38 protein-coding genes and 3 tRNA genes (1 of these 41 only partly in view) are annotated in these 48,521 nt (G+C 59.7%); 14 read left to right on the top strand and 27 right to left on the bottom strand.

Translation table 11 applies throughout. The annotated features are described in order from the left end of the window. Positions 1–166 precede the first annotated feature (166 nt). Entirely contained in the window at positions 167–895 is a 729-nt protein-coding gene (locus tag N6L25_RS15445; protein WP_271982004.1) for a Cthe_2314 family HEPN domain-containing protein, read from the bottom strand. 207 nt (positions 896–1,102) lie between these two features. Continuing rightward, positions 1,103–2,686, bottom strand: a complete 1,584-nt coding sequence (locus N6L25_RS15440) for an IS1182 family transposase (RefSeq protein ID WP_271982002.1) — start codon at positions 2,684–2,686, stop codon at positions 1,103–1,105. Positions 2,687–4,295: 1,609 nt separating this feature from the next. On the opposite strand from N6L25_RS15440, the gene N6L25_RS15435 reads away from it, so the two are divergent. Continuing rightward, a complete protein-coding gene (locus N6L25_RS15435) occupies positions 4,296–5,294 on the top strand; it encodes an integron integrase (protein ID WP_271982000.1) in 999 nt (332 codons plus the stop codon). Here the strand turns inward: N6L25_RS15435 and N6L25_RS15430 are convergent. Continuing rightward, positions 5,291–5,632, bottom strand: a complete 342-nt coding sequence (locus N6L25_RS15430) for a 4a-hydroxytetrahydrobiopterin dehydratase (protein WP_271981998.1) — start codon at positions 5,630–5,632, stop codon at positions 5,291–5,293. The two genes, N6L25_RS15435 and N6L25_RS15430, sit on opposite strands and share 4 nt — an antisense overlap. Positions 5,633–5,801: 169 nt before the next feature. Between N6L25_RS15430 and imuA the strand changes: the two genes are divergently transcribed. Genes imuA through N6L25_RS15415 form a run of 3 tightly spaced genes read left to right on the top strand, consistent with a single transcriptional unit; the run spans position 5,802 to position 11,040 of the window. Further along, positions 5,802–6,497 carry a translesion DNA synthesis-associated protein ImuA gene (gene imuA, locus N6L25_RS15425; protein WP_271981996.1) on the top strand — a complete coding sequence of 232 codons (696 nt, stop codon included), beginning with the start codon at positions 5,802–5,804 and terminating at the stop codon, positions 6,495–6,497. A gap of 4 nt (positions 6,498–6,501) precedes the next feature. Next, entirely contained in the window at positions 6,502–7,917 is a 1,416-nt protein-coding gene (locus N6L25_RS15420; protein WP_271981994.1) for a Y-family DNA polymerase, read from the top strand. Between the two features lie 6 nt (positions 7,918–7,923). Further along, entirely contained in the window at positions 7,924–11,040 is a 3,117-nt protein-coding gene (locus N6L25_RS15415; protein WP_271981991.1) for an error-prone DNA polymerase, read from the top strand. A 176-nt stretch (positions 11,041–11,216) separates the two neighbouring features. Here the strand turns inward: N6L25_RS15415 and N6L25_RS15410 are convergent, their stop codons facing one another. The 5 genes from N6L25_RS15410 to dbpA all read right to left on the bottom strand — a co-directional run bounded on the left by N6L25_RS15410 (position 11,217) and on the right by dbpA (position 16,827). Further along, positions 11,217–11,690, bottom strand: a complete 474-nt coding sequence (locus N6L25_RS15410; protein ID WP_271981989.1) for an ester cyclase — start codon at positions 11,688–11,690, stop codon at positions 11,217–11,219. A gap of 129 nt (positions 11,691–11,819) precedes the next feature. Continuing rightward, positions 11,820–13,154, bottom strand: a complete 1,335-nt coding sequence (locus tag N6L25_RS15405) for a sodium ion-translocating decarboxylase subunit beta (RefSeq protein ID WP_271981987.1) — start codon at positions 13,152–13,154, stop codon at positions 11,820–11,822. A 13-nt stretch (positions 13,155–13,167) separates the two neighbouring features. After that, complete coding sequence (gene oadA, locus N6L25_RS15400) at positions 13,168–14,946, bottom strand: sodium-extruding oxaloacetate decarboxylase subunit alpha (protein WP_271981985.1); 1,779 nt, start codon at positions 14,944–14,946, stop codon at positions 13,168–13,170. Between the two features lie 42 nt (positions 14,947–14,988). Further along, complete coding sequence (locus tag N6L25_RS15395) at positions 14,989–15,240, bottom strand: OadG family protein (protein ID WP_271981983.1); 252 nt, start codon at positions 15,238–15,240, stop codon at positions 14,989–14,991. Between the two features lie 213 nt (positions 15,241–15,453). Continuing rightward, positions 15,454–16,827: an ATP-dependent RNA helicase DbpA gene (dbpA, locus tag N6L25_RS15390; protein ID WP_271981981.1), complete on the bottom strand. Its 1,374-nt coding sequence runs from the start codon at positions 16,825–16,827 to the stop codon at positions 15,454–15,456. Between the two features lie 106 nt (positions 16,828–16,933). On the opposite strand from dbpA, the gene N6L25_RS15385 reads away from it, so the two are divergent. After that, complete coding sequence (locus N6L25_RS15385; RefSeq protein WP_271981979.1) at positions 16,934–17,473, top strand: DUF2058 domain-containing protein; 540 nt, start codon at positions 16,934–16,936, stop codon at positions 17,471–17,473. Positions 17,474–17,495: 22 nt separating this feature from the next. On the opposite strand, the gene N6L25_RS15380 is transcribed toward N6L25_RS15385, so the two are convergent. Together N6L25_RS15380 and N6L25_RS15375 are read right to left on the bottom strand one after the other, a co-directional pair. After that, on the bottom strand, positions 17,496–18,131 hold the full coding sequence (locus N6L25_RS15380) for a hypothetical protein (RefSeq protein ID WP_271981977.1): 636 nt from the start codon (positions 18,129–18,131) through the stop codon (positions 17,496–17,498). 54 nt (positions 18,132–18,185) lie between these two features. Then, complete coding sequence (locus tag N6L25_RS15375; protein ID WP_271981975.1) at positions 18,186–18,602, bottom strand: hypothetical protein; 417 nt, start codon at positions 18,600–18,602, stop codon at positions 18,186–18,188. 151 nt (positions 18,603–18,753) lie between these two features. On the opposite strand from N6L25_RS15375, the gene N6L25_RS15370 reads away from it, so the two are divergent. Next, entirely contained in the window at positions 18,754–19,248 is a 495-nt protein-coding gene (locus N6L25_RS15370) for a CHRD domain-containing protein (protein WP_271981973.1), read from the top strand. Positions 19,249–19,524: 276 nt separating this feature from the next. Here N6L25_RS15370 and N6L25_RS15365 read toward each other — a convergent pair. From N6L25_RS15365 to alaS, 6 genes are all read right to left on the bottom strand, one after another. Beyond that, a tRNA-Arg gene (locus N6L25_RS15365) sits at positions 19,525–19,601 on the bottom strand. Between the two features lie 21 nt (positions 19,602–19,622). Next, positions 19,623–19,699 (bottom strand) — tRNA-Arg (locus N6L25_RS15360). 244 nt (positions 19,700–19,943) lie between these two features. After that, positions 19,944–20,034, bottom strand: a tRNA-Ser gene (locus N6L25_RS15355). 127 nt (positions 20,035–20,161) lie between these two features. Next, positions 20,162–20,362, bottom strand: coding sequence for a carbon storage regulator CsrA (csrA, locus tag N6L25_RS15350; RefSeq protein WP_271981971.1), 201 nt, complete (start codon positions 20,360–20,362; stop codon positions 20,162–20,164). Positions 20,363–20,536: 174 nt separating this feature from the next. Then, a complete protein-coding gene (locus N6L25_RS15345) occupies positions 20,537–21,775 on the bottom strand; it encodes an aspartate kinase (protein WP_271981969.1) in 1,239 nt (412 codons plus the stop codon). A 108-nt stretch (positions 21,776–21,883) separates the two neighbouring features. Then, positions 21,884–24,511, bottom strand: a complete 2,628-nt coding sequence (alaS, locus tag N6L25_RS15340) for an alanine--tRNA ligase (RefSeq protein ID WP_271981967.1) — start codon at positions 24,509–24,511, stop codon at positions 21,884–21,886. 373 nt (positions 24,512–24,884) lie between these two features. Between alaS and N6L25_RS15335 the strand changes: the two genes are divergently transcribed. Next, on the top strand, positions 24,885–25,433 hold the full coding sequence (locus N6L25_RS15335; RefSeq protein ID WP_271981965.1) for an RDD family protein: 549 nt from the start codon (positions 24,885–24,887) through the stop codon (positions 25,431–25,433). A 46-nt stretch (positions 25,434–25,479) separates the two neighbouring features. On the opposite strand, the gene lptG is transcribed toward N6L25_RS15335, so the two are convergent. Together lptG and lptF are read right to left on the bottom strand one after the other, a co-directional pair. Then, the gene (gene lptG, locus N6L25_RS15330) at positions 25,480–26,541 is read right to left on the bottom strand and encodes an LPS export ABC transporter permease LptG (protein WP_271981963.1); all 1,062 of its coding nucleotides are present in this window, start codon (positions 26,539–26,541) and stop codon (positions 25,480–25,482) included. Then, positions 26,534–27,637 (bottom strand): LPS export ABC transporter permease LptF, encoded by a 1,104-nt coding sequence (lptF, locus tag N6L25_RS15325; RefSeq protein WP_271981960.1) that lies wholly within the window; start codon positions 27,635–27,637, stop codon positions 26,534–26,536. The genes lptG and lptF overlap by 8 nt, the downstream gene beginning before the upstream one ends. Before the next feature lie 228 nt (positions 27,638–27,865). Between lptF and N6L25_RS15320 the strand changes: the two genes are divergently transcribed. The 5 genes from N6L25_RS15320 (at position 27,866) to N6L25_RS15300 (ending at position 34,347) form a co-directional block, all read left to right on the top strand. After that, positions 27,866–29,359, top strand: coding sequence for a leucyl aminopeptidase (locus N6L25_RS15320; protein WP_271981958.1), 1,494 nt, complete (start codon positions 27,866–27,868; stop codon positions 29,357–29,359). Further along, positions 29,346–29,825 (top strand): DNA polymerase III subunit chi, encoded by a 480-nt coding sequence (locus tag N6L25_RS15315; RefSeq protein WP_271981956.1) that lies wholly within the window; start codon positions 29,346–29,348, stop codon positions 29,823–29,825. The genes N6L25_RS15320 and N6L25_RS15315 overlap by 14 nt, the downstream gene beginning before the upstream one ends. Before the next feature lie 118 nt (positions 29,826–29,943). Then, a complete protein-coding gene (locus N6L25_RS15310) occupies positions 29,944–32,796 on the top strand; it encodes a valine--tRNA ligase (RefSeq protein WP_271981954.1) in 2,853 nt (950 codons plus the stop codon). Between the two features lie 3 nt (positions 32,797–32,799). After that, positions 32,800–33,753 carry a ketopantoate reductase family protein gene (locus N6L25_RS15305; RefSeq protein ID WP_271981953.1) on the top strand — a complete coding sequence of 318 codons (954 nt, stop codon included), beginning with the start codon at positions 32,800–32,802 and terminating at the stop codon, positions 33,751–33,753. A gap of 27 nt (positions 33,754–33,780) precedes the next feature. Next, complete coding sequence (locus N6L25_RS15300; protein ID WP_271981951.1) at positions 33,781–34,347, top strand: cob(I)yrinic acid a,c-diamide adenosyltransferase; 567 nt, start codon at positions 33,781–33,783, stop codon at positions 34,345–34,347. Positions 34,348–34,358: 11 nt separating this feature from the next. On the opposite strand, the gene N6L25_RS15295 is transcribed toward N6L25_RS15300, so the two are convergent. The 4 genes from N6L25_RS15295 to N6L25_RS15280 all read right to left on the bottom strand — a co-directional run bounded on the left by N6L25_RS15295 (position 34,359) and on the right by N6L25_RS15280 (position 40,733). Then, a complete protein-coding gene (locus N6L25_RS15295) occupies positions 34,359–36,389 on the bottom strand; it encodes a methyl-accepting chemotaxis protein (protein WP_442915260.1) in 2,031 nt (676 codons plus the stop codon). 377 nt (positions 36,390–36,766) lie between these two features. Next, a complete protein-coding gene (locus N6L25_RS15290) occupies positions 36,767–37,654 on the bottom strand; it encodes a histidine kinase (protein WP_271981949.1) in 888 nt (295 codons plus the stop codon). Between the two features lie 16 nt (positions 37,655–37,670). Beyond that, positions 37,671–38,258: a 1,6-anhydro-N-acetylmuramyl-L-alanine amidase AmpD gene (gene ampD, locus N6L25_RS15285; RefSeq protein WP_271981947.1), complete on the bottom strand. Its 588-nt coding sequence runs from the start codon at positions 38,256–38,258 to the stop codon at positions 37,671–37,673. A gap of 183 nt (positions 38,259–38,441) precedes the next feature. After that, positions 38,442–40,733: a DUF1631 domain-containing protein gene (locus N6L25_RS15280; RefSeq protein ID WP_271981945.1), complete on the bottom strand. Its 2,292-nt coding sequence runs from the start codon at positions 40,731–40,733 to the stop codon at positions 38,442–38,444. Between the two features lie 306 nt (positions 40,734–41,039). On the opposite strand from N6L25_RS15280, the gene nadC reads away from it, so the two are divergent. Both nadC and N6L25_RS15270 read left to right on the top strand, forming a co-directional pair. Continuing rightward, positions 41,040–41,885, top strand: coding sequence for a carboxylating nicotinate-nucleotide diphosphorylase (gene nadC, locus N6L25_RS15275; protein WP_271981943.1), 846 nt, complete (start codon positions 41,040–41,042; stop codon positions 41,883–41,885). Between the two features lie 242 nt (positions 41,886–42,127). Next, positions 42,128–44,860, top strand: a complete 2,733-nt coding sequence (locus N6L25_RS15270) for a bifunctional diguanylate cyclase/phosphodiesterase (RefSeq protein ID WP_271981941.1) — start codon at positions 42,128–42,130, stop codon at positions 44,858–44,860. Positions 44,861–44,883: 23 nt separating this feature from the next. Here the strand turns inward: N6L25_RS15270 and N6L25_RS15265 are convergent, their stop codons facing one another. The 5 genes from N6L25_RS15265 to N6L25_RS15245 form a co-directional block, all read right to left on the bottom strand. Beyond that, positions 44,884–45,228, bottom strand: a complete 345-nt coding sequence (locus N6L25_RS15265) for a YqcC family protein (protein ID WP_271981939.1) — start codon at positions 45,226–45,228, stop codon at positions 44,884–44,886. A 45-nt stretch (positions 45,229–45,273) separates the two neighbouring features. Further along, on the bottom strand, positions 45,274–46,071 hold the full coding sequence (locus tag N6L25_RS15260; protein WP_271981937.1) for a ParA family protein: 798 nt from the start codon (positions 46,069–46,071) through the stop codon (positions 45,274–45,276). Between the two features lie 92 nt (positions 46,072–46,163). Continuing rightward, positions 46,164–46,880, bottom strand: coding sequence for a DnaA regulatory inactivator Hda (hda, locus tag N6L25_RS15255; RefSeq protein ID WP_271981935.1), 717 nt, complete (start codon positions 46,878–46,880; stop codon positions 46,164–46,166). Beyond that, complete coding sequence (locus tag N6L25_RS15250; protein WP_271982011.1) at positions 46,859–47,413, bottom strand: CDP-alcohol phosphatidyltransferase family protein; 555 nt, start codon at positions 47,411–47,413, stop codon at positions 46,859–46,861. The genes hda and N6L25_RS15250 overlap by 22 nt, the downstream gene beginning before the upstream one ends. A 33-nt stretch (positions 47,414–47,446) precedes the next feature. After that, on the bottom strand, positions 47,447–48,521 hold the 3' portion of the coding sequence (locus N6L25_RS15245) for a DUF2066 domain-containing protein (protein ID WP_271981933.1). The gene runs 251 nt beyond the window's last position; only the last 1,075 of its 1,326 coding nucleotides appear in the window; its start codon lies beyond the right edge, outside the window; it ends in the stop codon at positions 47,447–47,449.

Here is a 48,521-nt window from a genome sequence, read left to right as displayed (position 1 = left end):
CACTCTTAATGCAAGCCGCACAGGGCGGTTTGATCCCGGTGTCTGGTCACCGAGACCGAGGGGCCTTCCCTCATCTTGAATACAGCAAGAAAGACCGGAGTCTTTCGTCATGACACACCCGCGAAGCGGCGGAAAAACGGTCGCCGTGCAGCCGATTGTTATAGCTTTATGCGCTCAACTCTTTTTTCTTGTGCCCATAAATCGGCAGTGCAGAGTCATAAAACTGCTTTACTTTTTCTTTTATTTTTTCAAGGTGATCGATGAACTCCTGCTTTTGAGTTTTGATTATGTTATTCATGTAATAGTCGACTGTCTCTGGCGGAATCACAGGATCTAGTCCCTCTTTTTCGCTCAGAAAATTAGCTTTGTGCATGGCGGATATATTAGTAAAATTAGCATCTGAGTAGCGCCCATGATGAACGATTTTGTTACGCTCTACTCGATATTCAGTGCATTCTTTTCGTATTGCTCTCAGCTTAGACTCTAACTTGAAAGCCTTGACATGCTCATTGGTAACGAGCAATTGGTGGCCAATAGAATCATTTGCAATCCCTAGATCCAGCAATCTATTTACGAAAATTAAACAGCGATCATAGATAGTAGCACTTCTAATAAAGTAGTTTTCGATCGCATATTCAACAAATTCTGCCGGAGTAATGTTTTCAGATTCAGGGCAGTCTTCGTAGGCGGATTCTAATAAAAGTATCGAAATATCGGCTTTTTCAATTGACGCTGAAATTGAAGATAAAGATTGAGAGCAATTAAAAATATAATGATCTAGCCTACTTTCAAGAGGCAACTCCTTTTTATCGGGGTCCATTCTTCTAATCGGACTATCCTCATCTAGGATGATAGCTTTCTCTATCTCGTGAATATCCTCATTTTCTTCATTCATGCTCACCTCTCGTGGCTATAACGAGGCTGTAGAAAAACGCTTCCCGGAGCCGTATCCCACCGCCTGATTTCCAATTCTGTTTTCCAGCCAGCAACTGGCCGGTTTTCCGATTCCGCCACCCAAGGTGTCGAATTCGGCCCGGTTTCTAATCGGGAAGCGGTAGGCCCGCTCAGCCTCGGGCACAGGCTGGGCTGCCATGCCCTTCGTTTATGCCGCTAACTGCCCGTAATTCGTTAATTTCTCTATGTTATGCACCAGGCAGTAGAGTTGCCACTGGCCCTGGACCTTTTTTCGGCCCCGCAGGCTGAAGCGGTTCAGGCCCTTGTTGGTACCGATGTTGCCGAATACCGGTTCCACTACCGACATCCGGTGGCTGTAGATCTCCTTGCCCTTGGGGCTGTCCACCCGGTGTTTCATCCAGTCGGTGTAGTTGGGCGCTCGCTGGTTTTCGAGGGTGAAGGAGACCTGTCGCCCTTTGCCCTTGCGGTGGTCCGCCGAGGTAGGGTTCTGCATGCATCGCTGTTTCTTCGGACAGTGCCGACATTGCAGCAAGCGGCCCTGGAAGTGGGCTCTGGTTACGCCGTTCTGGTCGGTTCGGGTGCCTTCGTAGTGCAGTGTTTCGCCCGCTGGGCAGACACAAGTCAGCGCCACCGGATCAAACTGGAATTCACTGGCCGGAATGACCGCTTTCCAGTCCGTGGCCGGACTGTCTTGGTGGCGCTTGCCGTACCTGGTTTTCTGCTGCGCGAACTTCGGATCGCGGCTGCGGAATTTGTTGTCCGGGATGTAGCCGTTGATTTTCCGGTTGTGCAGGTACTTCATGTTGGCTTCGTTGGCGAAGCCGGTGTCGGCGGTAACGATGGTGCCTTTCTGGTAGATGCTGTCAGCGATACCCAGTTTCTTGAAGCGGGTTTCGACGCTCTCCAGCACCGGTTGCAGGGTGTGGTGTTCCTGCCCTTCGCCGAAAGCCTGGGCGTCGATGATGACCTGGTGTTTCTTGTCCACCGTGGCCACGCCGTTATAGCCCTGGATCGTGCCCTTGCTGGTGGTCATCTTGGCGCTGTCGTTATCGGTGATGTTGCTCTTCACTTCCTTGCTCCGCTTCCCCCGGCCCATCCTTGGGCGGTTGGTCTTTAGGAAGCGGTCGACTTTCTGGAGGGCCTCATCCAGCGACAGGATGGTCTGGGCCCGGCGGATGTCCCGATCCAGCTCGGCCTCGGTGTCCGCCTCGTCCCGTTCGTAGTGGGCTTTGAGGTGGTGGCGGATCAGCCGTCGCAATTTGGTCCGCTTCTCTTCCAGTTCCTTAAAGGTGCCGGACCATTCCTTGCTGGCGTTCGAGGACATCTTGCAGCCATCGATGGCGAACAGTTCGTTGCCCAGCAGGCCCTGCTCGTGGCACACCAGCAGCACCTGTTCAAACAGCGCTTCGATGGCCTCGGCATGGCCGCTGACGAACTTGGCCAGGGTGGTGAAATGCGGCACGGTATCGCAGGACAGTGCCTTGAACTGGATGTTGGTCTCGCAGCACCACTGCATCTCGCGGCTGGAGGTGATACCCCGGGAATAGGCGAACAGGATGATCTTCAGCAGGATGGCCGGATCGTAGGCCAACCGGCCGGTGTCTTCGTTGCGGTACTTGGGATGAAACACCGACAGGTCCAGCTTGTGCTCGATCAGGTAATGCACCGCATGCTCAAAGGTGCCGGGCTGGAGCTGGTCCTGGTAGTTGATCACCACCATGGCGTTCTGGTCAGGGTTGTAGGGTTTGAAACGGGGTTTGCGCTTGGCCACGTGACGACTCCTTGTCCGTTTGCCTGATGCTATCAAAATCGGGAGGGTTTCGGGGTTTTTCTACAGCCTCAACGCGGAGCACAGCGGCGACCTTGGAGTGGCGCCGAAGGAGCCACGTAAAGGGCGTCCGGCGGCCACCGGCCGCGTACTGATGCGATTTGTTAGATGCCGGTTACCCGGCACTTTATTGTGGCACCCAACCCTGAATGCCTACTCCCGATACGTTGCACCAAGCTGACCCATGGCGCCAGGAACCAGAACACCGAATGCGCGAAAACATCTTATGGTTGCGCCGGATTGCCCCACAACCTTAACCCCGAGTTACCAGCCAAAACCGATGACTGATTGGAGGCTGTGTTTTGCCCGAAACCAACTGCAAAACCGAGCCCGAGCACCAAGCCCAAAAGCGACGGAGCCAGGCATTTAACGCTTGCGTAAACGGCGGGTTTTGCGAAGCGAAGCGGAGCAAAAGCCGTCCGGTGGAGGGCCTTTAGGCCCGGAACGTATTTGACGCACTGGTTAGCTGGGGGTAACGATGAAGACCAATCCCTGGCTAACAACTCGACGGCATGCTCCGCTGCCCTGGCACCGCCATACGCTGATGCACTGTGATTAAAACCACCGCCAAAGTCTCGGTGAATGAACCTGAACTTCAGAGTAGCAGAGCCCGATTGAATTTTCGGCGGACAGCCCCATAAGGTGAACACCGAGACTCACTACAATGCCGCTGACAGACCGAGCTACCAAACCTCGAGCAAACTACGCCGGCCTCGGCACCAAGCCAACCAAAAGACCGAAGACCTACCAGCTAACGCCTTGGGTAAGCTGCCGGTACGGAGCGCAGCGTAGTACCGGTCGGCTTCACCTACTTGTTAACTGATTGATTCCCAATTCTTTATTGCCCGCGACAGAGTTGGCTCATAATCTAGGAATAGCGAGCTCTGACACCAATAAAGAAAGGCTTTGACTGCCTCTACCTGTTCTGGTGTACAAGAAAATTTGAAATTTTGCCATTCAATGTCGGGCGTCTTTGCCCTAGCGTACTTGTTTAATGCACTGATTGTATTATCAAAAATAAGCTCGCCCTCTTCTGAGCTGTGCTCAACGCACCAGAGCATGTATATCGGAATAGCTTTGATCAAAGGGATCAGGGGGACATCCCACATCGGATCAGCATGAGTCCTGATGTACTCATCTGACAGCTCCTTTTCCACCAAAGACGGAAAAGCCTTTATGAGATGATCTCGCATAGATTCCTTTCAGTTAACAGCTAATTATACGAACCCGTTCATGTAACACCCATTCGTATAATTCCAATTGAAATCCCCTGACCGACGACAAAAAGACCTTAGATCCAATAAGTTACGAAAAGCCTTCGTCGATACTGGAGTTATACGCCCCAAAACCTGCGAAGCACGCGCCCGCTGCGGGCGTATAACTCCGGGCTTCGGTTGAGTTACCTTCAACCATATCAGATAGATAGCATAGTTGCCCGGAGGATTCTCGGAGTTTTACGAACTTGTTCGTATAACTCCGAGCAGGAACGCTTGACGAACTGGCTCCTATTGCCAAATACTGTATAGATAAACAGCACAAAGAGATCGAGAACATGGATGTTCCTCCTCCGATAGCTCCGCACTCAACACGGTTTATGGATCAGGTCCGCGGTTTGATTCGCCAACGCGGACTGGCCTATCAAACAGAGAAAACCTACGTTTTCTGGATCAAACGTTTTATCCGATTTCATAACCGCAGACACCCCAGGCTCATGGCGGCGGCGGAAGTGGAGGCCTTTCTCTCGCATCTGGCATTACAAGCCAATGCCAGCGTTGCCACTCAACGCGTGGCGCTGAATGCGTTGATCTTTCTGTATCGGGAGTTTTTGCAAACACCATTGGATGAGCTGCAGTACGAGTTGTCCCGTAAACCAGCCCGCCTGCCTACGGTTTTCAGCGCTGAGGAGGCCCGTGCGGTTATTGAATTGCTGGAGGGAGTCTTCAAGCTGATCGCCCTGATCATTTATGGCTCCGGATTGCGAATCAACGAAGTCCTGCGTCTGAGGATCAAGGACGTCGATTTTGCCATGCAGCAGATTGTTGTCAGGAATGGCAAAGGCGCAAAGGATCGCGTCACCTTACTGCCGGATACTTTGATTGACTCCCTCACCCTGCAGGTTGAATCGACGTTGCACCTGCATCGAGCGGATCTTGCTCAGGGGTTTGGCTCGGTTTATCTCCCCAACGGGCTTGCTCGCAAGTACCCCAATGCCAGCGTCGAGCCGGGCTGGCAGTACCTGTTTCCCGCACCGATGCGATCAGTTGACCCGCGCTCGGGCGTCCGTCGCCGGCATCATTTGATGGCCAGAACGGTACAAAAGAACTTCAAGCGGGCCATCCGTCAGGCCGGCATTCACAAGCCAGGAAACAGCCATACGTTTCGCCACAGTTTCGCTACCCGGCTGCTCGAGGCCGGCTATGACATTCGCACCATCCAGAAGCTGCTGGGCCACGCCGATGTACGGACCACCGAGATTTATACCCATGTGGTTCGTAAGGGCGGGTTTGGGGTACACAGCCCGGTGGATGCCATGGGCAGCTGCAATCCCTAGCCCTCATACAGTTCACTGGTGCGTGCCGCCATAATGAAATCGTTGCGGTGCAGGCCGCCAATCTTGTGGGTCCACCAGCGCACGGTGACCTTGCCCCACTCCACCAGCAGGGCAGGATGGTGGTTTTCCGCTTCGGCCAGATCGCCCACCTGGTTGGCAAAGGCCAGCGCCTCGATGAAGTTCCTGAACTTGAACGCCCGCTTCAACTGGGGCTCGCCGTCCAGCTCAATCACGCTCCAGCCGGGAATTTCCTGCAACAGGGTTTGCTGCTCCTCGTTGCTGACTTGTGGTGCATCGGCGCGACAGGCTTCGCAGGCCTGCTTGGTCAGCTTGGTCATGGTGGCTCCCCTTACCTTCGTTTGTTTGCTGGCCTGCATCAGCTATAGCCAGAGCTTCCTTACAGGGTAGTTCAAGGCGGTCGGTCGGAAAGGCCTGCAACCCTCGTTTCGGTTGAAATTACCGATAATTCGGAATACTGTATATTTAAACAGTATATTGAGACGACCGATGAGCGAACTCCTCAACACCCTGATTCACGACGCCCGTGTGTGGCAGGGTCATCGCCAAAGCCTCACCCAGGCGCCTGGCGAACCCACCGGCTACACCGCGCTGGACCAGCAGCTGAACCAGTCCGGCTGGCCGGTGGGGGCGCTGAGCGAATGCCTGATGGATCACGACGGTATTGGCGAACTGCAACTGGTGCTGCCATTGATGCGGCGGGTTGCACAGGCCAAACGCACCGTGTTCTGGATCAACCCGCCCCACATTCCCTACGCGCCGGCTCTGCTCCGGCACGGCGTGGCCCTGGAACAGGTGGTGGTGATTCGTCCGGGTTCCACCGGGGACACCTTGTGGACGCTGGAAAACTGCCTGCGCTCGGCGGTCACCGGCCTGGTGCTGGCCTGGCCCGGACGTCTGGCGAGTCGGGACATTCGCCGGCTGCAACTGGCCGCGGAGGCCGGACACACCACCTGCGTGCTCTTTCGGTCCCGGCGGCATGCCTGCCAGAACTCCCCGGCGGCCCTACGGCTGGAGCTGGAACCCGCGCCCCGGCAGGGCCTGCGAGTCAATGTACTGAAACGCCGCGGGGGCTGGCCCGGACAATCGTGTCAGTTGGAGGTGGCCAGCCGGGCCGGACTGCCCTCGCAGGACGGCCCACAGGTCATCACCGGCCCCTGGGCGGGCTCCCACGGCCAGGAGTAGCCTCATGCTATGGCTCTACCTGCACTTCCCCCATCTGTTGCTGGACCACCTGCGCCGAGCCTTTGAAGAACCTGCCGCCATGGTGGTTGTGTCCGGCCCCCAGCCGCTGGTTGCCCAGGTCTGTCCCCTGGCGCAACAGCAGGGTGTGCAGGTGGGCATGCGACTGAAAACCGCCCTCACCCTGGTGCCGGATCTGGCCATCCACCCAGGGGACACAGCCCGGACCGAGGCGGTGCTGGCGCAACAGGCCCAGTGGCTGTACCGCTATGCGGCCCAGATCGTGCTGCAGCCACCCGATGGGCTACTGCTGGAGGCCGGCAGCCTTCGCCGGCTGTACGGGGGAGTGCCGGAACTCTGGCAAACCCTGCAACAGGCTCTGGCCGAGCGTCGGTTGACCGCCTGGATGGCCACAGGCCTGACGCCCAGAGCGGCCCGGCTGGTGGCCCGGCAAGGGCCGGGGACATGCGAGCAGGAGCAGGAGCGACTGAAGGCCCGCATAGCCGCCCTGCCCCTGGCGGCGGCCGAGCTCGAGCCGCGCACCCAGGAGCGGCTGACCCGGCTGGGTCTGACCCGGCTGGGGGAGCTCTTTCAGTTACCTGCTGCGGAACTGGCCCGGCGCCTGGCGCCGGAGACCCTGGCCTATGTTCAGCGGATCCAGGGGCAACGCCCCGATCCGCAAGCCTTCTGGCAGCCGCCCCATCACTTTCACCAGCAGGTGGACCTGGTACGGGAAGCGGAACAGGCCCAGGGCCTGCTGTTCCCGCTCCACCCCATACTGGCGGAACTGGAGGCCGATCTGCAGTGGCGCCAGCAGGATACCGACAGCCTGCACCTGACCCTCAGCCACCGGGACCGGGAGGCCAGCCAACTGTCGTTGCGCACCGCCGGCCCTGAGCATCGGGCCGGTGCCTTTGGCGAGCTGATCCGGATTCGGCTGGAGCAGCACCCCTTGAGCGCCCCGGTGATGGCTCTGGCACTGACGGTGCGCCGCTTCCTGGACCGGGATGCCCCCGGCGGAACCGATCTGCTGGGGGAAACCCCGGATCTGCGGGAAGCCTGGTACACCCTGGTCAGCCGCCTGCAAGCCCGGCTGGGTGACGGTGCCCTGCAACGCCTGGCCCCTGAGGCCGACCACCGCCCGGAACGGGCCTGGTCCGGCGTGTCGTTACGGCCGCGGTCCGCACCGCAGGCGGAGGCCAGCCAGCAGCCCCTGCGCCCACTCTGGCTACTGGCCCGCCCCCAGCCCCTGCAACAGGCGCCGGTAGCGTGGCTGTCCGAGCCGGAACGAATCGACAGCGGCTGGTGGGATGGCGAACGGGTACAACGGGACTACTACATCGCCCAGCTGGCCAGCGGCCAGTTGGCCTGGCTGTTTCGGGATGTGCGGGGCGGCTGGTTCATTCACGGCTGGTTTGGGTGAACGACCATGGATTACGCGGAACTGACCTGTTTCAGCAACTTCACCTTCCTGACCGGGGCCTCCCATCCCCATGAGCTGGCCGAGCGGGCCACCGCGCTGGGATACCGTGCCCTGGCCATCACCGACGAATGTTCCGTGGCCGGCATTCCCCGGGCCTGGGCCGCGCTCCGGGACAGCCCGGTGACCCTGATCACCGGCAGCTACTTTGTACTGGCCGACGCGCCCGAGGCGGCGGCCAGGCCCCGGTTCTTCCTGCTGGCCCAGAACCGCACCGGCTACGGCCAGCTGTGCCAGCTGATCACCACCGGTCGGCGCCAGGCTGACAAGGGCAAGTACCACCTGCCCGTGGCGGATGTGGAGGACCACGCCCTCGACCACTGCCTGTGCCTGTGGAGCCCCCCAACAGCGGATGAGGCGGACCTGGAGGCCGCCCTCGCCTGCGGCCGCTGGTTGCAGGCCTGTTTTCCCGGACGATGCTGGCTGGCCGCCAGCCGCACCCTGGAGGCGGGCGAGGCCCAGCAGCTTGAACGCACCCACACCCTCGCCGAGCGCCTGAGCTGGCCGGTGGTCGCCACCGGCCAGGTTCACATGCATGCCCGCGAGTGCCAGCCGCTGCAGGACGTGCTCACCGCCATTCGCCACAACACCTCGGTGGAGCACGCCGGCTCGGCCCTGTTCCAGAACGGCGAACGTTACCTGCGCCCGCAGCCAGTATTGCAACGGCTGTTCCCCGCCCAGTGGCTGCGGGAGACGCTGAACATCGCCGAACGCTGCTGTTTTGATCCCGGCAGCCTGCGCTACGAATACCCCTCCGATCTGGTCCCCCACGGCCAGACGCCCGCCGCCTACCTGCAGCACCTGACCGCTGAGGGGGAACGGCGACGATTCCCCAACGGCACGCCCCTGTCGGTGCAGGCGCTGATCCATAAGGAGCTGGCGCTGATCAGCGAGCTCCATTACGAGCACTACTTCCTCACTCTCCATGACATCGTCACCTTCGCTCGCAGCCGGGACATCCTGTGCCAGGGCCGGGGCTCCGCCGCCAACTCGGCGGTGTGCTACTGCCTGGGGATTACCGAGGTGGACCCCACCCAGGTGGAGCTGCTGTTCGAGCGGTTCATCTCCAAGGACCGGGACGAGCCCCCGGACATTGATGTGGATTTCGAACACGAACGACGGGAGGAGGTGATCCAGTACATATACCAGCGCTATGGCCGGGACCGGGCGGCCCTGGCCGCCACGGTGATCCGCTACCGCCCTCGCAGCGCGATTCGCGATGTGGGCAAGGCCCTGGGCTTCGATCCCGCCCTGGTGGAGCAGTTTCTGAACGGCATCGACTGGCGGGACAAGAACACCCACTGGCGCCAGCAGATTCTGGACAAGAACCTGACCCGTAACCCCCGTATTGCGGATCAGTTCTTCACCCTGGTGGGTCGGATCATGGGCTTTCCCCGCCACCTGTCCCAGCACGTCGGCGGGTTTGTCATCAGTGCCGGCCCGCTGTCGGAGCTGGTGCCGGTGGAAAACGCCGCCATGGCCGAGCGCACGGTGATCCAGTGGGACAAGGACGACCTTGAGAGCCTGGGACTGATGAAGGTGGACGTGCTCGCCCTGGGCATGCTGTCCGCCATCCGCAAGGCACTGGCGCTGATCAGCCAGCAAAAAGGCCGGCCCTTCGGCTTGCCGGACATCGAGCGGGAGGACCCCAGGGTGTATGAGATGCTGCAGGCGGGCGACAGCATCGGGGTGTTCCAGGTGGAGTCCCGGGCCCAGATGAACATGCTGCCCCGGCTGCGACCGGAACGCTACTACGACCTGGTGATCCAGGTGGCCATCGTGCGCCCCGGACCAATTCAGGGCGACATGGTTCACCCCTACCTGAAACGCCGCGCCCGGAAGGAACCGGTGACCTACCCCAACGACGAGGTGCGCCAGGTGTTGGAGCGGACTTTGGGGGTGCCGATCTTCCAGGAGCAGGCCATCAAGTTGGCCATGGTGGCGGCCGGATTCAGCGCCGGTGAAGCCGACCGGCTACGCCGGGCCATGGCCGCCTGGAAGTCCGACGGCGACCTCACCGGGTTCCGCGACAAGCTCATTCAGGGCATGCTGGCGCGGGGCCACAGCGAGGACTTTGCCGAGCGTTTGTACAAGCAGATCTGCGGTTTTGGTGGCTATGGCTTCCCGGAGTCCCATGCCGCCAGTTTCGCCTTGCTGGTGTACATCTCGGCCTGGCTCAAGCGCCACCACCCGGCCGCCTTCTACTGCGGTCTGCTCAACAGTCAGCCGATGGGGTTTTACTCGCCGTCCCAGCTGGTGCAGGACGCCCGCCGCCACGACGTCGCCGTGCTGCCCATCGAGGTGAACCATAGCGCCTGGGACCATACCCTGGAGGGGCCGGGGCCGGAGCAGAAGCTGCGGCTCGGGTTCCGGCTGGTCCGGGGCTTGTCCCGGGACGCCGGCGAACGGCTCTGCCAGCACCGTCCCGACGAGGGTTATCGGTCGGCCACGGAGTTACGACAACGCACCGGCCTGGCGCAACGGGACCTGGAGGCCCTGGCCGGCGCCGGGGCCCTGGCACCGTTCAGCGACAACCGCCACCAGGCCTACTGGCAGTTATTGGGCCATGAGCGGGAAGCCGGTCTGTTACTGGGCGAAGCACCAGAGGAATACCGCTCCGACACCCTGGTAACCCTGCCCGAGCCCAGCGAGGGCCAGAGCATTCTGGCGGACTACGCCAGCCAGGGCCTGACCCTGCAGCGCCACCCGCTGGCTCTGCTGCGGGAACAGGGCCACCTGAAACACTGCTTCAACGCCCAACAGCTGCTGGCGGCCGAGCCGGGGCGCCCAGTACAGGTCGCGGGGCTGGTCACCGGCCGGCAGCGACCGGGCTCGGCCGCCGGCGTCACCTTTGTCACCCTGGAGGACGAAACCGGCAACATCAACGTGGTGGTATGGCTGGCCACCGCCCAGCGTCAGCGTAAGCCCCTGCTAACCGCCCGGCTACTGCATGTGAAGGGCACCATCGAGCGGGAGGGCGACATCATTCACGTGATGGCGGGCAAACTGAACGACCTCAGCCACCTGATCGAAAACCTCAACGTCCGTTCCCGGGATTTTCAGTAGTCACTACAGACGGGGGATACCGTATCGCCGCCCACCCAACAGCGACGGCACAAAGGTAGGATGAGGTGAGGCTTGCCGAACCGCATCATTTGCGGGGCGAGACCATCCGACAGCCTGGTCGGAATGATGCGGTTCGCGTAGCTCACCTCATCCTACGGCCAAGCCAGCATCCCCTTTCATGTCACCTGGCAGACGCCGTACCGGGCCAGGATGCGATCATAATCCAGATGGATGATCTCGCCCCGGAACTTGCCGGCAGCTTCGTCCCAGGGGAAGAAAATCTGCACCGTGAACTCGATCTTCTGGCCATCCCCGCGCCAACCCTGCCAGCTCCCCAGCAGCGTGCCGGTCACGTCGGCCTCCTCATACACGCCCTGGGGACCGATGACGATGTTCTGCAGCTCGAACTTGATATCCGGGAACGCAGACAGCAACTCGGTGTAGAAACGGGTGGCGCCAACTTTACCCTGCCACTTGGTGCCGGACGGCCGCATCACGTACTCACAGTCCTCGGTGAGCGTGGACATCAGGCCCTCAATGCTGCGTTGGTCTTCGGATATGGAATGGTGTTTCCAGAGTTCACGAATCTGTTGGTACTGAGCGTCACTGTAGGCCGCATCAAGCTGGGCCCTGACGTGGTCCGGAATCATGAGGTCGCCTCCACTAACCTTGAAGCACACCCTACATACTAGCTCCCCGCCACCTGGCGGGCTGAAAATCAGGCAATAAAAAACCCGCCGGGCGTGCACCGGGCGGGTTTTCTTGCCGTCAGGCGAGGATCAGCTCAGCAGCTTGATCATCACACCGGCGGCCACCGCAGAGCCGATAACGCCAGCCACGTTGGGGCCCATGGCGTGCATCAGCAGGAAGTTCTGCGGGTTGGCTTCAAGACCAACCTTGTTGGAGACCCGCGCCGCCATCGGCACCGCAGAGACCCCGGCAGAACCGATCAGCGGGTTGATCTGATCTTTGCTGACCCTGTTCATCAGCTTGGCCATCAGAACACCAGAGGCGGTGCCCACACCGAAGGCCACAATACCCAGGCCCAGGATACCCAGAGTCTGGCCATCCAGGAACTTGTCCGCCATCAGCTTGGAGCCAACGGACAGACCCAGGAAAATGGTCACGATGTTGATCAGCGCGTTCTGGGCGGTGTCGCTCAGACGCTCAACCACGCCACACTCACGCATCAGGTTACCGAAGCAGAACATACCCAGCAGCGGAGCCGCATCCGGCAGGAACAGCACCACGGCAATCAGCACCACCAGCGGGAAGATAATCTTCTCTTGCTTGCTGACCGGACGCAGCTGGCTCATCTTGATGGCACGCTCTTCATGGCTGGTCAGTGCCTTCATGATCGGCGGCTGGATCATCGGTACCAACGCCATGTAAGCATAGGCAGAGACCGCGATTGCACCCAACAGATGCGGAGCCAGAACAGTGGACACATAGATGGACGTCGGACCGTCAGCACCACCGATGATACCAATGGCCGCCGCTTCCAGAATGTTGAACTGCAGAACGCCAGTCCAGTCCAGCAGCGCCGCGCCAATCACGGTACCGAAGATACCGAACTGAGCCGCGGCACCCAGCAGCAGGGTCTTCGGGTTGGCCAGCAGCGGACCAAAGTCGGTCATCGCACCCACACCCATGAAGATCAACAGCGGGCCAATGGTACTGCCGATAACCACGGTGTAGAAGTTATAGAGCATGCCGTTGCCGTAGCCGAGGTCTTGCGCCAAGGCGTTGGCCATGGCCATCTGGGAATAGCTGGCTTCCTTGATCGCCGCCTTGAACGCTTCTTTCAGCTCGGGGGTAACCGCCTGGCCGACCTGGTAGGCCACATCCAGCGGTGCCGCCAATGCGGCCAGAACGCTCGAGGCGCCATTCTTCAGAGCGAAGTGAATGGCATTTTCCGCGGCCGACAGAGCAAGCCCTGCCTCCGGAATGTTCGCCAGGATGCCACCGAAACCAATCGGTACCAGCAGCAACGGCTCAAAGCCCTTGCGGATCGCAAGGAACAGCAGAAGCAGGCCGATGGCGATCATGATCACCTGGCCGAACTCGATGTTGAACAGGCCACTACCTGTCCAGAGCGTAAATAACTTATCCATGGAATGCTGGCCCTTATGCGATTGTCAGCATTTCATCATCAACAGCGACGGCATCACCGACTTTGATGAACACTTCACCGATGGTTCCGCCTTTTGGCGCTCGTACTTCGGTTTCCATCTTCATGGCTTCGAGGATGATCAGCACATCGCCCTCTTCCACCACGTCGCCGGGTGAAACCTCGACCTTGAAGATGTTACCGCCCAGCGGAGCCAGCACAGGCTCGCCGCCACCGGCAGGTACCGGAGCTGCCGCGGGAGCCGCAGCCGCGCCGCCCTTGGCTTCGATCTGGCTGAGTTCACCGCCTTCGGTGACCGCAACCACGAACTCCTTGCCATTGACGTTGACGGTGTAAGTTTCCGGACCGGCTGCTTTCTTGGCAGGAACCATTTCCTCACCGGTCGGGACCGGCTCGAACGCATCCGGGTTGCCACGGTTTTCCAGGAACTTCAGGCCGATCTGCGGGAACAGTGCGTAAGTGAGAACGTCGTCCACTTCCTGCTCTGCCAGCTTGATGCCCTTGTCGCCAGCAATCTGCTTCAGCTCGCCGGTCAGCTTGTCCATTTCCGGCTCCAGCAGATCGGCCGGACGGCAGGTCACGGGCTCCTTGCCTTCCAGAACCCGCTCCTGCAGCTCTTTGTTGAAGGCCGCCGGCGCAGCGCCGTACTCGCCCTTCAGAACCGCTGCGGTTTCCTTGGAGATGGACTTGTAACGTTCGCCAGTCAGAACGTTCAGCACCGCCTGGGTGCCCACGATCTGAGAGGTCGGGGTAACCAGCGGGATGAAGCCCAGGTCTTCGCGCACCTTGGGAATCTCGGCCAGTACGTCATCAAACTTGTTGATGGCGTTCTGCTCGCGCAGCTGGCTTTCCATGTTGGTCAGCATGCCGCCAGGAACCTGGGCGGTCAGGATGCGAGAATCGACACCCTTCAGGCTGCCCTCGAACTTGGCGTACTTCTTCCGAACTTCGCGGAAGTAACCGGCAATTTCTTCCAGCAGGTTGATGTCCAGGCCAGTATCGCGGTCGGTGCCTTCGAGGATCGCGACCACGGCTTCGGTGGGCGAGTGACCGTAGGTCATGGACATGGAAGAGATGGCAGTATCGACGTTGTCGATGCCCGCTTCCGCTGCCTTGATGGCGGTGGCGGTGGACATACCGGTGGTGGCGTGGCACTGCATGTGAATCGGAACACTCAGCTCCTTCTTCAGACGCGTTACCAGATCAAAAGCAACGTACGGCTTGAGCAGGCCCGCCATGTCTTTAATGGCGATGGAGTCAGCACCCATGGACTCGATCTGCTTAGCCAGTTCCACCCACATCTCGATGGTATGGACCGGGCTCACGGTGTAGGAAATGGTGCCCTGGGCATGCTTGCCAGTCTTGCGGACCGCCTTAATGGCAGTATCCAGGTTACGCGGGTCGTTCATCGCATCGAAGATACGGAACACGTCGACGCCGTTTTCGGAGGCACGATCAACAAAGCGTTCAACCACATCGTCAGCGTAGTGACGGTAGCCCAGCAGGTTCTGGCCACGCAGCAGCATTTGCTGGGGGGTATTGGGCATGGCTTTCTTCAGCTCGCGAATGCGCTCCCAGGGGTCTTCGCCCAGGTAACGGATGCAGGAGTCAAAAGTAGCGCCACCCCAGGATTCCAGGGACCAGAAGCCAACCTTGTCGAGCTTCTCGGCAATGGGAAGCATGTCGTCGAGACGCATGCGGGTTGCCAGCAGGGACTGGTGGGCGTCACGCAGGATAACGTCCGTAATCCCCAACGGTTTCTTTGTGTCTGTCATCGTGTCAGCCTTCTGTTTAAAGGTTCTAATTCGTCTTCCGGATCACTTTTTGTGGCGCGCCCGGAACTGTGCAATCGCCTTCTTGATCGCTTCAGCGGTATCGGGGTCAACCGATGCAGGTGCTGAGGGCTTTGCACGAGGAGTTCTTACCGGGGTGGCCGGCTCAGGTGGCGTCAACCGGGAAACGACCTTGGACATGATCTGCGTTGCGAACACCAGTACCACCAGGAACGCAAAAACAAACCCCATGCCCGCAATCATCAGGTCAACGGCTTGTGACATCAGGTTATCCATAGCGAATAACTACCTGTATTGATTGAATTGATTTTCCCCGAAACACCTTCTCTCCAAAGGTGTGGCCCAACCGGCACATTTCGGGGGGCAAAATCCCGCGTAATTTACCGGTTTCCGGGATAGGGAGCAACCTAAACAGAAGATTCAAACAGGCCAATCCTTTAGCCAGATGCGACCACGTCAGGCATGCCGCGCAATCGAAACGATTTCGGTTTACACCAGCCTGACCCGGAAATTACGCCCCTTGATCCGCCCCGTCTCTAACCGCCGCAACGCCTGGCGGGCCAATTCCGCTTCTATGGCCACAAAGCACTCGAAATCAAACAAGTCAATCTTGCCGACCGCTGAGCCGGGCAACCCGGCATCTCCGGTCAGCGCTCCCAGAATATCCCCCGGTCGCACCTTGTTCTTTCGACCCCCGGCAATGGCCAGGGTTCGCATGGCCGGCGTCACTGGGCGGTCGGCAATGGCCAGTAGCGACTCAGTCTCCCCCCAGCTCAACTCCGTTCCTCGCCGCTGCTCAAGTAGGGTCAGCCGATGCCCCTGTTTCGGGGTACAAAAGGTAATGGCATGCCCAGCCTCCCCGGCCCGCCCGGTGCGGCCAATGCGGTGGGTGTGCACTTCGGCATCCCGCGCCGGCTCCACGTTTACCACCAGCGGCAGGCCCTGAATGTCCAAGCCGCGAGCCGCAACATCGGTGGCCACCAGCACGGTGGCACTGCCGTTGGCGAACCGAACCAGCACCGAGTCCCGCTCCTTCTGTTCCAAATCGCCATGCAGCGCCAGTGCCTCAAACCCCCGGGCGCTCAGGTCGCCGGCAACATCGTCGCACTGCTTTTTGGTGGTACAGAAGGCGATGCAGGCCGATGGCTGGCGCTCCGACAATACGGCAGCCAGGGCATCGGTTTGCTGACCAGGCTCAAGCTCGTAGAACAGCTCTTCAATATCCGGCTTCGGCTCGGTTTCGGCCACCCGGATATCAACCGGTTCCCGTTGGTAGCCCTCGCTGAGCTTGCGAATCTCCGGGGGCCAGGTCGCCGAAAACAGCAGGGTCTGCCGTTGCGCCGGGGTCTGGCCAAGAATGTCCTCAATGGATTCACTGAAGCCCATATCCAGCATTCGATCCGCTTCGTCCAGCACCAGGGTGCTCAGGTGATCCAGTGTCAGGGTGCCTTTGCGGAGATGGTCCTGCACTCGTCCCGGAGTGCCCACCACCAGGTGCGCCCCGTGGCTGAGGGAGCCGATTTGCGGGCCGATGGCCACCCCGCCGCACAGGGTTAATACCTTGACGTTGTGCCGGGCCCGAGCCAGGGCCCGCAAAGCCTTGGCCACCTGATCGGCCAGTTCCCGGGTTGGACACAACACCAGCCCCTGCACGGCAAAGCGTCTGGGTTTCAGCCGCTCTATCAGACCGATGCCAAACGCTGCCGTTTTGCCGCTGCCGGTTCTGGCCATGGCAATCACATCCCGCCCGGCCAGCACCGGCGGTAGCGCCTCCGCCTGGACCGGAGTGGGCCGCTCGTAGCCGAGCTGGGCCAGATTGGTCTGCATGGCCTGGGACAACCCTAACGCATTAAAGGAAGACATAAAGGAAATTCCGGGAAGTTGAGTGGACGGTTACGGGATCGAATCCGGAGGGCGTATACTACCGGAACCGCAATCAAGAGTCTGGAATTCAGTAACGGAGCAGTAAATGGCATCACTTCAGGAGCAACTCCTAAAGGCCGGCCTCGCCGACGAGAAGAAGGCCAAGGCCATTCGCCAGGAGAAACGCAAGCAACGCAAGCAACAGCCCAAAGGCACCACTGAGGTGAACGAGGCGCAGCTTCGGGCACAGCAGGCACGGGAAGAGAAAGCCGAGCGCGATCGCCAGCTCAACCTTGCCCGCCAGCAGGAAGCGGAAAAGAAAGCCATCCAGGCCCAGATACGCCAACTGGTGGAGACCAATCGGCTGGACCGCGCCAGGGGCGAGGAATCCTACCAGTTTGTTCACGACAAGAAGATCAAGAAGATCCCGGTGGCGTCTGACATGGTCGATCCGCTGTCGAGAGGACGGCTGGCCATCGTATTTGTCAACGACAACTACGAGGTGGTGGCCGAGGCCGTGGCCCGCAAAATTATGGAACGGGATGAGCAGGCCGTTGTGGTTCTCCATGACCGAGCCCAACAGAGCGAAGCGGACGAAGACGACCCCTACGCGGGCTATGAAATTCCCGACGATCTTATGTGGTAGTCCCGCATCCTCGTTGCCATGGTCAGATACCGGTGAGATAAAACAGCAATGGCACTGGCGCCACCGCCAGCGCCATTGTGAGGAGATACTGGTAGTACGGAATCAGCCGGCTCATTCCCAACACCATACCGATGCCGCCGCCCCCTCCAATCAGGGCATTGCCCGGCAAGTTCAGCAATACCGCCACCGCCACGAATCGATGCCGCAGCACAAACGGCAAGACATTCCCCGGCACTCGCCGGTACAACAGATCCAGACGCGCCGATGGTGACTGGCGCTCCATTTGCCTGGCCAGCTCCGAAGCCCTGGCGAAGTGCAACCAGGACAGCAATCCACTGATACTACTTCCTGGCATCAGACGCCCCAAACCATAACTCAACGACAGGGAGAGCACCGTACTCAGATAGACCAGGAGTGCCCCTTCTCCGCCCAGTAATACCAGCAGCGCCAAACCAATCTCGATACCGGGCATGAACGGCACCGCCATCAGCAGGATATAAAGGGTCGCCGCGATGAGCACAATCATATGCAGCATGGGCTCGTGGCGAGGAAAAACCTGGAAGTTCAGCACCTGAGCCAGCCAGTGGCCCGCGACATTCAGGGCGACAGCCAATCCGGCCAGCACCAATATCTTGGCCCATCGATTTCCAATCACCATGCAAGTAATCCTAGGCTTGCCCTAAAAGCTCCAACCGGCGGCAGCGTGTCGGCTTTACCGTTGAGTGGTTAGCTGCCCCAGGAACTGGTACTCCCGGCGAATATCCCAATACCATCGCTCCTTGGTCCAGACCACCTCCGCTTCTAGCCGGTCACCCTGGCGAACGCCGTGCCAGACCATTCTGCCGTGGGAGGGACTAACCGACGTGGCCTCAAACAGGATTCGGTCATCTTGTCGACTGGCCGTATAGGCCGCCTCCTCAAAGCCATAGTCTTTGCAGGCCTCAGAAATAAAAAGACCGCCCCGAAAAATCAGTCGATCAGCATCGCCACCGGAGATTGCCCCCACCTCCCGCAGCACGCCTTCAAAGATCGCCCCCTCAAGGACTTCCCGCGCCCCTTGCGCATGTGCAACACCGTGCCCCATAAACATGAGCAACACCGCGAAAAGAGGCGGCCATACTCTGCCCATCGCCACATCACCACCCTCCGGGGGCGTCGCCCCACCTCAGCTTAGCTCAGCTTTTGGACAATAATTTTCGTGGTTGGTGCATCCAAATCCTCCAACGCAACGAACCTATAAAAGTAGCCACTAAAAACAACTTACTTTCAGGAGACGTGCGATGAATAACAAAACGACTCAATCCATCCTGTTGACGACAACGCTGCTGGCAAGCGGTGCTGCTCTTGCGGGTCACACCAATCACGTTATTTCCACCCATCTTTCCGCTGACAACCTGGTTGGCACCACGGGCGACTCCGATGGCAAGGGCCACGCCCATGTCTTTGGCGTCGACGGCGATCCGACCACGCTGTGTTACGTCATCCAGGTTAACAACATTCAGACGGTGCCGGTGGGTGAAGGCATGGCCGCCCATATTCACGAAGCCGATGCCAGCAGAAACGGAGCCCCCATCGCCATGCTGGCTGGACCGGAAGACGGGGATGCGGCGGACTGCCTGACCGAGGGCGAGGAAGGCAAGTTCCCCACCTGTGAGGCCGGCATTGTGAAGCGGATTCTGGAGAACCCCGCGGATTTCTACATCAACATTCATAATCCGGAGTACCCGGATGGTGCGATTCGGGGGCAGTTGATGAAGGCGGGCCACGGGATGTAAGAAAGCTACGGTCGAACCTCTTTCGGTGCGAATCCCATCTGACAAATAAAAACGCCTCATCACCGGGGATTACGATGATGAGGCGTTTCGGATTTGGCGCGGCTGGGAGGATTACTCGGGCCTACGGCCTTCGCCCCTTCGGGGTCGTCGTCGCGTTGCGCCGACGTTCCTCCGCACACGGTGTGTGCTTCGGTCGAACCTCTTTCGGTACGAATCCCATCTGACAAATAAAAACGCCTCATCACCGGGGATTACGATGATGAGGCGTTTCGGATTTGGCGCGGCTGGGAGGATTCGAACCTCCGACCGCCTGGTTCGTAGCCAGGTACTCTATCCAGCTGAGCTACAGCCGCTTAAACTTTGGTCGTTTTTGATGGCGCGGCTGGGAGGATTCGAACCTCCGACCGCCTGGTTCGTAGCCAGGTACTCTATCCAGCTGAGCTACAGCCGCGTATATCAAAAACTTACTGCACACTAAGTGCAAATCCTCAGGGAGGATTATTCGGCCTTCCAGGCCTCACCCCTTCGGGGCCGTCGTCGCTTTGCTCCGACGTTCCTTCGCGTGCTTCGCTCGCTCGGTCGAACCTCCGACCGCCTGGTTCGTAGCCAGGTACTCTATCCAGCTGAGCTACAGCCGCCTATATCAAAAACCTGTTGGATGCTATCCCAACCGTTCTCATTGCCGATTAAGGAAATGGCGGAGAGGGAGGGATTCGAACCCTCGATACGCGCAATACGTATGGTTCCTTAGCAGGGAACTGGTTTCAGCCACTCACCCACCTCTCCTTGAGAACGCCGCGTATACTACCATAAAATTTCTGTTTTCATAGGGTTGACACAACTTTTTTCACCGCGGATTTCAGCAAGCATAAAAAAAGCCGCTTGGGTCTCCCTCAAGCGGCTTTTTCGCGCCTTAGCTGTTGCCGGGTTCCGGCTCGTCAGAGTCGGTTTTCTCACTCTGAATGCGCTGATAAATCTCTTCCCGGTGTACCGCCACTTCTTTTGGAGCGTTGACACCAATACGTACCTGATTCCCCTTCACACCCAATACGGTAACGGTGACGTCGTCACCAACCATCAGGGTTTCGCCAACTCGGCGAGTCAAGATCAACATATCCTTTACTCCCTTTTAAGAGCTATCAGTTCCGACAAATGAACTCTATAAAACGTTATAGTGGGCCCACGCAGGATTTAAAAGGTAATAGGCGACTTTCAACGCCACCCACTGCCTTTTAGCTCACGAATGTAACCCTTGTTCTCTTCTTCGGGCGAACTCCGCCCAGCCAGCTCACTGACCTTCGGCGTCGGGCTCACCCAATTCAAAGGCACTGTGAAGCGCTCGAACCGCAAGCTCCAGGTATTTCTCAGCAATAACCACCGAAATCTTGATTTCAGAGGTGGAAATCATCTGGATGTTGATACCTTCACGAGACAGCGCTTCAAACATTGTAGTCGCTACACCAGCATGCGAACGCATACCGACGCCGACAATACTCACCTTGGCGATCTTGTTGTCACCGCTGACTTCTTCGCGGGCGCCTAGGTCACGTGCCACCTGGTCCAGTACTTCCTTGGCGCGCTTGTAGTCGCTGCGATGAACGGTGAAGGTGAAATCGGTGTGATTATCGGCACCCACGTTCTGAACGATCATATCGACTTCGATATTGGCGTCGCTGATCGGCTTTAGAATGTTCAAGGCGCTGCCTGGGGTATCCGGCACACCCGAAATGGTTAGCTTGGCTTCATCGCGATTAAACGCTATGCCGGAAACGACCGGTTGTTCCATGACGCTCTCATCCTCAAAAGTAATCAGGGTACCGCCGCCGTCCTGGAAACTGGACAGTACCCGCAGCGGCACATTGTACTTGCCAGCAAATTCAACCGAACGAATCTGGAGCACCTTCGAGCCCAGACTCGCCATTTCAATCATTTCTTCGAACGTAATCTGGTCCAGACGACGGGCGCTGTCCACGACCCGCGGATCGGTGGTATATACGCCATCCACGTCCGTATAGATCTGACACTCGTCCGCCTTCAGCGCGGCGGCCAGGGCGACGGCGGTGGTGTCGGAGCCACCACGACCCAGTGTGGTGATGTTGCCGTGCTCGTCGGTACCCTGGAAGCCTGCCACCACAACCACGCGACCGGCAGTCAGGTCTTCCCGCATGCGCTGCTCGTCGATCTGGCGAATTCTTGCCTTGGTGTGGGTGCTGTCGGTCAGGATGCGAACCTGGCTACCGGTGTAGGAGCGGGCTTCGCAACCGCGCTTCTGCAGCGCCATAGACAACAGGGCAATGGTGACCTGCTCGCCGGTGGAGACCAGCACATCCATTTCCCGTGGCGTCGGCTCTTCCATAATGTTCTGGGCCAGGCCGATCAGGCGGTTGGTTTCCCCACTCATCGCCGATACCACCACGACGATGTCGTGACCTTCTTTTCGGAAGCGGCAGACCTTATCGGCAACCGCTTCTATTCTTTCGGTGGTGCCTACGGACGTGCCACCAAACTTCTGAACCAAAAGCGCCATTTCTTTCCCAACAATCGAAGCAGGAACCCACGACGAACACCGGGTGTCGTCAGTCAATATTCAAACCGGCGGAATTATATACATCCGCCGGCTGACGTTAACAGTCTCTCAAGCAATGTTTTTGTCGATCCACTCGGCGACGCCTTCCAGCGCACCGGACAATTTGGCCGGATCGCTACCACCGCCCTGGGCCATATCCGGACGCCCGCCGCCCTTGCCATCGACTTGCGCGGCAAGGTGCTTCATCAGCTCGCCGGCCTTGATGCGTCCGGTGGCCGACTTGGTGACACCAGCCACCAGAGTCACTTTGCCATCCTCGACGCTGGCCAGCACAACGACGCCCTCGCCCAACTTGTTTTTAAGCTGATCGGCGGTGTCCATCAGCGCCTTGCGGTCAGCACCGTCCAGCTCAGCCGCGACAACCTTCAGCCCCTTGACCTCAACCGCAGTCGCCGCCAGATCCGAGCCGGCAGAGCTAGCCAGCTTGGCCTTCAGTTGCTCCAGCTCTTTTTCCAGCTGGCGCGTGCGCTCAACCGCACTCTGCACTTTCTCAACCACGCTGTCGCGGGTGCCCTTCACCAGCTGCGCAGCGTCCTTTAACTTCTGGTCCGTCGCGTCGATCCAGTTCAGCGCATTGAAACCGGTGACCGCTTCGATACGGCGTACACCAGAGGAAATGCCGCCTTCGGAGACAATCTTCAGCAGCCCGATATCGCCGGTGCGAGACACATGGGTGCCGCCACACAGCTCCACCGAATAACGGTCGGTGCCCATGCTGAGCACCCGCACGCTGTCGCCGTACTTCTCGCCGAACAGGGCCATCGCGCCTTTGGCCTGGGCCTGCTCCATGTCCGTGACCTCGGTTTCAACGTCGGTGTTGGCCATGATCTGCTCGTTGACCTCGCGCTCGATCTCCTTCAACTGCGCCGCAGTCACGGCCTCGAAATGAGAGAAATCAAACCGCAGTTTGTCGGGGTCCACCAGGGACCCTTTCTGGGTCACATGTTCACCGAGCACTTTCCGCAACGCGGCATGCAACAGATGGGTCGCGGAGTGGTTGAGCGCAGTGGCCTGACGCCGGACGTGATCGACCCGGGCATCCACCTCCAGGCCTGGGAACACCTCACCCTCAATCACGGTGCCGAGGTGAATGTGGTGATCCCCTTCCTTACGGGTGTCGGTGACCTGGAAGCGACCACCACTCCAGGTCAGCAGACCGGTGTCACCCACCTGGCCACCCGACTCGGCGTAGAATGGAGTGCGTTCCAGGACCACGATGGCCTCGTCACCGGCCTGAGCCGTTTTCTCGTCGCCACCCACGATGACGGTACGAACGGTTTCATGGCCGTCCACCACCTCGTAACCGGAGAATTCGGTCTTGCCCTCCAGCTTGAGACCGGCGTTATAGTCGATGCCGAACTTACTGGCGGCGCGGGCACGCTCACGCTGGTCATTCATCGCCTTCTCGTAGCCGTCGTAGTCCAGGGTCAGGCCGCGCTCGCGGGCGATATCGTTGGTCAAGTCCACCGGGAAGCCGTAGGTGTCATACAGCGTGAAGACGGTTTCACCGGGAATTTCGGAGCCTTCGAGCTGAGCAATGTCCTGCTCCAGCAGCTTCAGACCTTTATCCAGGGTCTTGGCGAACTGCTCTTCCTCCTGCAGCAGCACCTTTTCAATCTGCGCCTGGGTACGGACCAGTTCCGGGTAGGCCTCGCCCATCAGCGTGACCAGCGCCCCGACCAGCTTGTGGAAGAAAGGACCATTGGCCCCCAGCTTGTTACCGTGGCGGGCGGCACGACGTATGATGCGACGCAGTACGAAGCCACGCCCCTCATTGGACGGCATGACCCCGTCGGCAATCAGGAACGAGCAGGAGCGGATATGGTCCGCCACCACCCGCAGGGAGGCTTCGCTGGTGGCGACACCGCCGAGCACGTCGGAGGCGGCCTTCAGCAGGTTATCGAACAGGTCGATCTCGTAGTTGCTGTGAACGCCCTGCAGCACCGCGGCGATTCGCTCCAAACCCATGCCGGTATCCACCGAGGGCTTGGGCAATGGCAGCATTTCGCCGTCCGCAGTACGGTTGTACTGCATGAACACCACGTTCCAGATTTCGATGTAACGGTCGCCGTCTTCGTCAGGGCTGCCAGGAGGGCCCCCAGCCACGTCGGGACCATGGTCGAAGAAGATTTCGGTACAGGGACCGCAAGGACCGGTGTCGCCCATCTGCCAGAAGTTATCGGAGGCGTAAGGGGCCCCCTTATTGTCACCGATGCGCACGATGCGCTCTTCGGGCACCCCCATTTCCCTGGACCAGATCTCGAAGGCTTCGTCATCGGAGGCGTAAACGGTGATCCACAGCTTCTCTTTCGGCAGGTTGAGCCACTGCTCTCCGGTCAGGAAGGTCCAGGCATAGTTGATCGCTTCACGCTTGAAGTAATCGCCGAAGCTGAAGTTCCCCAGCATCTCGAAGAACGTGTGATGACGGGCGGTGTACCCCACGTTCTCCAGGTCGTTGTGCTTGCCGCCGGCCCGGACGCATTTTTGGGCGGTGGTCGCTCGGGTGTAGTCCCGATCCTCACGCCCGAGGAACACATCCTTGAACTGGTTCATACCCGCATTGGTAAACAGCAGGGTTGGGTCATCCGCAGGCACCAATGAGCTGCTTGCTACAACGGTGTGTCCCTGCTGTTTGAAGAAATCAAAAAACGCCTGTCGCAAATCTGCGGTATTCATAAACCTGCCCTGATCCACATATCAGCCGTGTGCGGCCATTCGGTGAAAAGTGAGTGCGCCGGAGCGCCGATATAGCGCCGTCGCGGAGAGGCGGACGTCCGGTGGTGCAAATCCGCTACTCTAGCATAGGCTGCAATGAGGAAAAATGAATAAGTGACGAGGGGCTTAGGATCAACACTTGATTTGTCTCCGCAGGCTCGCTGGGGCTTTCATGAGCATTCCCGCTCGCCCTGGCGATTGGCGCTGAACAGCGGATTGGACAGGAGCGCTGGCAAGGTCATTCGGGCCCTGCGCCCAGCCGTCAAACCGGTTATACTCGGCCACCCGAAACATAGACGGTACCGGGCGGGTACCCATGAACCAGGAGTCCTTCATGCCTCGCAGATTTCATGACGACGACCAACTGCTGCCACCGGCCAACATGATGAGGCGCCTGCTCGCCATCATCTACGATGGTTTGATCAGCATTGCCGTGCTCATGGTGACCTCCTGGGCGTACACCCTGGTCGCCGCCTCGGTGATTGGGTTCGAGCGTTACGAGGCGATGATGGAATCGGGCACTCTGGAGGCCGACCCTCTGCTCAGCAGCGTCCTGTTTGTGGTGCTGTTCGTGTTCTTCGGCTACTTCTGGACCCGTTCCGGCCAGACCCTCGGCATGCAGGTCTGGCGCATTCGCATCCAGAACCTGAACGGCGTGTCGGTGAGTTGGGTACAGGCCCTCAAGCGCTTTATGGTGGCGGCGTTTGCCCTGTTCGCCGGCCTGCTGTGTCTGTACAACTGGGGAAGCTGGAGCCTGATCATCGTCGGTCCGGCGGTGTTCGGGGTTTTCTTTCCATTTAACGGTGAGTCGCTGATTGACCGTCTCTCCCGCAGCCAGGTCGTTCGGGTGCCTGCGCCAGCCAAAAAACCGGCCGAAAAGTAAGGCTTCCTGAATCGCCATTGCGCCCCCCGGGGCGCTCAGAGCCTCCCTAACCTGCCCGCCGCATCAGCAGCGCCCCCACCACCGCGCTAATGGCGATGGGCACCAGGACGGCGATCACCGGATTGAAACCGAAGACCAGACTCATCGGCCCCAGCAAGTCCTGCATGTATTTGAACAGTAGCCCCACTATCAGCCCGGCAAAGACCCGAAAGCCCATGGTCACCGAACGCAGCGGACCAAAAATGAAGGAAATCGCCACCAGTACCATCACCGCCGTGCCCACCGGCATCAGCACTTTCTTCCAGAACGCCAGCCAGTAATTGGCCGCGTTCAACTCCTGTTCGTCCAGGTACGACGCGTAGGTAAAGAGCCCGGTAACCGAGAGGTTTTCCGGCTTCACGATCAGCACGCTCAGTACCTGCGGTGACAAACCGGTGTCCCAGCGAACCTGGCGCCTTGCCTCGCGCTCGGTGGCGACATCGCCGAAATGAGTGGTACGTACGTTCTGCAGCAACCAGTGATCGCCCTGGTAGATGGCCCGGGCGGCAAACGTGGCCTTTTCCATGGCGCGGCGGTCCGAAAACTCGAACAGTGACACCCCGTGCAGCACTCCATTCGGCTCCACTGCATTGAGGTGGATGAAGGTGTCCCCCTCCCGATGCCAGATCCCCCCCGACGACGCGATGTTGTGGCTGGCGCCCTGGGCAACCGCCTTCTGGCTTTGGGCCGTACGCTCCAATGGCGGTGCCACGTACTCTCCGATCATCAAACCGATGATGACCACCACCAGGGTTGGCTTCATCGCCGACCAGACGATGCGGCGGATGGACACCCCGGCGGCGCGAATGACCGTCAGCTCGGAGGAACTGGCCATGGCGCCCAGCCCCACCAGGCAGCCCATGAAAGCCCCCAGCGGCAGATAATCGTAGATTCGTCGCGGCACGGTCATCAGTACGTACAGCAGCGCCTGTAGGGTCTGATACTCCGCCTTGGCATCATCCAGCTCGGCGATAAAGGCAAAAATCAGGTCCAGCGACAGCACCACCACCATGACCAGCAGAGTGGCGCCACCGACGGTACGCATTACATAATTGTCGAGCTTACGCACGGCGCTGGCCCTCCCGGATCAATCGTCGGCGGTGCCACCACGGCGGCCCGAACTGCAGCCACAGGGCCAGCACCAGGAACAGCGCATGCACCCACATCATGCCGATCCACTCAGGCACTTTGCCGCCCTCAACCGCATCCCGGGCCACGATCAGCAGCCCCAGGTAAACGATGTACACCAACATGGCCGGCAGCAGGTGGAAGAAGCGGCCCTGGCGCGGGTTGACCCGGCTCAGACGCACCGCCAGCAGGGTCACGATGGGCACAATTAGCGGCAACGAAAACCGCCAGTGCAGCATCGCCCGGTGCTCCGGGTCGTCCGAGCCGATCAGGTCCAGGGTGCTGATGGCCTCATCCAGCTGCCGATCCCGCGCACTGCCGGCCTGAACCTTCAGGCCGTAGGCATCAAAGGTGGTCACCTGATAATCCAGCTTGCCGGGCATGCCCTGGTAGCGGGAACCGCCTTCGAGAATCAGGAACCGGCTGCCGGTCTCGCTGTCGAGGAATTGGGAACCGACATCGGCGGTAATGATCGTCAGGCCCGGCTCACCACGGGAATACTCGGCAATGAAAACGCCCTGCAGTTCGCGCTTGTCGTCGCTGAGCGCCTCGGTGTAGGTCACCCGCCCGCCCGATGACAGGTCCTGGAAGCGGCCGGGCGCCAGCATTTCAAATTCGGTGGCCTTGCGCTGATCGTTAAAAATCTGCTCCACCTGTTTCATGCCCCAAGGCGACAGGTACAGACTCATGCTCCCGACAACCAGCATCACAATCAGGCTGCCGATCAGGGTCTGGGCGATGATCTGGCGGTCACTGACCCCGCAGGCAAAGAGCACGGTCATCTCGCTCTCCAGGTACATACGCCCGTAGGCCAGCAGAACCCCGATGAAGAACCCCAGCGGCAGGATCAGCTCCAAAAAGCCCGGAAAACGGTACGCCATGATCTGGAACAGCACATCGCCCGCCAGCTCCCCGGCAGCGGCGTCCGCCAGATACTTGATAAAACGACCGCTCATGAATACCAGCAGCAAAACGCCGGACACCGCCAACATGCTGATCATGACTTGTCGCGTCAGGTAACGGAAAACTATGCTCAAAGCAGTCTCTTCAGGTAGCAGGTTGGATGTTGGGTGCAACAATCAAATTGTGGGGTATTCTAAGTAACCTGACCGGGGAATGACAGACCAGCCTGCACCATTGAGCCAGAGGCGTCCCGTGAGGAAGCGCTTGATAATTTTCACCTTAGCCCCAATGCTTAGGTCCCTGAAAGTCATCGTGCCCGCCGCTCGCCGGGGCCAACCAAACAACCAGATTCGGGAGTTGCCATGAATTTCACCCTGAGCAGTAAAGCCATTGCCAGCCAAAAAGCCGATTGCATCGTGGTCGCAGTCCCCGAAAATGGCGACTGGCCCGCATCCACCCTGGCGGTGGATGCGGCGCTGGGCGGGCTGCTGCGTCAGCTGAACGAGAGTGGCGACATCACCGGCAAGAACGGCAGCTGCCTGCTGGTTCCGGTTGCGGGCCAGCCCTGGCCACGGGTCTTGGCGGTGGGCACCGGTGCCGACAAGGAGCGCACGCCGACCAACTTCCGCAAGGCGCTGATCGCCGCAGTGGGCCAGTTCAAGGACGGCGCGGCCGGTCACGTGATGATTGCCCTCGCCGACACTCCGACCACGGGCGACGAACAGGCCCAGTCCGAAGCGGCCCGACTCAACCTGATCGGCCGCACCCTGGAAGACCAGCTATACACCTTCAACGCCTACAAAAGCGGCAAGCCTCCGGTACGCAAACTCAGAAAGGTGACGGTGGCCGCATCCGGCGCCAGCAAGCCGCTGAAAAGCGCCTTTGAGCTGGGCCTGGCGACCGGGCGCGGTATGAATTTCACCCGCGACCTGGGCAACACACCGCCCAACGTCTGCCATCCGAGCTGGCTGGCCGAGCAGGCCGAACAGCTGGCTCAGGAACACGAGCTCATCAAGACCGAAATTCTTGACGAGAAACAGATGAAGAAGCTGGGCATGAACACCCTGCTTGCCGTTGCCGCCGGCAGCACCCAGCCCGCCCGCCTGATCATCATGGAGTACCGTGGTGGTAACGCGAAGGACAAGCCCCATGTTCTGGTGGGCAAAGGCATCACCTTCGACACCGGCGGCATCAGCCTGAAACCCGGCGAAGGCATGGATGAAATGAAATACGACATGGGCGGCTCCGCCTCGGTCTTCGGCGCCATGCAGGTATTGGCGGAGACCAAGCCCAAGATCAACGTGGTGGGCGTAATCGCCGCAGCCGAGAACATGCCGGATGGCGGTGCGGCCCGCCCCGGCGACATTGTCACCTCCATGTCCGGGCAGACCGTCGAAATCCTCAACACCGACGCTGAGGGCCGGCTGGTCCTGTGCGACGCCCTCACCTACGTCAAACGCTTCGATCCGGCAGTGGTCATCGACCTGGCCACCCTGACCGGCGCCTGCATCATCGCACTGGGCAATCACGCCACCGGCCTGCTCAGCAACGACGACGACCTGGCCAACGAACTGTTGGCCAGCGGCGAACGCGCCTGCGACCGGGCATGGCGCCTGCCGCTGTGGGACGAATACCAGTCCCAGCTCGACAGCAACTTTGCCGACATGCAAAACATCGGCGGTCGCCCCGCAGGCACCATTACCGCGGCGTGCTTCCTGTCCCGCTTCACCAAGGAATACCGCTGGGCTCACCTGGACATTGCCGGTACCGCCTGGCATTCCGGCAAGGCCAAGGGCTCCTCGGGCCGCCCGGTTCCACTGCTGATTGACTACCTGATGTCCCATGCCAGCAAGTAACCCCGGCAGCATTGACCAGGATCACCGGAACCAGTCCTACTGGTTCCACATCCTGGCCCAGAACACCCCCGCCGCCCGCAATCTCCACGCCGTGCGCCTGGTGGACAAGGCCTGGCAGCAGGGCGATCGGGTCTGCATTCTCTGCGACAGCCCGGAGCAGGCTCGGGAACTGGACGATCTGCTGTGGCAGTTCAGTCCCGAGGCCTTCATCCCCCACCGGGTGATTTCCGATTCCGCCACCGCCTGCACCGAGCCCGTTGGCATCCTGCTTTGCCCGCCGGTGCCCGAAGACTGGGACACGGTGGTGATACTGTCCGCCACCCTGCCCACCAATGCCGAGCGCTTCAACCGACTGGCATTGGTAGCCCACAACCATCCGGGCGTGCTTAACCAGGCCAGAACTCATTACAAACAGCTTCGGGCGCTGGGCATCGAACCACGGGTACACGATTTCCGGAAACGGTAGTCTCTGCACCTTGCCGGTTGACCAGCCAGGGTTCGCCGCGCCACCGACGACCATGTATAATTGCGGCTCTTGAGGAGCACCTGCATTCCATTAACCAACCCGGTCACCAGCAAAACCCATGGAAAAAACCTACCAGCCAGAAAACATCGAGCGCCAGTGGTACGAAAACTGGGAATCCAAAGGTTACTTCCGCCCCTCCGGTGAGGGTGAGAGCTACACCATCATGATTCCCCCGCCCAACGTCACCGGCAGTCTGCATATGGGCCACGCGTTCCAGCACACCATTATGGATACGCTCACCCGCTACAAACGCATGCAGGGCAACAACACTCTTTGGCAGGTAGGCACAGACCATGCCGGCATCGCCACCCAGATGGTGGTGGAGCGCAAGCTGGCCGTAGAGGAAGAGAAGACCCGCCATGACCTGGGTCGAGAAGAATTCATCAAACGCATCTGGGACTGGAAGGACCACTCCGGTGGCACCATCACCCGCCAGATGCGCCGCTTGGGCAACTCCGTGGACTGGGACCACGAACGCTTCACCATGGACGACGGTTTTTACCGCGCCGTGCAGGAAGTGTTCATCCGGCTGTATGACGAAGGGCTGATTTACCGAGGCAAGCGACTGGTCAACTGGGACCCGAAACTGCATACCGCCATTTCCGATCTGGAAGTGGAGAACAAGGAAGAGAAGGGCCACTTCTGGCACCTGCGTTACCCGCTGGCGGGCGGCGCCAGCACCAAAGACGGCAAGGACTATCTGGTGGTGGCCACTACCCGTCCGGAAACCATGCTGGGCGATACCGCCGTGGCCGTTCACCCGGACGACGAGCGCTACCAGCACCTGATCGGCCAGAAGATCCTGCTGCCATTGGTGGACCGGGAGATCCCCATCGTTGCCGACCACCACGCCGATCCGGAAAAAGGCAGCGGCTGCGTTAAGATCACGCCTGCCCACGACTTCAATGACTACGCCGTTGGCAAGCGCAATCAGCTGCCGATGATCAACGTCATGACCCAGGATGCCAACATCCGCGAGATCGCCGAAGTGTTCAACTCCGACGGCAGCGCCAACGGCGACATCGACGGCACCCTGCCCGCCGCCTACGCCGGCAAGACCCGCGAGCAAGCCCGCAAACTGATCGTCGCCGATCTGGAAGCCGCTGGCCTGCTGGAACAGGTGGAAGACCACGTGCTCAGCGTTCCCCGGGGCGACCGCTCCGGCCTGATCATCGAACCGATGCTGACCGATCAGTGGTTCGCCGACGCCAAGACCCTGGCCAAGCCGGCCATTGAAGCGGTGGAAGACGGCCGCATCCAGTTCGTGCCCAAGCAATACGAGAACATGTATTTTTCCTGGATGCGGGACATCCAGGACTGGTGTATCTCCCGTCAGCTTTGGTGGGGCCACCGCATTCCGGCCTGGTACGACGCCGAGGGCAACATCTACGTGGGCCGGGACGAAGCCGGCGTGCGCGAGAAGTACGGTCTGGCCGCCGACCTGGAACTGAGCCAGGACGAGGATGTGCTGGACACCTGGTTCTCCTCAGCCCTGTGGACCTTCGGCACCCTGGGCTGGCCGGAAAACACCGAGCGCCTGCAGACTTTCCACCCGACCGACGTGCTGGTGACCGGTTTTGACATCATTTTCTTCTGGGTCGCCCGGATGATCATGATGACCATGCATTTGACCAAGAACGAGGACGGCACCCCCCAGGTTCCGTTCAAGACCGTGTACGTCACCGGCCTGATCCGCGACGAGCACGGCCAGAAGATGTCCAAGTCCAAGGGCAACGTACTGGACCCGCTGGACATGATCGACGGCATCGAACTTGAGGAACTGCTGGCGAAGCGCACCGGCAACATGATGCAACCGCAGCTGGCCGAAAAGATCGGCAAGCGCACCCAGAAGGAATTCCCGGAAGGCATAGCCGCCCACGGTACCGATGCGCTGCGTTTCACCCTGGCGGCGATGGCCACCACTGGCCGTGACATCAACTGGGACATGAAGCGCCTGGAAGGCTACCGCAACTTCTGCAACAAGCTGTGGAACGCCGCCCGCTACGTACTGATGAATACCGAGGGCGAGGACTGCGGCATCGACAACGAGGCCGTGGAACTGTCTCTGGCCGATCGCTGGATCATCGGCGAGCTGCAACACTGCGAGCAGGAAGTCACCCGCCACCTGGAGCAGTACCGCTTCGACCTGGCCTCTCACGCCCTGTATGAATTCATCTGGAACGAGTACTGCGACTGGTACCTGGAACTGTCCAAGCCGGCGCTGAACGACGAGTCGGCAAGTGCCGAAGCCAAACGCGGCACCCGCCGTACGCTGGTTCGCGTGCTTGAGGCGGTACTGCGCCTGGCGCACCCGATCATGCCGTTCATCACCGAGGAAATCTGGCAACGCATCGCTCCGCTGGCAGGCAAACAAGGTGACAGTATCATGCTGCAACCCTACCCGCAGGCTGCCAGCAGCCAGCTAGACAAGGCGGTGGCAGCAGACATCGAATGGCTCAAGGGCGTGATCGTGGCGGTACGCAACATCCGCGGCGAAATGAACATCTCCCCCGCCAAACGGATTCCGGTGCTACTGCGTGGCGACCACACCGACGACCAACGGCGGATGGACGAGAACCGCCAGTTCCTGATCTCCCTGGCCAAGCTGGACAGCCTGGAATGGTTCGACGGCGGCGAGGCGCCCATGTCCGCCACCCAGCTGGTGGGCGAGATGGAGGTGCTGGTGCCCATGGCCGGCCTGATCGACAAGACCGCCGAACTGGCGCGTCTGGACAAGGAGCTGGACCGTCTGACCAAGGAAATCGGCCGCTTGCAAGGCAAGCTCGGCAATGAAAAGTTCACCGCCAAGGCTCCGGCCGACGTGGTGGAAAAGGAGAAGGAAAAACTCCGCGAGGCCCAGGGTAGCCAGAGCCGGCTCAGTGAACAACGGCAAGCCATCGAGGCCATGTAGACCATGAGGGCACCGCGCAACCCCAACCTTGTCGGCATTCGCGACGGCAAGATCCTGATTCTTGGGGCCGGTGCCATGGGCCGCTTGTGGGCAGCGTCGCTGCCCATGGGCACCGCCCGATTTCTCCGCCGCAGCGACAGCGTAGCCTCGGATTGCCCGTTCTACTTCCAGCCCATGGAAGGAAAGCGTCGCGCCGTCACCATCACGTATTGCGACCCAGCGGATGTGGTGGATGTCCGGCTGCTGCTGGTCACCACCAAGGCGCCAGCAACCTTGACGGCACTGCACGAGCAGTTGGCCGGTCTGCACCCCTCCATTCCCATCGTATTGTTCCAGAATGGTCTGGGCAGCCAGCAGGAGGTGGCCCAGCGCTGGCCTCACCGGCCAATTTTAGCCGCCAGCACCACGGAGGCTGCCAATCGGCCATCCCCGGACACGACCGTGCATGCGGGCATTGGCCACACCTGGATTGGCGCTTTGACCCCGCTGGGCAACGCCTGTCTGCAGGAGGTTATACAGCAACTGTCCCAGAGCCGACTCACGGTCAGTGCCGAAGCCGATATCCAGTCCCGGTTATGGCAGAAGCTGGTGATCAATGCCGGTATCAATCCATTCACCGCACTGCTGGATTGCCCCAACGGCGAGATTCTGAATCATCCGCTGTATGGCCAGTGCATTGATCCGCTGTGTGAGGAGCTTCATCAGCTGATGGTAGCGGAAGGCCTGGATGCGCCGCCTGCCACCGAGCTGAGAGCGAGCATTGAATCCGTAGCCAGAGCGACCGCCAATAACACCTCCTCCATGCGCAGCGATGTGCTCAATGGACAGTTGACCGAGATTGACTACATCAACGGTTACGTCGCCCGCCGCGGCGGCGAACTCGGGCTGGAAATGCCCGTTAACCGCATGCTGACCGACAGCGTGAAAATGCTGTCCAATGATTATCGGCAACGCTGATTCCCCACCACCGAATAGGAACACGCTATGGGCAACCGACTGTCAAAGATCTATACCCGTACCGGCGATGATGGCAGCACCGGCCTGGCCGATGGCAGCCGGGTTGGCAAAAACTCGTTGCGAGTAGAAGCGCTCGGCACGGTTGACGAAGTAAACAGCCACCTTGGTGTGTTAATCGAATGTCTGACCGGCGACGACGCCGTGACCCCGATGCTGCAGCGGATCCAGCATCACCTGTTTGACCTGGGTGGCGAGTTTGCCATTCCCGACAGCGCGCTGATCGGCGCCGACCATGTCCAGTGGCTGGAAACCCGGCTCGATGAACTCAACGCCGGCCTCCCCTACCTGAAGAATTTCATCCTGCCCGGAGGGTCCATGCCGGCGGCTCAGTGTCATCTGGCTAGGGCGGTGAGCCGGCGCGCCGAACGAGTGGTGGTTGCACTGGCCAATGAGGAAAACATCAATGCCTTTGGACGCCAGTACCTGAATCGCCTCTCGGACCTGCTTTTCGTGCTGGCCCGGGTGCTGGCTCGACGAGAGGGTGCCCAGGAAGTGCTTTGGGACCAACAAAAAGCAAAACTGCCCGGGCACTAACCCGGGCCCGCTCAGACCCGGAACGCTTCCACCAGGCGTTGGAGTGACGCCGTAAGCTCCGACATTTCCCGGGATGCCCCAAGCGTCTCCTCGGCGTTGGCTGCGGTGCGTTGCCCCAGCTCACCAATCTCTTCCACGTTGGTATTGACGTTTTTCGCCACCGCCGCCTGCTCTTCCGCAGCCTGAGCGATCTGGTGACTCATATCCACAATGGTGGAAATACCATGGGCAATCCGGTCCAGCGCCTCGGTCACCTGAGAGGACTTGGTGACGGTGGTCTCGGTCACCTCGTGGCTGTTGGTCATTGCCGACACGGCGTCCTTCACCCCGCTCTGGAGCCTGGATATCATGCCTTCGATTTCTTCGGTCGACTTGTGGGTGCGCTGGGACAGCGACCGCACCTCGTCCGCCACTACGGCAAAACCCCGCCCCTGCTCGCCGGCACGGGCGGCCTCGATGGCGGCATTCAGCGCCAGCAAGTTGGTTTGCTCGGCAATGGCTTTGATCTCCACCAGCACCTGGCTGATGCTGTCGCTGTCTTCGCTGACGCGATTGATCACCTTTACCGCATCGTCAATTTCAGAAGCCAGCCGGTTGATCGTCCCCACGGTGTCGGCAACCACCTGCCGACCGGTTTCGGTGTCCTGCTCAGCGTTATTGGCGTTGTCCGACACCCGTAACGCGCTCTCTGCCACTTCCTGAACCGCATCCACCATCTGCTGCATGGCATCGGTAATCTGGTTGGTCTCGTCCATCTGGCGGGCCGAGGCTTCGCTGTTCATGGTAGCGGTGTCATTAACCCGACTGGCCTGCCGGTCCACGTCCTGGGTTGTTGCGCTCACCGAACGAATCAGATCCGCCATCTTGGAGGTCATGTTATTGAACTCGGTCGTCAACTGGCCCAGCTCGTCCCGGTTGTCCAGGTCGATTCTCACCGTCATGTCGCCAGCGGCAACCGTACGGGCGGCGTGACTGAAGCCGGCGATGGCGGTGCGTACGGAGACGAAGAAGCCGACGTAGAGGTAAACAACAATCAATAACACCACCACCAGAACCACAAAGATCAGGCTTCGCTGAGCCTTCTCAGCAACCAGGCGTTCGTTGAGATTTTGCTCGACCACGTCAAAGGTGATGTCGTGGAGGTCGTTGAGATGGTTGAACTGGTCCTCAATCACCCGATTGAAATCCGTCCAGGGCATTTCGAGCCGCATGGGGGTGATCACATTGATATCCAGCGCCTCGCGGGCCTGGATCAGGCTCGCGGACACCGCAGCAATGCTCTCGCCGCCACGGCGGGCAAACTGGCTGGAGGCACTGGCGGCCATCTTGAGACTGGGCTCCAGCAACGCCTGCCGATTGGTCATCGCATCAAAGATTTCGTTCAGGGTATCACTCAGCGCAAACCCCACCTGACCCTCGTTCAGGGCGTAGATGCCAAACGCCCGGGCCTTGCCCATCACACTGCGGGTGTCCTGGGACGATTCTGCAACAAGCTTGAGCAATGCCAAATTCTCTCGGGCGCTGTCATGGCCCAGGCCGGAGATTTCCAGAGTGGCCGTCATCAGAGCCCGGGCCTTCTGGACGAACTCCTGGTAATAGGTGAACTGGGGCATGATACTGCCCTGGTAGCCGTCCTCCCGGCGCAGTTTTTTCCAGTCGCCGTGGAGTTCTTCGATCTGCTGACGCCAGCTACCGTCCTCATCAAACGCCACGGTCTTGGCCAACAAGGATTCGAAGACCTCCTCCACCACCTTAGCCGCCTGCTCCGAGCGGTCCAGCAGTGTCTGGTTGTTCTTCATCTTACCGGGTGCCCGGAGATCGCGATAACGGTAGGCGGCATTTAACAGCCGATCCACCTCTCTCACCTGCTCCAGCCCCTCGACCTCTTCGGTCAGGGTGCCGACCGATTTATTAAGCTCGCTCACCACCAGATATGACAAACCACCAATCGGCAGCAGGAACAGGATGCTGATGAGACTGAACTTGTAGAACATGGGCAGCCGGTTCATAAGCGAAACGGCGGGGTAGATGAAAGTATTCACGGAGTAGTTCCCCCAAACGGAACAGCTGCTTGGACATCGGATTGAGTCGCCCCTGCATAATGCCAAATCATCTCTGCTGGCGCCTGAGGCGGTGGCTGCCAGGCGCGATTTGCAGGCAAAGCGTAGCCGCTGGCAAGAGCCACAACGCCTGATTTGCAAGCTTCAGAGCAGGCTTCCGGTGGCGTACAGCGCCAAAGATGATCTGGAGCGATTCAGAGGCTCCCGAGTTGTTATTCAGGCAGTCCCGGACAAGAATCCAAGGCACCTGAGATAGTTGTCGTCCGATTCTCGCAAATCTTGAGAGCATTTTATTGTAAATTTTGGCAACAACGTCGGTTTTTCGCCGGAGAATGGCAGCGAGATTACCCTCCGAGGCGTCAGACAAGCCCCGCGATCACCAACAACGCCAACAGACACACCCAAATCAGCATGCTGCGATTGAGCAGGTCGCGTATCGCCACCAGACTCCTCCGGCCATAATCCAGCCAATCGTCGGGATGCAGTTGAGAGAACCGTTGCGGGTCCAGGGCATAGCCGGTCAAGGCGCCATTCGCCGCTGCCATCATCACATCGTCTGCCCGCACCGAAGCATTGACCAGGTTCTGTCGCCCCTCCCGGAGCCAACCCGCCAGATCACCGGCCAGACCGAAGCTGAAGGACAGTAGCCGAACCGGTGCCCAGGCCGCCACTTCGACGCCCACGGCGAACCGTGTCCGCGTGGCCGCCTGGGGCCAGTGCTCACGAAGTGCAATCAGACCACGGACAAACAGCACCGCGCCCACGCCGCCGATAACGTACCAGAACGCCAGCAGAAAATAACGCTCGAAGACCATGACCATAAATCGCCGGCACAACTGCAGGTGCATGGTATCGGGTGATGCCGCTTTACCCTGTTCGCTGGCGGGCAGATGAGCACGAATGTGGTGCCAGGCCCCCTGCATATCGCCACGACTCCAGGCTTCCCGGTACGCCCGTAAAACGCCTTTCCACTCCGGAGCCCCCATCAAAGCCACCAACACCAGGCCTTGAAGCGGGTAGGCCAGCACCCCCAAGCCCCGGGCACGGGCCCACCAGTCAAGGGTAAACAACGCAACCGCCAGCCCCCCCAGCAACAGGAGCGGTGAGCTGATCCGCTCGCCGCGCTGCTGCGGCCCGGTGGCCAGCCGGCTAAACAGCTCCCGAAACAGTCGATCACTGTCGACCCGGCCTGCCGCATCAAGTTGACGGCGCAGGAAATAGGCCAGCAAAAAAATCAGTAGCTGCATGGGCTGGTGTCCTGCATCAGGTTGCCGCCAGAAGCGCGTGAAAATGATCCCAGTCAAACGCTGGACCGGGATCGGTTTTGCGACCCGGCGCGATGTCTGAGTGCCCAGTGATGCGATCGGCAGTAATCGCCGGCCACGCCGCCATGATGTGCCGGGCTAACCCGACCAAAGCCCTATACTGGGTCTCGGTGTAGGCCAACTCATCGGTCCCTTCAAGCTCAATACCGATGGAAAAGTCATTACACTCGACCTCGCCCCGGAAACAGGAGCGCCCCGCATGCCAGGCCCGATCCAGTAACCGGACAAATTGCGTGACCCGTCCATCCCGCTCGATCAGTGCGTGAGCGGATACCTGGAGGTCTGCGATCGATGCGAAGTAAGGGTGCGTTTGAGGGTCGAGTCGGTTACAGAAGAACTGTTCAATCTCACCGCCGCCAAACTGTCCGGGCGGAAGACTGATGTTATGGACCACTAACAGGGAGATCGCCGCGCCATCAGGGCGGGGACCAAAGTTGGGAGAAGGACACCAACGCACGTCGGGCAGGAGCCCGGAGTGCCGTAACGCGTCGAGTGTTTCATCGGAAAGGCGGTTTTTGGGGCGCAAGATCGATCCGTTGGCCGGTTAGGCGGCGAGTCACACAGGGCCGCGTGTCCGGGAAACCGCCGCTAACTCCGCACGCGTTGCTCACCGGGGGCTGTGCGACGGCATCCGGGTATGAAACCGATTGAAGCACAAAGCCCGGGCCGTTGCCAGGGCATCAGCCCGCGCCCGCCGGCGCACACCGGCTCAGTCCCGCCGATTGCTACGCAGGTTGTCGATGATCGACTCCAGCGCCCGGTCGAAAATCAGGCCGTCATCGAGCATCGCAATCTCTTGATCTGCCAATGCCCGGGCCAGGTCATCCCGGAAGTACTCAGCAACCTTGGCACCATTTCGATTAACGAAGATGTATTTTCCGGTTGTTTTAATAAAGGCAGCCAGCTTGCAGCGCACCCGATTACCATGACTGAGCAGCTCTACCCATGATCCGACCCGCAAAGCGTCGGCCCTGGCCAGCCATTCCTCGCCTACCCTCTCGCCCGACTGGGCATCGGACTGCGGGCCTGGCGACATGCCAGCGCTTGGCTCAGATGGCGCTGCAGCCGGCTGGGCACTCTGCGCACTCTGCGCTGTCGTGGTTTCAAGCGGCGCGATCGCCGGCTGAGCTTCCACCGCCGCAACGTCGGGTTCCCGTAACTGTGGCGACCGTTCCACCATCTGGCTGGTGACCAGGCGCTGGAAAACATCCACATGAGCCAGTTCCAGATCGCGAATGGCGTTGTCGGTGGCAAAGGGGTCCCAGGAAATGGTCTGCAACCCCTTTCGCAAGCCATCAACAATCGACGGGATGGCCCGCAACAAATCGCTGCGTGTCTGCTCAACCACCGGCTGCGGATCGACACTCCAGATCAATTGGCGGGTCAACTCCACCGCCGACGCCCATCGGGAACTGCCGTCACCGTCTCTGAGCACCGACCACTGCAGATACTTGCGCCAGGGGTTCTCAAGAAATTCAACCACCACCGGCGGCACATCCCGATCGCCCGATAACTCCGCCAGCACTTCGTCCACTTTGGTTTTGGCCTGCTCCTGCTTGGCCCGCCCTTCCTCGGCATCCCGCAAGCGTTGCTCAACCAGCGCCCGCCGACGATTGTCCAGATCCATGAAATGGGAAAAGTCCGTCAACAGCTCAGCAAACAGCTCGATATTGTCGGAATAATTATCCAGTAACTGGCCCACCACCGATTCGATCTTGTCCTTTAGCGGGTCTCGCTGACCCTCGCCCTTCGGACTCCAGCTCAGCCCTGCCAGGGCCAGTTCGTTCAGTAACTTGCGCGCGGGGTGACCACCACGATTAAAGAAACTTTGATCGCTGAGTGCGACCTTCAGCACCGGAATCTGCAACCGCCCAATCAGCGCCTTCATCTCGGCCGGTAACTGACGGTCCTCTAGGATAAACTCAAACAGCATGGACACGAGGTTAATGACATCATTATCCACCTGTTTAAGGGCGTAACCCGGTCCGCTTTCCGGCTTGAAAATGGGGTTGAGCTGGACCGTCAGCGAAGGCACGGCACCGTCACCCCACGCCTGAGCTGGTTTCTGGAGACTGCTCAGCAACTCCATCAGCCCCGACGTATCGAGTTCAATGGTGCCGCCACCGCCAGCGGCAGCGCCTTCTCCACCGCCATCCCTGTGCAACAGCGCCGAGAGTTCGGAAAAAGTGGCTTGTTGCCGGGCCTGATTGAGCGCCTGTTGGGCGCTGGACTCGGCCTTAACCGGCTGAACCCGGGGTGGAACCGGTGACCGGGGGGCGGGCGGAGCCGGTTTAGCGGCTGTCTTGGCGGCGCTCGCACGCTTGAGTTGCGGCAGCACGCCCTCCTTGACCAGCAACTCATTGGCCGCCTCGTACAACTCCTGCAGCTTGCTGATCAACAGCTTGTCGAAGAGCTTGAACACGATCAGCTTGGCGCGGATATCAATCTCCAGATCGCCACTGGCCTCAGCCAGTCCGGTACAAATGGTTTCCGGGCTGAGGGGAATCTGGCGGGATTCGAGCTTGAGATCCGGCACCAGGTGCTGCACCCGTTCTCCCAGCAGGCGGGCCGGTTCCGCATAATGGTTGCGCAGCTTGTTCATCAGATTGTCGATAGCGACACTTTGCTCTAGATCGGACTGATCCATGAGCGACAGGGAATCCTGATCGACCTGATCCAGAGCCATCATTCCGGGCACAGGATCGAACCGTCCAAGCTCGTTAAACGAACGACTGACCCACTGGAGGATCGAGATCGTCATGTTCTTGCGCTGCAGGCGAAGCTCCCGCATGGCGTTGAAGTAGGCAGCCTGGTCTTCGGTGGACAATGCCTTTTCCGACATATTGAAGAGGACATCATCGGAGCTGTCAAAAAAGTCGGAAAGAATTCGGCGAAGTTCCTGCGCCGAGGTGTCCCGAAGTCGAATCAGCGGTCCAGGCAGACTGACCCTGCTTACAAGTCCCTGCGTCTTCAGGCTTACGACCTTGTTGTCCTGCGCCATACGGATGACCCCGATCCCAGAAAATAGTGAATACCGCACTTCACATCATAGGCGCTTACCCAGTCATCTTGTGTCAGGTTTTGTCACCTTTTGTGTACTTCGGAACTACGTCACACTTTCGAAATATTCCCATCCAAATCGGGCAGTTACAAGAGCACAAACAGGCGACATATAATCCTGCCGAGTGACGCATTACGTCACCTCACAATACCGCAACAACGGCACGTTTGTGGTCAACCACTTGATAGCAGTAAAATCCTCTCCGTTCACTTTCAAGTAGCCCCTGATTCAAAGGCCGCCGAGATCATGATTCCTCCCGAACTCCTTCGACAATCCCTTGTGGAAACCGTAGCCCTAAGCCTCCGCGAGGATATTGGCAGCGGCGACATCACCGCGGCCCTGATTCCGGAGGAGCGCGTCACCTCGGGCCAGGTCATCACTCGCGAAACCGCCGTCGTCGCCGGCCAGCCATGGGTGAATGAAGTGTTTCGCCAGGTCGATCCAGGCGTACAGATTCAGTGGCATGTTCGCGACGGTGACGTGGTTCAGGCCAACCAGGTGCTGTTCAGCTGCGAAGGCAGAGCCCGCAGCCTGCTAACCGCCGAGCGTTCAGCCCTGAACTGGTTACAGTCGCTCTCGGGAGTGGCCACCACCTGTCACGACTACGCCCGAATGGTGAACCATACCCAGGTAAAACTGCTCGATACCCGCAAGACCCTACCCGGCATGAGGCTGGCACAGAAGTATGCGGTAACCTGCGGCGGCTGCTTCAATCACCGCATCGGGTTGTGGGATGCGTTCCTGATCAAGGAAAACCACATTGCCGCCTGTGGCTCAATCACCGAGGCCGTCAAGGCCGCCCAGCGGCTCGCGCCAGGGCGGCCGATAGAGGTCGAGACGGAATCCATGGCGGAACTGGAAGAGGCCCTGGCGGCCGGGGCCGACACCATCATGCTGGATGAGTTCTCACTGGAGGACATGCGGGCGGCGGTTGCACTGGCCAAAGGAACGTCTAAACTGGAAGCGTCCGGCGGAATCAATGCGGAAACACTGGTCAAGGTCGCCGAAACCGGCGTTGACTACATTTCCATCGGCGCCCTGACCAAAGACGTCAAGGCCATTGATCTGTCGATGCGGCTGAACGCGTTCTAGCAGCCTAGGTACATTGCCCGCGGCCAAGGGTGGCGCGGGCTGAGCCGGATCTTCGCCGAGACGCGCCCTGGCCGGGGCGTGGTAGTGTTGCGCAGAAAAGTATTGCGGAGATAGGTATTGCGCAGATAGGTATTGCGCAGAGAAGTGTTGTGCGTGCCCGCGGATTTAGCTGGCACGATTGCAGTCACTTGTCGAAAGCAGGGAGAACAAGCGCTTTCGGCGTTACACGGGTAGGGATGCCAGTGACCGGAAACAGCAACATCACATCAGGGACCGATTGGCGAAGAATCGCTGTCGATCTCCTGCTTTTTGGCGGACTCGCCTATTTAAGTTACTGCTTCCTGCACCGCGTGCTGGTTTACCCTTCGGCGTGGCTACCGACCGGTTATGCCATCGGCTTGCTGCTAACTCACGGAACCCGCCGTCTGGGCACGATCCTGTCCGGAATACTGTTGGCCTCGCTGATTCCAGCCGTGCTGGATGAGCGCGAATGGAGCGGCGCTGCACAGAGCGTTGCCAGCGCCAGCGCCTACACTCTGGCAACCTCATTTATCACGTGGTGGGCCTACCGAAAGCTCCTGCCAACTCAGCTCCCACTGGACCGCTACACCTCCTTTCTTTGGTTTCTAGGCGCCCTGACGCTGGCCAGCTTTGCTGCGACCCTGCCGATGCTGACCCAACTGCCCCAGGTAGACGCAGCGTTAAAGGTCATGCCTCTGCACCCATGGTTTGCCAGCGTTCTGGGCACCGTGATCGTCGCCCCAGTGATGATGAGCAACCGCTGGGGCTCGCTGTACCTATGCCTCCGCAAGCAGCCCTGGGAGGCATTGGCCTGGACCCTGACCCTGGGGTTCGTGCTGCTGGTGGTTTGGCACGACCCGCTTCAGAACCTGTACCTGATGTTTCTCCTGACAATCTGGGCGGGCACACGCTTCCCACTCCCAGCGGCCATGGCGAGCATCGCGCTGTGCGGTGCCGGCGCTCTGAGCGCCATCTTCCTCTCCATGCCTAGTCCGGTTACGCCGTCACAACTGCTGGTCATGGAGGCGCTGCTGGCGCTGATGGTCACAGTCTCCTGCTACGTGCGCATACTGCTGAACGATCGCGAGCGCATCGAGATTGACCTCGAAGACATGGTCAGGCAACGCACCAACGAGCTGCAGATTGCCAACGCCGAGCTGAAGGACGAAATCTTTGTACGCCAGCAGGCGGAGAAATCCTACCGCCGCTCCTCCCGTCACTTCCGGGCGTTGTTTGAAACCGCCAGCACCCCGATTGTGGTGGTGGATGAGAAGATCAATATCCGCCAGTGGAACAGTGCTTCCGAATCGTTGTTTGGCTATAGCCGCGACGAAGCCATCGGACGCAGTTTCAGTACCGCTTTCATCCCCTCCGAACAGCGGGACGAGCTATCCTGGAAGATCCTCAAGCTGTTTAAGAGTGGGCTCCCCCAGGAAACGCTGGAAACCGAAATTCAGGGCTTTAACGGCAGTCAGCACTTCATTCTGTGGAATTTGAGCCGGCTCAACGAGGACGACGATCCCGGCCAACGCCGGCTGATCCTCATTGGCCAGGATATAACCGAAATTCGCAATTCCCAGAATCAGCTGCACTACCTCGCCCACTATGACGTACTCACCAATACCGCCAATCGCCGACTGTTTGAGGACCGCTGTGGCCAGGCCATCAGTAGCGCCTTGCGTCACGGCCACAGCAGCGCCCTGATCTGCCTGGATGTGGACCACTTCAAACGCATCAACGACACCCTTGGCCATGACGCCGGCGACCAACTCCTGAAAGAGCTGGCCCAACGACTCAGGAACTGCGTACGCAAGGAGGACACCATCGCCAGACTGGGGGGCGACGAGTTCGCGGTACTGCTCAGTCAGGTCAAGGGCGCTGAAGGCTGCGAAAAGGTGGCCCGCTACATCCTGGATACCCTGATACAACCCATCAAAGTGTCAGGCGGCGAGCTGGTCATCACCTCCAGCATCGGCATCACGCTGGCCCCAGAGGACGGCAGCAGCTATGAGCAATTGCTGAAAAACGCCGATATGGCGATGTACCGGGCCAAGAACGCGGGACGTAACAACATCCAGTTCTTCAGCAAAGACATGAACGATGAAATGCAGCGGCAGCTTACCCTGGAGCAGGAGCTTCGAGACGGCATCCGCAACGGCCAGCTGGACCTCCACTACCAGCCGGTGTTGAATGCAAAGACCGGCGCCATCGACGGCCTGGAGGCACTGCTGCGCTGGCACCACCCCAGCAAAGGCACGCTGACCCCCGCCGAGTTTCTGGACATCGCCGAGCAGACCGGCCAACTGCAGCCCCTGGCGGAATGGATTTGCCTGAATGCCTGCCTTCAGGCTCGCGCCATTCAGGCCATGAGCAAAAATCCCGTGTGCATTCGCGTCAACCTGTCGTCGCGCCAGTACAACCACCCCAAACTCGCCGATCAGTTGGGACGGATCATACGGGAAACCCGTTTGGACCCGTCACTGCTGCTGATTGAGATCGATGAGCGCATCCTGTCAGAACGGCATGCCGAATCGGTGCTGGTTCTCGACAACCTGAAACGACTGGGCGTGGGCCTGGTGCTGGATCATTACGGAAGCGGCCTGTCCAGCCTGAAACTGTTGCGGGATCTCCCCTTTGATCAGGTCAAGATTGACCAGCAGCTGTTGCACCTGGCGCCGAAGGATGACAGCAGCCGGGCAATCGTCCACACCCTCATCAACCTGGCCAGACAACTATCGCTCACAGTCGCCGCGTCCGGGGTGGAGACGGAGGATCAGGAAACGTTTCTGCGTTCGACAGGCTGCCATCTGCTGCAGGGGCATCGATTTTGCCGGCCAGTTCCGAGCAACAAGCTGGCCGAACTGTTTGCCCGGGTGAAGAAGGAGGGATCACTGCTGACTGACACTCGGGCGAACCTGCCACTGACGGGCATTTTCCCGATAAACAAGGAGTAATTCTCTAACGAGGAATAGCCCGGTCAGGCGGAGGGGGGGCCGGACAACAGCCGGTCCATCTCTTCCAACTCACTGATCAGCCGTCCCCCGGACTGCTGGCGGCCACGAAAATGCTCTTCCGCCATGGGCGCCATGCCGGATACGTGGGGCAACGGCCCCCCACTCTCCACCAGCGCTTTCATCCGTTGAATGAAGATGAATTGCAGCCACTCGGTAAACTCCAGGGTGTCCACGGCAAACGGCTGGGTACTTTGCAGCGCTTCCATTGACGGCGGCTTGGATGACCAGGCGTCCAGGCGACGCAGTTCCATCTCTATGTTCAAGAGTGAATCGGTCACCCGATCAAGTTTGTCTTGCTCACTGATCATCGACGCTACCAACGCTGTGACGTGTTTGCAGAGCCCGCGCAGACCTCAGTCTGCCAACGGCTCCAACTCAACCTTCTCACCATGAAGGACACCAAACAGATTTTCGAACTGCTTCGTTAGCGCATGCTTGGGCGCCATATGAACCAACGGTTCCCGGCACTGGTGAGACTCTTTCATTTTAACAGAACTGGACAGGCGCACCGGCAACACCGGCAGGCCTTCGTCAATAAGCTCACCGATCAGTTTTCTGGGCAAACTGGCACGGGGCTGGAACTGGTTGGCGACAATCCCCTCCACCACCAAGTCCCGGTTGTGGTCTTCCTGGAGATCCCGAATTTCGTTGAGGATGTTGTACAGCGCCTGGCGCGAGAAATCATCACAGTCGAAGGGGATCAAACAGCGCTCTGCAGCGATCAGCGCCGACCGGGTGTAGAAGTTGAGCGCAGGGGCGGTATCAACGTAAATGGCGTCAAAGGTCTCACCCAGCTTATGCAGAGCCTCCCGCAACTTGTAGATCTTATGCTTGGCCTCGAGCTTGCGCTCAAGGAAGTCCAGGTCTGGACTGGAGGGCATGACAAACAGGTTATCGAACGGCGTGGCATGCACAAATTCATCGGGGCGGCGATTAAACACCGTGAACGCGACGGTCTGTTCCAGCAGGTCGGCGACGGTATCTTTCAGTTCGCTGGCTGGCTTATCCAGCAAGTACTGCGTGGAGTTACCCTGGGGATCGAGGTCGACCACCAGCGTACGCTTGCCTCGGGCCGCGCTGATTGCCGCCAGGTTGCAGGTGATGCTGGATTTGCCGACACCGCCTTTCTGATTGAATACCACTCGTCTCATATCGCCCTCTGCCTGTTGTGCTCGAATATCCAGCCCCTGTGAGACTGGTTTATTGTTGTTACCTATTTATTGTTGTTACCTATTTATTGTTGTTACCAACCCATCACCGATTTCACAAACGGGATGGTCAGTTTGCGTTGTGCCTGCAGGGAATTCTCGTCCAGTCGGTCCAGCATCGCCAGTAAATCCGCCAGTTTTCTCGGGGCGCGGCGCAGGATGAACGCAGACACATCATCCGCAAGCACCAGCCCACGCTGCTCCGCACGCGCCCGCAAGATGGTAAGCCGGTCGGCATCCCGGTAGATGCCCAGTTGGATCAGCAGGCCGTGCTGCAACCGGGATTTCAGGTCACGCAGACCGAACGGCAAGGCGGCTGGGGTGTTCGACAGGCTGATGACCATACGGTGCCCCTGGTCGAGAATACGATTGTACAGATGGAACACCGCCTCCTCCCACTCCGAGCGGCCCGCCACCAGATCCAAATCGTCCAAACCGGTCAACGCCTGATGCTCCAGCCCCGATAACGCATCCGGACCAAAGGGCATCAGCTCTTCGATGCTGATGCATACCGCCGCCCCGCCCTGCTTTTCCACTTCATGGCAGGCGGCCTGCAACAGGTGACTCTTACCGGTATCGGCATCGCCGCACAGCACCACAACCGGGAGGTCACGCGAATCGTGACACGCCTGCTGCAAACGATTGGCCGATGCCGCATTGCGGTCGCCATGAAAATTATCAAACCTGGCGTCATCCCGGAGTTTAACGCCCAGGGTTAGTTGAGGCCCACTCAATGCTGCTTCGCCCTCCAAGCTCTCATTCCCCACACCAATACATAATGCCCGCCACTCACAAGCGCGGACACCGCCACCACCAGAATGCCAACCTCAGTCACCCAGGGATACATCGGCAAGTCGGCCAAAAGCACCATGATGGCCAGCACCACCAGGATCTGAACCAGGGTGTTTATCTTGCCCAGCAGGCTTGGCTGCATATCGAATCGGCCGATACCGTAATGGAACGCCAGCGCACCAGCAACAATCAGCACATCCCGGCCGAGCACCAGCGCAAACAACCAAGCCGGCAAGACACCGGTCAGAGTGAGCACCAGATAGGCGGTAATCAGCAAGGCCTTATCCGCCAGCGGGTCGGCAATGGCGCCGATGCGGGAGCGCCAATTGTAGTGGCGTGCCAAAAAGCCATCACAGGCATCGGAAACCGCCGCCACTGCGAAGATCGCCAACGCCAGGCGATATTGCCCGCTCCACAGGGCTCCAGCGAACGGAACGATCAGGGCAACGCGCAGGAACGTTAAGGCATTGGGAATCCAATTCCACCTCAGCATCATTCTCAGGCTCCGCCCACCTCAGCCACGGAATTACTCCCGTTCACCAGGACTGCGGATTGGCGAAGCTTGCCAGCGATAATGCAAAATGGGATACAGCGACTCAAAGGCCTTGTCTGCGTCCGCCGCTTCGACGGCCAGCGGTTGATAACGGAACAGGTCACCCTCTTCATTCGTTGCCGGCGCATTACCGTCGGCGACCACCGCCACACCGTTCTCCACGGTAGACTCGACCGCGTCGGCAGGCGAGGTCAACGACGACTGCGTTGCCGCGATATTCGGCACTGGGGGTGATTCCTGCGAACCAACGTTAGTCTGCACCTCCCGCACCGGCACAAAGCGGGTGTCCAGCGCCATATACTCCTGCAACTGCCGCAGCTCGCCGGAGAACGCCACCCGCAAGATAGCCTGATTCGCCTTTACGCTTACAGGGCCGGCACTCTGCACCGGCGTCATACTCAGCAGCGCGGCCTTAATGGCGGCATAATCCTCAAGGGAGTCAACTTCATCCAGCACGATATCCACCTGCGGTGACTCACCCACCTCCCCGGCCTCTACCGCATATCGAGCCGCCAGCATGTCCGCCCAGCGACCCACGATGAGCTCTGCCACCTGTTCAGGAGAACTGCCGCTCAAAGAGGCTTCAGATTCATCCAGACCACGACCTTCCAACACCCAGGATGCACGCCAGGTGTTGCGATCGAAATTGATCCGTACCGACGCCAGTAAGTCATGACCGATGGCTTCTGATTCCGCCCGTATCCGCCCCATGAACTGGCCCCAGACTTCCGACAGCAACTCCCGGTTACCGGCTGCCTGATGAGCAGGCAGCACCAGCGGCAACCCCCTGCTTGCTGCCGCATTCTGGAAGGCTCGGTACCAGCGCTCCGAGGGCGATAGCGCGCCGCTCGCCTCTGGCGCCGTCACAAGCTGGCGCCCGGAACTGGTCTGCACGGCGACCCAGGCCAGCGTCAGTGGCCGATTGGCACCCCAGACCGGCGCGTTGATCGAGGACAAGGCCTGATTCACCCCGACAGAACCGAACGTCATCCGGAGACGATTGGACGCACCGTTCTGCTCGGCCCGCAAATACTGGTAGGACTGCAGC

It is taken from the genome of Marinobacter sp. SS21, from assembly GCF_028369065.1.
Lineage (GTDB): Bacteria > Pseudomonadota > Gammaproteobacteria > Pseudomonadales > Oleiphilaceae > Marinobacter.
This window is presented reverse-complemented; position numbering and strand designations above follow the sequence as displayed.

Excerpts from the sequence above, each read along its gene's own strand:
- N6L25_RS15435 (WP_271982000.1), top strand. The coding sequence starts at position 4,296 with ATGGATGTTCCTCCTCCGATAGCTCCGCACTCAACACGGTTTATGGAT.
- N6L25_RS15430 (WP_271981998.1), bottom strand. The coding sequence starts at position 5,632 with ATGACCAAGCTGACCAAGCAGGCCTGCGAAGCCTGTCGCGCCGATGCA.
- N6L25_RS15310 (WP_271981954.1), top strand. The coding sequence starts at position 29,944 with ATGGAAAAAACCTACCAGCCAGAAAACATCGAGCGCCAGTGGTACGAA.
- N6L25_RS15320 (WP_271981958.1), top strand. The coding sequence starts at position 27,866 with ATGAATTTCACCCTGAGCAGTAAAGCCATTGCCAGCCAAAAAGCCGAT.
- N6L25_RS15265 (WP_271981939.1), bottom strand. The coding sequence starts at position 45,228 with ATGATCAGTGAGCAAGACAAACTTGATCGGGTGACCGATTCACTCTTG.
- N6L25_RS15305 (WP_271981953.1), top strand. The coding sequence starts at position 32,800 with ATGAGGGCACCGCGCAACCCCAACCTTGTCGGCATTCGCGACGGCAAG.
- nadC (WP_271981943.1), top strand. The coding sequence starts at position 41,040 with ATGATTCCTCCCGAACTCCTTCGACAATCCCTTGTGGAAACCGTAGCC.
- N6L25_RS15375 (WP_271981975.1), bottom strand. The coding sequence starts at position 18,602 with ATGGGCAGAGTATGGCCGCCTCTTTTCGCGGTGTTGCTCATGTTTATG.
- N6L25_RS15445 (WP_271982004.1), bottom strand. The coding sequence starts at position 895 with ATGAATGAAGAAAATGAGGATATTCACGAGATAGAGAAAGCTATCATC.
- N6L25_RS15395 (WP_271981983.1), bottom strand. The coding sequence starts at position 15,240 with ATGGATAACCTGATGTCACAAGCCGTTGACCTGATGATTGCGGGCATG.
- N6L25_RS15345 (WP_271981969.1), bottom strand. The coding sequence starts at position 21,775 with ATGGCGCTTTTGGTTCAGAAGTTTGGTGGCACGTCCGTAGGCACCACC.
- N6L25_RS15420 (WP_271981994.1), top strand. The coding sequence starts at position 6,502 with ATGCTATGGCTCTACCTGCACTTCCCCCATCTGTTGCTGGACCACCTG.
- dbpA (WP_271981981.1), bottom strand. The coding sequence starts at position 16,827 with ATGTCTTCCTTTAATGCGTTAGGGTTGTCCCAGGCCATGCAGACCAAT.
- N6L25_RS15380 (WP_271981977.1), bottom strand. The coding sequence starts at position 18,131 with ATGGTGATTGGAAATCGATGGGCCAAGATATTGGTGCTGGCCGGATTG.
- N6L25_RS15290 (WP_271981949.1), bottom strand. The coding sequence starts at position 37,654 with ATGCAGCTACTGATTTTTTTGCTGGCCTATTTCCTGCGCCGTCAACTT.
- N6L25_RS15335 (WP_271981965.1), top strand. The coding sequence starts at position 24,885 with ATGCCTCGCAGATTTCATGACGACGACCAACTGCTGCCACCGGCCAAC.
- N6L25_RS15385 (WP_271981979.1), top strand. The coding sequence starts at position 16,934 with ATGGCATCACTTCAGGAGCAACTCCTAAAGGCCGGCCTCGCCGACGAG.
- N6L25_RS15250 (WP_271982011.1), bottom strand. The coding sequence starts at position 47,413 with ATGCTGAGGTGGAATTGGATTCCCAATGCCTTAACGTTCCTGCGCGTT.
- N6L25_RS15370 (WP_271981973.1), top strand. The coding sequence starts at position 18,754 with ATGAATAACAAAACGACTCAATCCATCCTGTTGACGACAACGCTGCTG.
- N6L25_RS15415 (WP_271981991.1), top strand. The coding sequence starts at position 7,924 with ATGGATTACGCGGAACTGACCTGTTTCAGCAACTTCACCTTCCTGACC.
- csrA (WP_271981971.1), bottom strand. The coding sequence starts at position 20,362 with ATGTTGATCTTGACTCGCCGAGTTGGCGAAACCCTGATGGTTGGTGAC.
- N6L25_RS15260 (WP_271981937.1), bottom strand. The coding sequence starts at position 46,071 with ATGAGACGAGTGGTATTCAATCAGAAAGGCGGTGTCGGCAAATCCAGC.
- N6L25_RS15315 (WP_271981956.1), top strand. The coding sequence starts at position 29,346 with ATGCCAGCAAGTAACCCCGGCAGCATTGACCAGGATCACCGGAACCAG.
- N6L25_RS15280 (WP_271981945.1), bottom strand. The coding sequence starts at position 40,733 with ATGGCGCAGGACAACAAGGTCGTAAGCCTGAAGACGCAGGGACTTGTA.
- alaS (WP_271981967.1), bottom strand. The coding sequence starts at position 24,511 with ATGAATACCGCAGATTTGCGACAGGCGTTTTTTGATTTCTTCAAACAG.
- imuA (WP_271981996.1), top strand. The coding sequence starts at position 5,802 with ATGAGCGAACTCCTCAACACCCTGATTCACGACGCCCGTGTGTGGCAG.
- N6L25_RS15300 (WP_271981951.1), top strand. The coding sequence starts at position 33,781 with ATGGGCAACCGACTGTCAAAGATCTATACCCGTACCGGCGATGATGGC.
- oadA (WP_271981985.1), bottom strand. The coding sequence starts at position 14,946 with ATGACAGACACAAAGAAACCGTTGGGGATTACGGACGTTATCCTGCGT.
- N6L25_RS15410 (WP_271981989.1), bottom strand. The coding sequence starts at position 11,690 with ATGATTCCGGACCACGTCAGGGCCCAGCTTGATGCGGCCTACAGTGAC.
- N6L25_RS15405 (WP_271981987.1), bottom strand. The coding sequence starts at position 13,154 with ATGGATAAGTTATTTACGCTCTGGACAGGTAGTGGCCTGTTCAACATC.